49 protein-coding genes, 3 tRNA genes and 3 rRNA genes (1 of these 55 cut by a window edge) are annotated in these 57671 nt (G+C 58.6%); 14 read left to right on the top strand and 41 right to left on the bottom strand.

The window, feature by feature from the left end; genetic code table 11:
* Positions 1 to 41 precede the first annotated feature (41 nt).
* Together treC and treP are read right to left on the bottom strand one after the other, a co-directional pair.
* Complete coding sequence (treC, locus tag AB4N98_RS17710) at positions 42 to 1688, bottom strand: alpha,alpha-phosphotrehalase (protein WP_065876678.1); 1647 nt, start codon at positions 1686 to 1688, stop codon at positions 42 to 44.
* Positions 1689 to 1808: 120 nt separating this feature from the next.
* Positions 1809 to 3251 (bottom strand): PTS system trehalose-specific EIIBC component, encoded by a 1443-nt coding sequence (gene treP, locus AB4N98_RS17705; protein ID WP_017529998.1) that lies wholly within the window; start codon positions 3249 to 3251, stop codon positions 1809 to 1811.
* Between the two features lie 234 nt (positions 3252 to 3485).
* Between treP and treR the strand changes: the two genes are divergently transcribed.
* Entirely contained in the window at positions 3486 to 4190 is a 705-nt protein-coding gene (treR, locus tag AB4N98_RS17700; RefSeq protein WP_017529999.1) for a trehalose operon repressor, read from the top strand.
* Positions 4191 to 4325: 135 nt separating this feature from the next.
* Here the strand turns inward: treR and AB4N98_RS17695 are convergent, their stop codons facing one another.
* Positions 4326 to 4796 carry a Fic family protein gene (locus AB4N98_RS17695; protein ID WP_241665020.1) on the bottom strand — a complete coding sequence of 157 codons (471 nt, stop codon included), beginning with the start codon at positions 4794 to 4796 and terminating at the stop codon, positions 4326 to 4328.
* A gap of 654 nt (positions 4797 to 5450) precedes the next feature.
* Here AB4N98_RS17695 and AB4N98_RS17690 point away from each other — a divergent pair.
* The gene (locus tag AB4N98_RS17690; RefSeq protein ID WP_065876681.1) at positions 5451 to 7523 is read left to right on the top strand and encodes a TerD family protein; all 2073 of its coding nucleotides are present in this window, start codon (positions 5451 to 5453) and stop codon (positions 7521 to 7523) included.
* A gap of 140 nt (positions 7524 to 7663) precedes the next feature.
* On the opposite strand, the gene guaA is transcribed toward AB4N98_RS17690, so the two are convergent.
* The 4 genes from guaA to AB4N98_RS17670 all read right to left on the bottom strand — a co-directional run bounded on the left by guaA (position 7664) and on the right by AB4N98_RS17670 (position 12278).
* Entirely contained in the window at positions 7664 to 9241 is a 1578-nt protein-coding gene (gene guaA / locus AB4N98_RS17685; RefSeq protein WP_015885725.1) for a glutamine-hydrolyzing GMP synthase, read from the bottom strand.
* 80 nt (positions 9242 to 9321) lie between these two features.
* Complete coding sequence (gene guaB, locus AB4N98_RS17680; protein WP_017530001.1) at positions 9322 to 10791, bottom strand: IMP dehydrogenase; 1470 nt, start codon at positions 10789 to 10791, stop codon at positions 9322 to 9324.
* Between the two features lie 104 nt (positions 10792 to 10895).
* The gene (locus AB4N98_RS17675) at positions 10896 to 11444 is read right to left on the bottom strand and encodes a hypothetical protein (protein ID WP_017530002.1); all 549 of its coding nucleotides are present in this window, start codon (positions 11442 to 11444) and stop codon (positions 10896 to 10898) included.
* 66 nt (positions 11445 to 11510) lie between these two features.
* A complete protein-coding gene (locus AB4N98_RS17670) occupies positions 11511 to 12278 on the bottom strand; it encodes a sulfite exporter TauE/SafE family protein (protein ID WP_460148846.1) in 768 nt (255 codons plus the stop codon).
* 99 nt (positions 12279 to 12377) lie between these two features.
* Between AB4N98_RS17670 and AB4N98_RS17665 the strand changes: the two genes are divergently transcribed.
* From AB4N98_RS17665 to leuA, 4 genes are all read left to right on the top strand, one after another.
* The gene (locus AB4N98_RS17665; protein WP_116079267.1) at positions 12378 to 13268 is read left to right on the top strand and encodes a LysR family transcriptional regulator; all 891 of its coding nucleotides are present in this window, start codon (positions 12378 to 12380) and stop codon (positions 13266 to 13268) included.
* A 10-nt stretch (positions 13269 to 13278) separates the two neighbouring features.
* A complete protein-coding gene (gene xseA, locus AB4N98_RS17660) occupies positions 13279 to 14658 on the top strand; it encodes an exodeoxyribonuclease VII large subunit (RefSeq protein WP_017530005.1) in 1380 nt (459 codons plus the stop codon).
* Between the two features lie 3 nt (positions 14659 to 14661).
* Positions 14662 to 15483 (top strand): M23 family metallopeptidase, encoded by an 822-nt coding sequence (locus AB4N98_RS17655; protein WP_017530006.1) that lies wholly within the window; start codon positions 14662 to 14664, stop codon positions 15481 to 15483.
* Positions 15484 to 15807: 324 nt separating this feature from the next.
* On the top strand, positions 15808 to 17487 hold the full coding sequence (gene leuA, locus AB4N98_RS17650; protein WP_017530007.1) for a 2-isopropylmalate synthase: 1680 nt from the start codon (positions 15808 to 15810) through the stop codon (positions 17485 to 17487).
* A 168-nt stretch (positions 17488 to 17655) separates the two neighbouring features.
* Here leuA and AB4N98_RS17645 read toward each other — a convergent pair whose 3' ends face one another.
* The 21 genes from AB4N98_RS17645 to trmJ form a co-directional block, all read right to left on the bottom strand.
* Positions 17656 to 18447, bottom strand: coding sequence for an amidohydrolase (locus tag AB4N98_RS17645; protein WP_068936957.1), 792 nt, complete (start codon positions 18445 to 18447; stop codon positions 17656 to 17658).
* Positions 18435 to 19583, bottom strand: coding sequence for a pyridoxal phosphate-dependent aminotransferase (locus AB4N98_RS17640; RefSeq protein WP_460148845.1), 1149 nt, complete (start codon positions 19581 to 19583; stop codon positions 18435 to 18437). Before AB4N98_RS17640 ends, AB4N98_RS17645 begins: the two co-directional genes overlap by 13 nt.
* A gap of 133 nt (positions 19584 to 19716) precedes the next feature.
* On the bottom strand, positions 19717 to 21186 hold the full coding sequence (der, locus tag AB4N98_RS17635) for a ribosome biogenesis GTPase Der (RefSeq protein ID WP_017530010.1): 1470 nt from the start codon (positions 21184 to 21186) through the stop codon (positions 19717 to 19719).
* 134 nt (positions 21187 to 21320) lie between these two features.
* Positions 21321 to 22472, bottom strand: coding sequence for an outer membrane protein assembly factor BamB (bamB, locus tag AB4N98_RS17630; protein WP_017530011.1), 1152 nt, complete (start codon positions 22470 to 22472; stop codon positions 21321 to 21323).
* Positions 22465 to 23106 (bottom strand): YfgM family protein, encoded by a 642-nt coding sequence (locus tag AB4N98_RS17625; protein ID WP_017530012.1) that lies wholly within the window; start codon positions 23104 to 23106, stop codon positions 22465 to 22467. Before AB4N98_RS17625 ends, bamB begins: the two co-directional genes overlap by 8 nt.
* Before the next feature lie 41 nt (positions 23107 to 23147).
* Complete coding sequence (gene hisS, locus AB4N98_RS17620) at positions 23148 to 24437, bottom strand: histidine--tRNA ligase (protein ID WP_017530013.1); 1290 nt, start codon at positions 24435 to 24437, stop codon at positions 23148 to 23150.
* A gap of 21 nt (positions 24438 to 24458) precedes the next feature.
* Positions 24459 to 25568, bottom strand: a complete 1110-nt coding sequence (gene ispG / locus AB4N98_RS17615) for a flavodoxin-dependent (E)-4-hydroxy-3-methylbut-2-enyl-diphosphate synthase (RefSeq protein ID WP_003175952.1) — start codon at positions 25566 to 25568, stop codon at positions 24459 to 24461.
* A gap of 2 nt (positions 25569 to 25570) precedes the next feature.
* Positions 25571 to 26563 carry a RodZ domain-containing protein gene (locus tag AB4N98_RS17610; RefSeq protein WP_017530014.1) on the bottom strand — a complete coding sequence of 331 codons (993 nt, stop codon included), beginning with the start codon at positions 26561 to 26563 and terminating at the stop codon, positions 25571 to 25573.
* Positions 26563 to 27321, bottom strand: a complete 759-nt coding sequence (gene pilW / locus AB4N98_RS17605) for a type IV pilus biogenesis/stability protein PilW (protein WP_460148844.1) — start codon at positions 27319 to 27321, stop codon at positions 26563 to 26565. Before pilW ends, AB4N98_RS17610 begins: the two co-directional genes overlap by 1 nt.
* Before the next feature lie 12 nt (positions 27322 to 27333).
* On the bottom strand, positions 27334 to 28482 hold the full coding sequence (gene rlmN, locus AB4N98_RS17600; RefSeq protein ID WP_017530016.1) for a dual-specificity RNA methyltransferase RlmN: 1149 nt from the start codon (positions 28480 to 28482) through the stop codon (positions 27334 to 27336).
* 29 nt (positions 28483 to 28511) lie between these two features.
* Positions 28512 to 28937, bottom strand: a complete 426-nt coding sequence (gene ndk / locus AB4N98_RS17595) for a nucleoside-diphosphate kinase (RefSeq protein WP_003175956.1) — start codon at positions 28935 to 28937, stop codon at positions 28512 to 28514.
* Between the two features lie 92 nt (positions 28938 to 29029).
* Entirely contained in the window at positions 29030 to 29233 is a 204-nt protein-coding gene (gene iscX, locus AB4N98_RS17590) for a Fe-S cluster assembly protein IscX (RefSeq protein ID WP_017135947.1), read from the bottom strand.
* Between the two features lie 14 nt (positions 29234 to 29247).
* Complete coding sequence (gene fdx, locus AB4N98_RS17585) at positions 29248 to 29589, bottom strand: ISC system 2Fe-2S type ferredoxin (RefSeq protein WP_015885743.1); 342 nt, start codon at positions 29587 to 29589, stop codon at positions 29248 to 29250.
* Between the two features lie 3 nt (positions 29590 to 29592).
* Positions 29593 to 31455, bottom strand: a complete 1863-nt coding sequence (hscA, locus tag AB4N98_RS17580; protein WP_065876686.1) for a Fe-S protein assembly chaperone HscA — start codon at positions 31453 to 31455, stop codon at positions 29593 to 29595.
* A gap of 53 nt (positions 31456 to 31508) precedes the next feature.
* Positions 31509 to 32030, bottom strand: a complete 522-nt coding sequence (hscB, locus tag AB4N98_RS17575) for a co-chaperone HscB (RefSeq protein WP_017530020.1) — start codon at positions 32028 to 32030, stop codon at positions 31509 to 31511.
* An 8-nt stretch (positions 32031 to 32038) separates the two neighbouring features.
* Positions 32039 to 32362, bottom strand: a complete 324-nt coding sequence (gene iscA / locus AB4N98_RS17570; protein ID WP_003209680.1) for an iron-sulfur cluster assembly protein IscA — start codon at positions 32360 to 32362, stop codon at positions 32039 to 32041.
* Positions 32363 to 32390: 28 nt separating this feature from the next.
* Positions 32391 to 32777 carry a Fe-S cluster assembly scaffold IscU gene (iscU, locus tag AB4N98_RS17565; protein ID WP_017530021.1) on the bottom strand — a complete coding sequence of 129 codons (387 nt, stop codon included), beginning with the start codon at positions 32775 to 32777 and terminating at the stop codon, positions 32391 to 32393.
* A 99-nt stretch (positions 32778 to 32876) separates the two neighbouring features.
* On the bottom strand, positions 32877 to 34091 hold the full coding sequence (locus AB4N98_RS17560; protein WP_017530022.1) for an IscS subfamily cysteine desulfurase: 1215 nt from the start codon (positions 34089 to 34091) through the stop codon (positions 32877 to 32879).
* Positions 34092 to 34141: 50 nt separating this feature from the next.
* On the bottom strand, positions 34142 to 34633 hold the full coding sequence (iscR, locus tag AB4N98_RS17555; RefSeq protein WP_003194020.1) for a Fe-S cluster assembly transcriptional regulator IscR: 492 nt from the start codon (positions 34631 to 34633) through the stop codon (positions 34142 to 34144).
* Between the two features lie 218 nt (positions 34634 to 34851).
* Complete coding sequence (gene cysE / locus AB4N98_RS17550) at positions 34852 to 35634, bottom strand: serine O-acetyltransferase (RefSeq protein WP_017530023.1); 783 nt, start codon at positions 35632 to 35634, stop codon at positions 34852 to 34854.
* Positions 35635 to 35636: 2 nt separating this feature from the next.
* Positions 35637 to 36407 carry a tRNA (cytosine(32)/uridine(32)-2'-O)-methyltransferase TrmJ gene (trmJ, locus tag AB4N98_RS17545; protein ID WP_017530024.1) on the bottom strand — a complete coding sequence of 257 codons (771 nt, stop codon included), beginning with the start codon at positions 36405 to 36407 and terminating at the stop codon, positions 35637 to 35639.
* Positions 36408 to 36552: 145 nt separating this feature from the next.
* On the opposite strand from trmJ, the gene suhB reads away from it, so the two are divergent.
* Positions 36553 to 37368 carry a type III secretion system regulator SuhB gene (gene suhB, locus AB4N98_RS17540; protein WP_003175971.1) on the top strand — a complete coding sequence of 272 codons (816 nt, stop codon included), beginning with the start codon at positions 36553 to 36555 and terminating at the stop codon, positions 37366 to 37368.
* 222 nt (positions 37369 to 37590) lie between these two features.
* On the opposite strand, the gene AB4N98_RS17535 is transcribed toward suhB, so the two are convergent.
* The 6 genes from AB4N98_RS17535 to queA all read right to left on the bottom strand — a co-directional run bounded on the left by AB4N98_RS17535 (position 37591) and on the right by queA (position 43665).
* A complete protein-coding gene (locus AB4N98_RS17535; protein ID WP_017530025.1) occupies positions 37591 to 38133 on the bottom strand; it encodes a glycine zipper 2TM domain-containing protein in 543 nt (180 codons plus the stop codon).
* 124 nt (positions 38134 to 38257) lie between these two features.
* On the bottom strand, positions 38258 to 39172 hold the full coding sequence (secF, locus tag AB4N98_RS17530) for a protein translocase subunit SecF (RefSeq protein WP_017530026.1): 915 nt from the start codon (positions 39170 to 39172) through the stop codon (positions 38258 to 38260).
* 9 nt (positions 39173 to 39181) lie between these two features.
* Positions 39182 to 41050, bottom strand: a complete 1869-nt coding sequence (gene secD / locus AB4N98_RS17525) for a protein translocase subunit SecD (RefSeq protein WP_017530027.1) — start codon at positions 41048 to 41050, stop codon at positions 39182 to 39184.
* A 62-nt stretch (positions 41051 to 41112) separates the two neighbouring features.
* Entirely contained in the window at positions 41113 to 41451 is a 339-nt protein-coding gene (gene yajC / locus AB4N98_RS17520) for a preprotein translocase subunit YajC (RefSeq protein ID WP_003175975.1), read from the bottom strand.
* 43 nt (positions 41452 to 41494) lie between these two features.
* Entirely contained in the window at positions 41495 to 42610 is a 1116-nt protein-coding gene (tgt, locus tag AB4N98_RS17515; protein WP_032803964.1) for a tRNA guanosine(34) transglycosylase Tgt, read from the bottom strand.
* A gap of 5 nt (positions 42611 to 42615) precedes the next feature.
* The gene (gene queA, locus AB4N98_RS17510) at positions 42616 to 43665 is read right to left on the bottom strand and encodes a tRNA preQ1(34) S-adenosylmethionine ribosyltransferase-isomerase QueA (RefSeq protein WP_017530028.1); all 1050 of its coding nucleotides are present in this window, start codon (positions 43663 to 43665) and stop codon (positions 42616 to 42618) included.
* Positions 43666 to 43773: 108 nt separating this feature from the next.
* On the opposite strand from queA, the gene AB4N98_RS17505 reads away from it, so the two are divergent.
* Positions 43774 to 43858, top strand: a tRNA-Leu gene (locus tag AB4N98_RS17505).
* A 468-nt stretch (positions 43859 to 44326) separates the two neighbouring features.
* Here the strand turns inward: AB4N98_RS17505 and rrf are convergent.
* The 5 genes from rrf to AB4N98_RS17480 form a co-directional block, all read right to left on the bottom strand.
* Positions 44327 to 44442, bottom strand: a 5S ribosomal RNA gene (gene rrf, locus AB4N98_RS17500).
* Positions 44443 to 44599: 157 nt separating this feature from the next.
* Positions 44600 to 47491: ribosomal RNA gene (locus AB4N98_RS17495) — 23S ribosomal RNA — on the bottom strand.
* Positions 47492 to 47725: 234 nt separating this feature from the next.
* Positions 47726 to 47801 (bottom strand) — tRNA-Ala (locus AB4N98_RS17490).
* Positions 47802 to 47831: 30 nt separating this feature from the next.
* Positions 47832 to 47908, bottom strand: a tRNA-Ile gene (locus tag AB4N98_RS17485).
* Between the two features lie 82 nt (positions 47909 to 47990).
* Positions 47991 to 49527, bottom strand: a 16S ribosomal RNA gene (locus AB4N98_RS17480).
* The 16S, 23S and 5S rRNA genes sit together here with 2 tRNA genes alongside, the layout of an rRNA operon.
* Positions 49528 to 50071: 544 nt before the next feature.
* Between AB4N98_RS17480 and AB4N98_RS17475 the strand changes: the two genes are divergently transcribed.
* Positions 50072 to 50401 carry a hypothetical protein gene (locus AB4N98_RS17475; protein ID WP_026067510.1) on the top strand — a complete coding sequence of 110 codons (330 nt, stop codon included), beginning with the start codon at positions 50072 to 50074 and terminating at the stop codon, positions 50399 to 50401.
* Positions 50402 to 50537: 136 nt separating this feature from the next.
* Here AB4N98_RS17475 and AB4N98_RS17470 read toward each other — a convergent pair whose 3' ends face one another.
* Both AB4N98_RS17470 and AB4N98_RS17465 read right to left on the bottom strand, forming a co-directional pair.
* Positions 50538 to 51110, bottom strand: coding sequence for a hypothetical protein (locus AB4N98_RS17470; RefSeq protein WP_017531084.1), 573 nt, complete (start codon positions 51108 to 51110; stop codon positions 50538 to 50540).
* 77 nt (positions 51111 to 51187) lie between these two features.
* Positions 51188 to 51562, bottom strand: coding sequence for a c-type cytochrome (locus tag AB4N98_RS17465; RefSeq protein ID WP_135196889.1), 375 nt, complete (start codon positions 51560 to 51562; stop codon positions 51188 to 51190).
* Positions 51563 to 51850: 288 nt separating this feature from the next.
* Between AB4N98_RS17465 and AB4N98_RS17460 the strand changes: the two genes are divergently transcribed.
* The 5 genes from AB4N98_RS17460 to AB4N98_RS17440 form a co-directional block, all read left to right on the top strand.
* Positions 51851 to 52234, top strand: a complete 384-nt coding sequence (locus tag AB4N98_RS17460; RefSeq protein ID WP_460148843.1) for a response regulator — start codon at positions 51851 to 51853, stop codon at positions 52232 to 52234.
* Between the two features lie 191 nt (positions 52235 to 52425).
* Complete coding sequence (locus AB4N98_RS17455; protein WP_065876552.1) at positions 52426 to 53040, top strand: biliverdin-producing heme oxygenase; 615 nt, start codon at positions 52426 to 52428, stop codon at positions 53038 to 53040.
* Positions 53037 to 55280, top strand: coding sequence for an ATP-binding protein (locus AB4N98_RS17450; RefSeq protein WP_065876553.1), 2244 nt, complete (start codon positions 53037 to 53039; stop codon positions 55278 to 55280). Before AB4N98_RS17455 ends, AB4N98_RS17450 begins: the two co-directional genes overlap by 4 nt.
* Positions 55281 to 55448: 168 nt before the next feature.
* Positions 55449 to 57341 carry an alkaline phosphatase D family protein gene (locus AB4N98_RS17445; protein WP_068937461.1) on the top strand — a complete coding sequence of 631 codons (1893 nt, stop codon included), beginning with the start codon at positions 55449 to 55451 and terminating at the stop codon, positions 57339 to 57341.
* A 137-nt stretch (positions 57342 to 57478) separates the two neighbouring features.
* A protein-coding gene (locus tag AB4N98_RS17440) for a diguanylate cyclase domain-containing protein (protein ID WP_026067511.1) crosses the window boundary here: on the top strand, positions 57479 to 57671 show its 5' end (the start). It continues 821 nt past the right edge of the window; 193 of the gene's 1014 nt are visible here — the first part of the coding sequence; it begins with the start codon at positions 57479 to 57481; the stop codon falls past the right edge of the window.

Below are 57671 nucleotides of genomic sequence, written 5' to 3'. Positions count from 1 at the left end.
GTCAAGCGCCCCGCACTCCCATACGGGGTTTACAACGGGTGTCAGTGCTTGAGGTGAAGCACAAAGGACTCATACGGACGCAACACCACAGTGCGCGTGCGCAACGGGCAATCGGGGTAGTTGCTGATCAACAGGCGCTGCTCGCTCGCCGCGCCGATCACACCATCGGGCAGTTGGATTTCGCAGGGCCGGCCATAAAAGTTGTTCAGCACCAGCAGGCGCTCGGCGGCGCCTTCGCGCAGGTACGCCCAGACCTGGGGGTGGTCTTGCAGCAGTTCGCGGTAAATGCCTGCCTGGATCAGCGGTTCGTGGCGCCGCAGGGCGATCAGCGCACGGTAGTGATGCAGCACCGAGTCCGGATCATCCCGCTGGCTGTCGACGTTGATCCGCGCCGCGTTGGCCGGAATGCCGATCCACGGTTCACCGCTGCTGAAACCGGCATTGGGCTGCGCACTCCACTGCATCGGCGTGCGCCCGTTGTCGCGGGACTTCTGCATGATCGCCGCCATGCTCGACGCCTCGGACTCACCGGCATCACGCTTGAGACGAAAGATGTTCAGAGTTTCCACATCGCGGTATTGCTCGATGCTGTTAAACCCCGGATTGGTCATGCCCAGCTCTTCGCCCTGGTACACAAACGGTGTGCCCTGGAGGAAGTGCAGCGCCGTGGCGAGCATCTTGGCCGAGACCACGCGGTATTCGCCGTCATCGCCAAAGCGCGAGACCACTCGCGGCTGGTCGTGGTTACACCAGAACAACGCGTTCCAACCGCCGCCGGCCTGCATGCCCTGTTGCCAGTCCGAGAAAATCCGTTTGAGTTGGAGGAAGTCGAAGTCGGCCTTCACCCACTTTTGCAGGTTGGGGTAATCCACTTTCAGGTGATGAAAGTTGAAGGTCATCGACAGCTCTTTCGACGCTGGGTTCGAATAGCGAATGCAGTGTTCCAGGCTGGTAGAGGACATCTCGCCGACGTTGATCAACTCATGACCTTCGAAGACTTCGCGGTGCATCTCTTGCAGGTATTCATGCACGTTGGGGCCATCGGTGTAGAAGCGGCGGCCGTCGCTGCTGTCTTCTGGAAAGTCGGCAGGCTTGGAGATCAGGTTGATCACGTCCAGGCGGAAACCGCCCACGCCTTTATCGCGCCAGAAACGCATCAGCTTGAACACCTCGGCGCGCACCTTCGGGTTGTCCCAGTTGAGGTCTGCCTGGGTGTGATCGAACAGGTGCAAAAAGTACTGCCCGGTTTGCGCCTCGTACTCCCAGGCCGAGCCGCCGAACTTGGATTCCCAGTTGTTCGGTTGGTCGCGCCAGATGTAAAAGTCGCGGTACGGGTTGTCGAGGCTGCTGCGCGCTTGCTGGAACCACACATGTTCGACGGAGGTGTGGTTGACCACGATATCGAGCATCAGCTTGATGCCGCGCTTGGCCGCTTCGCGGATCAGCAATTCGCAGTCGGCCATGGTCCCGTAGCTGGGGTCGATGGCGTAGTAATCACTGATGTCGTAGCCATTGTCGCGCTGCGGCGAGCGCAGGAACGGGGTGATCCACAGGCAATCCACGCCCAGCCATTGGAGGTAGTCGAGTTTGTCCACGATGCCCAGCAGGTCACCGGTGGCGTTACCCGCGTGGCTGTGGAAGCTTTTGGGGTAGATCTGGTAGATCACCGAGTGTTGCCAGTTTTGCATGGTGGGTTCCTTGAGTGGGTGGTGTGTTGGCTTTGAGGGCCTCATCGGGGGCAAGCCCCCTCCCACCGTTTTGAAATGCATTCCAACCTGTGAGAGGGGGCTCGCCCCAATGGCGGTAGATCAGGCAACCCGATACCCAGGCCGCACGATCTTCATGCTCAACATGCACGTCAGCGCAAACGGCACGACCATCGCCACCACCATGCCGATCACGAACATCGGGATGGCACCCGGCACGATCGAGATAAACCCTGGCAAGCCACCCACGCCGATGGCCGAGGCCTGCACCTTGTTCAGCGACAGGAAAATGCTGCCCAGTGCCGAGCCCACCAGGGCCGCATAAAACGGGAACTTGAAGCGCAGGTTTACCCCGAACATCGCCGGCTCAGTGATGCCGAAATAAGCGGAGATTGCTGACGTGGAGGCCATGCTTTTGTCCCGCGCGTTGCGGGTCATGTAGAACACCGCAAGCGCGGCGCTGCCTTGGGCCAGGTTGGACATCACGATCATCGGCCAGATAAAAGTGCCGCCCTGGGTGGAGATCAATTGCAGGTCCACGGCCAGGAACATGTGGTGCATGCCGGTGATCACCAGCGGCGCGTACAGCAGGCCGAAAATCGCCCCGCCCACCATCGGCGCCAAATCGAACAAGGTGACCACGCCTTCGGTGATCAGGATGCCGAGATGGCGGGTCACCGGGCCGATGATCGCCAGCGCCAGCACGCCGGTGACGACGATGGTCGTGATCGGCACGACGAGCAGTTGAATGGCATTCGGCACCCGGGCGCGCAGCCATTTCTCGATCACGCTCATCACATAGGCGGCCATCAGGATCGGCAGAATCTGGCCTTGGTAGCCGACTTTTTCGATCTTGAACCAGCCGAAAATATCGAAGTACGGCAGGCTCTGGCCGTCGAGCCCAGCCACTGCCTTGCCGTAGTTCCAGGCGTTGAGCAGGTCGGGGTGTACCAGCATCAGGCCGAGCACGATGCCGAGGATTTCACTGCCGCCAAAGCGCTTGGCCGCCGACCAGCCCACCAGCGCCGGGAGGAACACGAACGAGGTGTTGGCCATCAGGTTGATCAGGCTCCACAGGCCATCCAGGTTCGGGTAGGCCTCAAGCAACGTCTTGCCTTCGATGAACATGCCCTTGGCACCCATCAGGTTGTTGATGCCCATCAGCAGGCCGGCAATGATCAGCGCGGGCAGGATCGGCATGAACACGTCGGAAAACACCCGCACCAGACGCTGCATGGGGTTGGTCTTGTCGCCACCGGCTTTCTTGACGTCGGCAATGGTGGACGCCGCCAGGCCGGTCTGTTCGCGCAGGGCGGCGTAGACCTTTTCCACCTCGCCAGGGCCGATCACCACTTGGAACAGGCCGCCGGTGAAGAACGAACCTTTGACCAGATCAACCTGGTTCAACGCGCTGTTATTGACCAGGCCCGGGTCCTTGAGCGCCAGGCGCAGGCGGGTCACGCAGTGGGCGGCTTGCTCAAGGTTGTCGCGGCCCCCGAGGTTTCCGAGGATCTCGCGGGCAATGTTCGAATAGTCGTGGCTCATGCTTGGTTTCCACTTTGATTTTTTTATTTGAGGGCAGTCATTGGCAGCACGCCGAGAGCAAAAGTACTCGTCTGTACGAGTTAAAGCAACAACTCGTCTGTACGAGTTTGAAATTCTGCGTTTCGCAGGCTGATCGATATGCGTGGGTCTAATGGACAAACGCGAGCGGCACCACTAAGGTTCCTGCCTGAACGCGCAACCACCTTCACCAAAGTCGGGCACAGAGCCATCCCCATGAGCAAATACAACCAGATCTATACGGATCTGCTTGCCAGCATCACCACTGAACGCCTGCAGCGTGGCACGCGCCTTCCCTCCGAAACCGAACTGATGGACACCTACCAGGCGAGCCGAGGCACCGTACGCCGGGCCATCGAGCAGTTGCAGGAGCGTGGTTTTGCGCAAAAGATCCACGGCAAAGGCACCTTCGTGCTGTCCCCCAACCCGATCGAATTTCAACTGGGCGGCATCGTCAGCTTCCACGAAACCCACGCCGACCTGGGCGATGACGTACACACCGAAGTGGTGGAGTTCACCCAACTCCCACTGGAAGGTTCGCTGCTGCAACACATCGAGGCCGAACCCGGCACCCTCATCACGCGCATCAAACGCGTACGACGCATCGGCGGCAAACGGGTGATCCTTGACATCAACCACTTCGTCGCCGACCTGATCCCAGGGCTGGACCAGACGATTGCCGAACAGTCGATCTACGCGTTTATCGAGCAAACCTTGCAACTGCAAATCAGCTACGCCCAACGCACCATCGAAGCCCTGCCCCGCAGCAAGGACGACCAGGCGCACCTGGACCTTGAAGGGCAAAGTCATGTGATCGTGGTGAGTAACCAGACGTTTTTGCAGGATGGACGGCAATTCGAGTACACCGAGTCGCGGCATACGTTGGATAAGTTTTATTTTTCGGATGTGGCGCGACGGTGACAATCTTTGCAGAACGTTGAGGGGCAAACGGCATGACGAGCGATCTTAGACGGTCGATCACACGCCCCTCGCGCAAGATTGGTCACTGCCCAGCCATGCCCTGCCAATTGGGGCGCTCCAATCGTGAAAGCCTGCTCAGGACTTTCGCTTCCGTTTTTGCAAACCCAAGCCAATTCCTGTCAGCCGATAGCGCTGCTTGCTGCTGCTGGGCTTGTCAGGCTGTGTCATCTCGACCACTCCGGCAGCCAACGCAGGTCGCAAGTAGCTTTTGCGCAAATGCTCGTCATCTTTAAGTTCGAGAACTAGCTGAAGTTCCTTACGTGACAAATCACCATCCAAGGCGTTGAGCAGCCTTATAACTTCCGGGGTAGCTTCCGGGGTGCGCAGTGTCAACGTTACGCCTTGGGCATCACTTTGCCATTCCGGCGGCGGGAAACCCTGCTCCGCGAAAGCATGGCTGATCAACATTCCTCCACGCCCAAGTTTCTCCATGAGCCCTTGCAGATAAAGCATATGGGCTATGTCCGGATTACGCAGAATGGAAATCTGGCCGTTTTTCAGGCCGTCCGCTGTTGCCCCGTCGGGTAAGGAGCCCGAGTTCCAGATTTCTACACGATGGGGGAATACCTGCGCTCTGATACCGCCCCGGAGTCGATGTGACCGCCCCTCTCACCCTGCTGAGCGGCGCGCCTGATTTCGTTCTCGTCTAGATCATCGTGTAGATCCGCATTTGAGAAACGACGCTCCCAGCGCTCCGGCTCTACCTCACGGCGCATGATCATGTCACGTAGGGTCGCGATATCAGCCCGACGCGTCATTTCGCCTTCGCGAATAAAAGCGATGCCGTAGACGGTAGATGAAACAAATGAGAGGGCTCGGCGATGCCAAGACTTGCTAAACGATGTTACGCAAAAAACCGCCATCACGCTGGCTTCAGGATATTTCCTATTGGCGAATGCCGACCAATAACCGGGCTCCCATCATTCAAGTCAACCGCATCGGTGGACAGGCAACTTGTCGGTTATCAACCCCTATTTGCTGACGACGCAACTTGTTACCGTTGATAGACACCGCGACCTGACAAGCAAGTACGACCTTACGTAGAATGCCGCCGTGGCTATGAAACACCTTCCTTCTAACCTCCTATGACCTAGGGGTTTCGCTCTCCACACCGCGCCTGCTTCCTGCAGGCGTTTTTATATCAGTAATAAAACACTGCTGCAGTTCGTCCAAGCCGGCGACCAAGGGAGAAAATCAAGGATGAATCAGGCTCTGTTCCTGCGTCGTCGATGCAAAGCTCACGTTCCGATGGGCACTGGCGGAGCCACGCGCGCTCAGGTCGCGTCTGCCGTGCGGGAAGTCACGGCGTTCCGATGCGTACTAGCGGAGCCTCTGATTGAGCGACTCGGCATGTTGTCAGCGATCGAACTCAAGCACTGGCTGCGTGAAATTGTCGGAGTACTTCGGCGGGAAACTGGCGCTCATGTGCACCATCGGCCGTTTTACCCTGACTTTCCAGAGCAAGTTCTGGCGGCATCAGAGGCGCAGTTGTACCTTAACGCCGTCATGCACTATCTCACGCTTCGACGTTTACCAGCGGCTGAGCACTCTCGACCTGCGATGCTTGAAGGCAACTTCATATCTCGCGTTATCGAATTGGGAAGTGTCTCTGAGTTCGAGTCACTACTCGAGCCGCTCGTTTCATCGCGCACCTCGCTCTCTGAAGAGGAAGCTGCCGACGTCGCCTGGTTTATCCGAACGTACAAAAGCGATGTGTTCCGCCTGCTGCCTGAGGTCGTACCATTCCGGGAGAATCGGGCACTGGTGGGGGGCACACTGCTCGTGCATGTGGCCGACGATACGCGAGTGGAAGCCTTCTTGGAGCGAAATGTCGAAACAGCCACTGACGTGCTGCGACTTGCAGTCGCGCTGAGTGGAGGAGACGTATCACTGACAACTGCGACCACACGATTCACCGCGATGAAGCGTTCGACGCGCCGTCTGTTGTTGCGTTTGCTCGACAATATCCCCCACGCCACAGAAGACCTAATGCGCCATGCCGAGCGATGGAAACGACTGGCGGAAGTGTTGCATCCCGGCGACTACGCCGATAAGTACCCAAGAGCATTAGGCGCCCTTAGGGCAGCACGTCGCAACGAAGCGCCCGCCTCATTTGGTTCTCGTGTCGAAACATTGCTCGCCCGGCGTCACATCGACACGCTGACGCCGATGCTACAGAGCCGTCCTGGTGAATTCGCACGACGGCTGGATGTAACTCTTCGGCGCGCGACGGAACCAGAGTCGGTTCTCGACGCATTCGAGGCGATTGCAAGCCAGGTGTCCTCACCTGTTCTGCTGCAGTTGCTGGCCCACTTACGCACTCCCCGCCCCCTTCCGCTAAGGGCGTTCATACCGAAAGGCGCATTTGCCAAAATCTACGGCATCAGGGATCGACGCGAACCTATCGATCCCACCGTGCTGGCTCGTGCAGCCAGCATCTGCGAGGACGCCCTCGTAACGCGTTTTACCTCGCTGCCGCCACTAGGCCGCTGCTTCGTCGATCCAGCGTTAAAAGAATATAGGGCTCCACTGGCGCAACGGGCTTCATCGAAGTCGTTGCGTACACTCGTGCGCGGTAGTCGATTGCCCATGCCTGATACACGTTTTATTCGCCTGTTCCTATGGTGGAAGAACGGTAGCGGACGTACAGACATTGACCTGTCTGCGGCATTTTTCGACGCCAACTTCGCGTTCAAACAAACGGTCGCATACTACAATCTGAAAGATTTTGGCGGCTGCCACAGCGGCGATATCATCGACGCGCCCGAAGGCGCTTCGGAGTTCATCGATCTCGACCTTGATGTCCTCATTGAGAAAGGTATTCGCTACGTTGTCACGTCTATCAACTCATTCACCGAGCAACCGTACTGCGATCTTCCGGAATGCTTCGCCGGTTGGATGGCTCGGGCCGACGTGGCGTCGGGTGAAGCATTCGAACCGCGCTCCGTGTTCGACCGTATCGATATCGCATCCGACACAGGAATCTGCCTGCCATTCGTGATGGACTTGCAGGAACGGCGCATGATCTGGGCCGATTTGGGGCTCGCCTCATCAGCGCGGTGGAACAACGTCAGCAACAACCTCAGTGGAGTATCGTTGATGCTGCGAGCGTTGGTACACATACCAAGACCAGATCTGAAAACGCTGTTCGATTTACATGTTCGAGCACGCGGAGAACGGGTGGATTCACCGCAGCAGGCACAGGCGGTGTTTGCACCTGATCAAGGGGTAACACCGTTCGATACGGATCTGATCCGAGCTCGGTTTCTCTGATGCCGCGCCAGCCTTTACCGCTCAAGGGTTTTTACCCAGAAACAAAAATGCCAGTCAGCGTGACTGACTGGCATTGGATAACCCCCTTACAGCGCTATTGAGAACCTAGCGCTGCACCCGTTGGCAGGGTCGAGACAGAATCATTCCCACTCAATCGTCGCCGGCGGCTTGCTCGACACGTCATACGTCACGCGCGAAATACCTTCGATCTCATTGATGATCCGGCCGCTGACCGTCTCCAGCAGTTCATACGGCAGGTGCGCCCAGCGCGCGGTCATGAAGTCGATGGTTTCCACCGCACGCAGGGCCACGACCCACGCGTAACGACGACCATCGCCTACAACGCCAACGGACTTCACTGGCTGGAACACCACGAACGCCTGGCTGACTTTGTGGTACCAGTCGGCCTTGCGCAGTTCTTCGATGAAGATGTGGTCGGCGCGACGCAGCAGGTCGGCGTATTCCTTCTTCACTTCACCCAGGATGCGCACGCCCAGGCCAGGGCCCGGGAATGGGTGGCGGTAGACCATGTCATACGGCAGGCCCAGTTCCAGGCCAAGGCGGCGGACTTCGTCCTTGAACAGTTCGCGCAACGGTTCTACCAGCTTGAGGTTCATTTCCTCAGGCAGGCCGCCCACGTTGTGGTGGGACTTGATCACGTGGGCCTTGCCGCTCTTGGCGCCGGCCGACTCGATCACGTCAGGGTAGATGGTGCCCTGGGCGAGGTATTTGATGTTGTCCAGTTTGTTGGACTGGGCATCGAATACGTCGATGAAGGTGCGGCCGATGATTTTGCGCTTCTTCTCCGGGTCGGACTCGCCAGCCAGGTTGTTGAGGAACTGGTCCTCGGCGTTGGCGCGAATCACCTTGACGCCCATGTTCTCGGCGAACATGGCCATCACTTGCTCACCTTCGTGCAGGCGCAACAGGCCGTTGTCGACGAATACGCAGGTCAGTTGGTCGCCGATGGCTTTGTGCAGCAGCGCGGCAACCACGGAGGAGTCAACGCCGCCGGACAGGCCGAGCAATACGTTGTCGGTGCCGACCTGGGCGCGTACTTGGGCGATGGCGTCTTCAGCGATCTTCGACGGGGTCCACAGGGCTTCACACTCGCAAATGTCGAGAATGAAACGCGACAGGATGCGGCCGCCTTGCTTGGTATGGGTCACTTCCGGGTGGAACTGCACGCCGTAGTAACGACGCTCGTCGCTGAACATGCCGGCGATCGGGCAGCTCGGGGTGCTGGCCAGGATGTGGAAGTCTTCCGGCATTTTGGTGACCTTGTCACCGTGGCTCATCCACACGTCGAGGCCGAACAGGCCGTCGGCGTCGATGTGGTCTTCGATGCCGTCCAGCAGGCGGCTCTTGCCGACCACGTCGACACGGGCATAACCGAATTCACGCAGTTCGGAGCCTTCGACCTTGCCGCCCAGTTGCTCGGCCATGGTCTGCATGCCGTAGCAGATGCCGAACACCGGTACGCCCAGGTCGAATACGGCTTGCGGGCAACGCGGGCTGTTGGCTTCGTGCACGGACTCGGGGCCACCGGCGAGGATGACGCCTTTAGGTGCGAATTCGCGGATCGCTTCGTCATCCATGTCGAACGGATGCAGTTCGCAGTACACACCGATTTCACGCACGCGGCGAGCGATCAGCTGGGTGTACTGGGAACCGAAGTCGAGGATCAGGATGCGGTGGGCGTGAATGTCGAGGGCCATGAAGTCAGTCTCGTCTAATGAATCAGAAACAACTCGGGGCTGAAGAACAGCCCCGGTTACTTAACATTTTGCTGGAAGCCTCAACCTACGCGGTAGTTTGGCGCTTCCTTGGTGATCTGCACGTCGTGGACATGGGATTCAGCCATGCCGGCGCCGGTGATCCGTACGAACTCTGGCTTGGTGCGCATTTCTTCGATGTTGGCGCTGCCGGTGTAACCCATCGAAGAACGCAGGCCGCCCATCAGTTGATGGATGATGGCGCTCAGGGTGCCCTTGTACGGCACACGGCCCTCGATGCCTTCCGGTACGAGCTTCTCGGCGCCTGCCGAGGAGTCCTGGAAGTAACGGTCGGACGAGCCTTGGGCCTGGGACATGGCGCCCAGCGAACCCATGCCACGGTAAGCCTTGTACGAACGGCCCTGGAACAGTTCGATCTCGCCCGGCGCCTCTTCGGTACCGGCGAACATCGAGCCCATCATCACGCAGGAAGCACCGGCCACGATGGCCTTGGACAGGTCACCGGAGAAACGGATGCCGCCGTCGGCGATCAATGGCACGCCAGTGCCCTCAAGGGCTGCGGCGACGTTGGCGATGGCGCTGATTTGCGGCACGCCTACACCGGCGACGATACGCGTGGTGCAGATCGAGCCTGGGCCGATACCGACCTTGACTGCATCGGCGCCGGCTTCGGCCAGGGCCTTGGCGGCAGCGCCGGTGGCGATGTTACCGCCGATCACCTGCACCTCTGGGAAGTTCTGCTTGACCCAGCGCACGCGGTCGATCACGCCTTTGGAATGGCCGTGGGCAGTGTCGACCACTACCACGTCCACACCGGCGGCAACCAGCGCGGCAACGCGGTCACCGGTGTCTTTACCGGTACCGACGGCAGCACCCACGCGCAGGCGACCTTGGTCATCCTTGCTGGCCAGCGGGTAAGCCTTGGCTTTTTCGATGTCGTTGACAGTCATCATGCCTTTGAGGGCGAATTTGTCGTCGACGATCAGCACGCGCTCGATGCGGTGCTTGTGCAGCAGTTCACGCACATCGTTCTTGTCGGCGCCTTCCTTGACAGTGACCAGACGCTCTTTGGGCGTCATCACTTCGCGGACGGTGACTTCAAGACGGTTTTCGAAACGCACGTCACGGGAAGTGACGATGCCGACCAGGTCGCCATCGTGCAGCACGGGAACACCGGAGATGTTGTGCAGGCGGGTCAGGTCGAACAGGTCACGCACAGTGGCGTCGGCCTCGATGGTGATCGGATCTTTCACCACACCGGCTTCGTAACGCTTGACCTTGCGCACTTCGGCAGCTTGCTGCTCGATGGTCATGTTCTTGTGGATGATCCCGATACCGCCTTCCTGCGCCATGGCAATGGCCAGGCGGGCTTCGGTAACGGTGTCCATCGCAGCGGAAACCAGGGGAATATTCAGCTCGATGCCACGGGTTAGGCGGGTCTTGAGACTGACTTCGTTAGGAAGCACCTCGGAATAACCGGGCACTAGGAGAATGTCGTCGAATGTCAGAGCTTCTTGGCTGATACGCAGCATCGCGGGGGCTCCCGAGCGGGAAAATGGAAGCGCGCCATTATATACATGCACCCTGTCGGGCTCAATGTAAAACTCTGACAAACTTGGTAATACTGATAGATGGATTAAAGCTCGACTTTGACCCAGCTGATCTTCTGGTCCAGCCAATCGGCAAATTCGTCGATAAAGCTCTGCTTGAAACCGGCCTCCGCCCAGTTGTTGAAGATAAATCCCAGGTTGGAAAACCCGCACTCCTGCAGGAACAGGAAGCCGTTGATGTCATCTTCATGCCCACACAGCGGGCAGGTGAAGTTATCGGTGTGGCCGGGCATCCAGTCTTCCAGGCTTTCGAACAGCGCTTCACCCACTTCCTTGCGGCACTCCGGGCAGCCGGCCTCTTCGAGAAAGCCCTTGGCCGGCGTATAGATGCAACGCTTATAGATGATCTCCAGGCCGTTGACCGGTTCATTGAACGGCAGCGCCTCGGGGTACAGCACCACGGCGCGGGCACCGTCAGCCAAGGCGTAGGCCATGCGGTTGCCGGTGCGCCCGCAGGTGGTCAGTTCTTCCTTGATGATGTTCTTGCGCACCAGCCAGCGCACGATCGCCCGGGCGCGGGGTTCATGGACGGGCAAGGTGGAGATTTTCGGAACAAGGATACTTTGGGAGTTCATGGGAGTCCTGCGGTGTGGCTGCTGACGCCATCGGGGGTAGGCAGCTTAATCCCTGCCCCACACAGGTCAAGTACTCAAATACCGCCCGATCAACGCAATGCCGCTGGCCAGCACCAGCCATGTCACCAACCGTACAAACGCTTCACGGGACATGCGCATCGTCAACCTGCGCCCGCACCACAACCCCACGGCCATCGCCGGCAGCAGGCACAGCGCCAACATCAATAGCGGCAAATCAGCGTACACCCCAGCAATCAGGAACAAGCTCAGGCGCACCACTGTGCTGCAACTGATCAGCGCGCTTTGCGTCGCCCGCGCCGCATCCTTGGGCAGGCGGCTGTTCAGGTAGATCGCATATAAAAAGCCACCACTGCCGAACAGCGCACCAAACAACCCGCCGACAGTGCCCATGGGGATCGACCAAGCCGCCGCCAATTGCGTCGGCCGCGCTTTCACCGCCAGGGTGTAAAGGGCATAGGCGGTGATAAACAGCCCCATCAACAGCAGCAACAGGTCTGAATGCAGGTTGAGCAAAAACACCACGCCCAATGTGCAACCGATGGCCATGCACGGCAACAGGCGCAGCAGCTCCGCTTTGTTCACATCCCGTCGTGTTTGCAGCAGGCCGCCAAAGGCTGCGACAAAATCGAGCAATACCAGCAACGGGATGATCTTCGACAGCGGCATGAACAGAATCAAGACAGGCCCGGCCACCAGCGCCGTACCGAAGCCGGCGATACCGAACACGATGTACGCCACCACCACACCCAGGCCGATTACCAGCCAATCCGTACCACCAAACCACCACTGACTCATCAGTTCAACCGGGCTCATGGGTCATTCCTTGAAAGAGACGGCCTTTACTTTAGCCATCAACGAGCGATGCGACTAATATCTTCAAAGCCCTCTACCCATCTCGAAAAGGCATGACGCGTGATCTCCACCCGCCAACTGCGCTACTTCGTCGAAATCGCCGACAGTGGCAGCTTCAGCACGGCCGCCGAACGCCTGTTCGTGGCGCAATCGGCCCTGAGCCGGCAAATCAAGGCCCTCGAAACCCAGCTGCAAACACCGCTGTTCGAGCGCACCGCGCGCCAACCGCGCCTGACCGCCGCCGGCGAAGCCTTTTACCCACGGGCGCGCAACCTGCTGAGTGAGTTGCTCAAGGCCAGCGAACTGGCTACCCAAGTCGGCAATGGCCAGCTCGGCACCCTGCGCCTCAGCCATTCGAGCACCGTGCCGATGAGTGGTCGTTTGTTGCAGGGCATCAGTACCTGGCTGGCACGCTGCCCAGAGGTGTCGATGAATATCGTCAAATTGTCCTCCGAAGCCCAGTTGGAAGAGATCGCCGAGGGCCGCCTGGAAATCGGCCTGCTGCGCTTGCCGGTGTTGCGCCAGCGCGAGGGGGTGAGCATATTGCCTTTATATAGCGAACAGGTGTTGCTGGCGGTGCCGTCGAATCACCCGTTATCACACACCGACAAGCCCATCGAACTGGGGCAACTCAAGGATGAGGCGTTTATCTCGATCCCTCACCCTCAGCGCGGTGGCCTGAGCTATCTGTCGGCTGAACTGTGCATGCGTGCCGGATTTTTCCCCAAGGCGGCGCGCGTCATGTCGCGCAAGACCACCCAGTTGCAACTGATCCAGGCCGGTTTCGGCATAGCCTTGTTACCAGAATCCATGCAGGACATCGCCCCCGCCAATGTGCGTTTTTTACCCCTGGCCGACCCGGACTGCCTGAGCACCGTGGCGCTGGCCTGCCAGCAGGCACCGGGCCCGCTGGTGGAGCAATTCTGCCAAACCTTGCGCGAATGCCTATAAACTGCCGCCCATGATTAAAGACCCCTTTGCCCGCCTGGGCCTGGACCGCGAAGTCCTGACTGTCAGTCAACTCAACGGCCGTGCGCGGGTGTTGCTGGAAGACGTATTCACCAATATCTGGGTCGAAGGCGAGATCTCCAACCTCGCCCGCCCGGCCTCCGGCCACGTGTACTTCACCCTCAAGGACAGCGGTGCGCAGGTGCGTTGCGCCCTGTTTCGCAATAACGCCGCCCGGGTGCGCCAGGCGCTGAAGGATGGCCTGGCGGTGAAAGTGCGCGGCAAGGTCTCGCTGTTCGAAGGCCGTGGCGATTACCAACTGATCCTCGACACCGTGGAGCCGGCCGGTGACGGCGCACTGCGCCTGGCCTTCGATGCGTTGAAGGAAAAGCTCAGCGCCGAAGGCCTGTTCAGTGCCGAGCGCAAGGTGCCGCTGCCGGCCCACCCTCGGCGCATCGGCATTATCAGCTCGCCTACCGGTGCGGTGATACGCGACATCATCAGTGTGTTCCGCCGCCGCGCGCCGAACATTGAACTGACTCTGATCCCGACGGCCGTGCAAGGCCGCGAAGCAATCGCGCAGATTGTGCGTGCGCTGAAACTCGCCGATGCGCGTGGCTTTGACGCGCTGATCCTGGCGCGTGGCGGCGGCTCGCTGGAAGACCTCTGGTGCTTCAACGAAGAGGCCGTGGCGCGCGCGGTGGATGCTTGCGTCACCCCGATCGTCAGCGCCGTGGGCCATGAAACCGATGTGTCCATCAGCGACTTCGTGGCGGATGTGCGCGCGCCCACCCCGTCTGCCGCCGCTGAACTGCTGGCGCCGGACGCCAGTCACCTCGTGCGCCAGGTGGAAAACCTGCATCGCCGCCTGGTGATGCTGATGCGCAATCGCCTGGCCCACAACCGCTTGCGCCTGGAAGGCATGGCGCGTCGCCTGCGCCACCCCGGCGAGCGCCTGCGCCAGCAGGCTCAGCGCTTGGACGATCTGGACATGCGCCTGCGCCGAGCATTCGAGCGCAGCCTCAATACCCGCCGCGAACGCTTGATCCGCCTGGAAACCCGCCTTGCCGGTCAGCACCCTGGCCGCCAGTTGGCCCTGCTGCGCCAGCGCCTGGACAGCCTTGCCGAACGCCTGCCCCGCGCCATGCGCGAAGGCCTCAAGGCACGGCGCCTGCAACTGCAAAGCCAGGTGCAGACGCTACAGGTGGTCAGCCCGCTGGCAACCCTGGGCCGTGGCTACAGCATCCTGCTGGATGAACGGGGCCAGGCCATCCGCAACGCGGCGCAAACCCACACCGGCCAGCGCCTCACCGCGCGTCTCGGCGAAGGCCAATTGCAAGTGCGGGTGGAAGACAACCACCTCACACCCGTCACCCTTTCGTTATTGGATTGATTGATGCCACGTTTCTTAAGTTTGTTGCTGCTGCTGTGCCTGGCCTTTAACGCGCATGCCGATAGCTACATCAGTCGCACCTTGAACAAACCGGTGCCGGGGGGCGTTGCAGTGGTCGACCTCGGGCCTTCGGCCGGCGCGCCCAAGGCCAGCTATCAGGGCAAACCGGTGCTGGTGGTCAAGGAGCAGGACAATTGGCTGGCGATTGTCGGCATCCCGTTGAGCGTCAAGCCGGGTAACGAGCGCATCAGCAGTGGCGGGCGCAGCCTGCCGTTTATCGTCGGCTACAAGAAATACCCGGAACAGCGCATCACCTTGAAGAACAAAAGCCAGGTCAACCCGGCCCCCGCGCAACTCAAGCGCATCGAGGCGGAACTGGCGGTGCAGATCAAGGCCTATCGCAGCTTCAGCCCCAACCTGCCGAGCAATCTGGTGCTGGATAAGCCGGTGAACGGGCCGCTGTCGAGCAAGTTCGGTGTGCGCCGGTTCTTCAATGGCGAAGAACGCAACCCGCATTCGGGACTGGATTTTGCGGTGCCGGCGGGAACACCGATCAAGACCCCGGCGAACGGCAAGGTGATCCTGGTGGGTAACTACTTCTTTAACGGCAATACCGTATTCGTCGACCACGGCCAGGGCTTTATCAGCATGTTCTGCCATATGTCCAAGATCGACGTGAAGGTGGGCCAGCAACTGGTACGCGGTACGGTGGTGGGCAAGGTCGGCGCGACTGGCCGCGCCACCGGCCCCCATATGCACTGGAATGTGAGCCTGAACGATGCGCGGGTCGACCCGGCGATTTTCATCGGGGCGTTCCAACCTTGAATGAAGCGATTGCGCGCTGGATAACCGACGCGCAATTTAATCTAGCCTCCAAGCAATTCCAAACCATAAAATCCCGTTTCTCACGAATATAAAAGAACTTCTCTCAATTTTTAGCGACTGCTTGCCATCTTTCACCCCGACGGTTAGGGTTGAGCTTATGAAAACCTCTCACACCCTCATTCAGCTTCGCCAGCACCGCAGCCTGTGCCTCGTCAGCGCACGACTGCCAGGCTGAATCGATCTGCCTCGTCCCCAAGCTTTATCCCCAAACAACAGTTCTACGGCAGGCCGCCTTTTCTCGGCCCTACAACAAAGGATTTCCCGATGAGCATGCTCAAAGACCCGTCTTCGAAGTACCGTGCGTTCCCGACTATCGACATCCCGGACCGCACCTGGCCATCCAAAACCATCACCACCGCGCCGATCTGGTGCAGTTCCGACCTGCGTGATGGCAACCAGTCGCTGATCGAGCCGATGGACGCGGTGAAAAAGCTGCGCTTCTGGAAGACCCTGGTTGCCGTCGGCGTGAAGGAAATCGAAGCCTCGTTCCCCGCTGCGTCGCAAACCGACTTTGACTTCGTGCGTACCCTGATCGAAGACAACCACATCCCCGAGGACACCACCATCCAGGTGCTGACCCAGGGCCGTGAAGACTTGATCGCGCGTACGTTCGAATCCCTGCGCGGCGCCAAAAAAGCCATCGTGCACTTGTACAACGCCACGTCGCCGTCGTTCCGCCGTATTGTGTTCAACCAGGACAAGGATGGCATCAAGGCCATCGCGGTCAACGCCGCCAAGCTGTTCGTCAAATACGCCGCCCAGCAGCCGGAAACCCAGTGGACGTTCGAGTATTCCCCGGAAACCTTCAGCGCCACTGAGCTGGAATTCGCCAAGGAAGTCTGTGATGCAGTGATCGAGGTGTGGAACCCGACGCCTGAGCACAAGATGATCCTCAACCTGCCGGCCACTGTCGAATGCGCCACGCCAAATATCTATGCCGACCAGATCGAGTGGTTCGGTCGCCATATCAACCGTCGTGACAGCGTGATCATCAGCTTGCACACCCACAACGACCGTGGCACCGGCGTAGCCGCCACCGAGCTGGGCCTGATGGCCGGCGCCGACCGTGTCGAAGGCTGCCTGTTCGGCAATGGCGAGCGCACCGGCAACGTCGATCTGGTGACCGTGGCACTGAACATGTACACCCAGGGCCTCGACCCGCAGCTGGATTTCTCCGACATCGATGGCGTGCGCAAAGTGGTTGAAGAGTGCAACCAGATCCAGGTGCACCCGCGTCACCCGTACGTCGGCGACCTGGTGCACACCGCGTTCTCCGGCTCCCACCAGGACGCCATCCGCAAAGGTTTCAGCCAGCAGAAAGACGATGCCCTGTGGGAAGTGCCGTACTTGCCGATCGACCCGGCGGACATCGGTCGCAGCTACGAAGCAGTGATTCGTGTGAACAGCCAGTCGGGTAAAGGCGGTATCGCCTACCTGCTGGAGCAGGAATACGACATCAGCTTGCCGCGTCGCATGCAGATTGAGTTCAGCCAGGTGGTACAGGCCGAAACCGACCGCGTGGGCCTGGAAATGACTGCACCGCAGATCTACGCCTTGCTGCAACGCGAGTACCTGCAAGCCAACACCCCGTACGCGCTGGTCAGCCATCGCTTGCAGGAAGAGAACGGCAACAGTTTTGTCGAGGTGGAAGTTTCCGGCAAGGGCCAGGGCGAGACCAACCTGCATTGGAAAGGCAAAGGCAACGGCGCCCTGGAAGCGCTGGTGGCCGGTTTGCCGATTGGCGTGGAGATCATGGACTACAACGAACATGCGATCGGTGCGGGCACCAACGCCAAGGCGGCGGCCTATATCGAGCTGCGCGTGAATGGCGAACGCCCGGTGCACGGTGTGGGTATTGACGAAAACATCACCACCGCCAGCTTCAAGGCGCTGTTCAGCGCACTGAATCGTTCGTTGAGCCAGCAAGAAGCGAAGGCGGCGTAAGCTATCGTCGCAATGCAAAAGGCCCCTGGGTGAGAATCCAGGGGCCTTTTTATTGAGTTTCAGATTTGGGTTGCCTGATAGCGCCTCATCGGGTTCAAGCCCCCTCCCACATTTTGAATATATTCACAAATCAAGGTGTGGGAGGGGCTTGCCCCCGATAGCGGTCTGTCAGACAAACTGAAAGCTATCGGCATCCAGGTTCGCCGGGAATCGGCTGCGATAAGCAGACAACTCGGCCGCATCCAGCATCACCTGGAACACCCCGTCCGCCTCCCCCGCACTCAGCAAGGTTTCGCCCTGGAAATCCAGCACCTGGCTGTCGCCGGTATAGGCAAAGCCTTTGCCGTCCGTGCCCACCCGATTCACCGCCGCCACATAGCACAGGTTTTCAATCGCCCGCGCCGGCAGTAGACGGTTCCAGTGCTGACGTCGCGCGCCCGGCCAGTTGGCGGTGTACAACAGCAGGTCCGTATCCTGGGCATCGCGGCTCCACACCGGGAAGCGCAGGTCATAGCAAATCAGCGGCCGAATGCGCCAGCCCTTCAACTCGACCTGCACCTGGCGCTCGCCGGGGGTGTAGTGATCGTGTTCACCCGCCATACGGAACAGATGGCGCTTGTCATAGTGCAACACCTCGCCATCCGGCCGTGCCCACAGCAGGCGGTTGCGGTGACTGCCGTCGGCAGCCTGGATGATCACGCTGCCAGTGATCACCGCGTTGTACGTTGCCGCCTGGGCTTGGAGCCAAACATGGGTCGGACCGTTTTCAGGCTCGGCCAGGGCGGCCGACGCCATGGAAAACCCGGTCGTGAACATCTCCGGCAGCACGATCAAATCGGCGCCTTTGGCCTGTGCCAGCAGCAACTCGAAGTGATCAAGATTGGCTTGGCGGTCGTGCCAGGCCAATGTGGTCTGGATCAAAGCAATATTCAGATTCGGCAGTGCACTCAGATCACGCATAGTTTTTCAGCTGCTTGTCGCAGCGTCTCCTCGCGTTTGGCGAAGCACAGACGCACCAGGCGCTGGCCCTGGGGTGGGTTCTGGTAGAACACCGAGACTGGGATAGTGGCCACGCCGTGCTCACGGGTCATCCACAGCGACATGGCCACGTCGTCCAGGTCGGGGCGAATCCGGGAGTAATCCACCAGCTGGAAGTAGGTACCGGTAACCCGCGCAAAGCTGAAACGCGACGGCGCCAGCAGGTCACAGAACAGGTCGCGCTTGGCCTGGTAGAACGCCGGTAGTTCGTCGACATGTTCCGGGTGGTCGGCCATGAAGTCGGCCAGCGCGAACTGCAATGGCGTCACGCCGCAGAAATTGACGTACTGGTGCACCTTGCGCAGTTCTGCGGTGAGCGCGGGCGGCGCGACGACGTAGCCGGTTTTCCAACCGGTGACGTGGTAGGTCTTGCCAAACGAACTGACCACGAAAGCACGCTGATACAGCTCTTCGTGAGCCAGCACGCTGACATGAGGCACGCCATCGAATACCAAGTGTTCGTAGACCTCGTCGCTGACCAGGTAGATGTCACGGTCGCGGATCAGGTCGGCCAGTTGGTCCAGCTCGGCACGGCTGATCAGCGCGCCTGTGGGGTTGTGCGGCGTGTTGAGGATGATCATGCGTGTGTGGGGCGACAGCGCGGCCTGGATCTGCTCGAAGTCCAGCGCAAAGCCCGGCAGGCTCAGTTGCACATGCACGCACCGGCCCCCGGCCAGTTCCACCGAAGGCTCGTAGCTGTCGTAGCTGGGGTCGAACACGATGACTTCGTCGCCGCTTCGAATCACGGCCTGGATCGCACAGAAAATCGCGGCGGTGGCGCCGGGGGTGATGGTCACTTCGGTGTCGGCATTGACCGTGGCGCCGTAGCTGCGCGCGATCTTGGCCGCCACCTGCTGGCGCAACGCCGGCAGGCCGGTCATCGGGGAATATTGATTATGGCCGCTGGCAACGTGTTTGCCCACGGCGTCGAGCAAACCCTGGGGGCCATTGAAGTCGGGGAACCCCTGGGACAGGTTGAGCGCGCCGGTTTCGGCGGCGAGTTGTGACATGGTGGTGAAAATAGTCGTGCCGACATTCGGCAGCTTGCTGGTGATCATGGGAGCCCCCTTCGGGTGAGCTACAAGTTTTAAGCTGCAAGCTGCAAGCGGGTCAAGCGACAAACCACCGGACACAAAAAAGGGCTCCAAGGGAGCCCTCTCTTGCAGCGTGTCGCTTAACCTGAAGCGGCTGCTATTTCTTATCGCGGCGCTTCTTGTCGGCCTTCTTGTGGTGAGTCATCAAACGACGCTTCTTGTTCACCTGACGGTCGGTCAGTGTGTTCTTATTGCCTTCGTATGGGTTCTCGCCACCCTTGAACTCGATACGGATCGGCGTACCGACCAGTTTCAAGACACGGCGGTAGGTGTTTTCCAAATAACGCACGTAGGACTTGGGCACCTTCTCGATCTGGTTACCGTGGATCACGATAATCGGCGGGTTGGCACCGCCCAGGTGGGCGTAACGCAGTTTGATCCGGCGGTTGTTGACCATCGGCGGCGCGTGCTCGCCGACCGCATCTTCCAGGATCTGGGTGAGGCGGTTGGTCGGCCAGCGGGTCACCGCGGACTTGAACGAGTTCTGCACGGACGCGTAGAGGTTGCCCACGCCGGTACCGTGCAGGGCCGAGATAAAGTGGATATCGGCAAACTCAACGAAGAACAGGCGACGCTGCAGCTCGATCTTGACGAAATCGCGCTCGCTCGGCGTCATGCCGTCCCACTTGTTGATCGCGATTACCAACGCCCTACCGGCTTCCAGGGCAAACCCCAGCAGGTTGAGGTCGTGGTCCACCACGCCTTCGCGGGCATCCATCACGAAGATCACCACGTTGGCGTCTTTGATCGCTTGCAGGGTTTTGACCACGGAGAACTTTTCAACTTCCTCGTGGATCTTGCCGCGTTTGCGCACACCGGCGGTGTCGATCAGCGTGTACTTCTCGTCGTTACGCTCAAACGGGATGTAGATGCTGTCGCGAGTGGTGCCGGGCTGGTCATAGACGATGACGCGGTCTTCACCGAGCATGCGGTTGACCAGGGTCGACTTGCCGACGTTCGGGCGGCCGATGATGGCGATCTTGATGCCGTCTTTTTCACTTGGGCCAGGAATGCGCTTGGCTTCCTCACCTTCGGCAACGATCTCTTCCTCGCCTTCCTCTTCCTCAGCGTCATCCTTGGGGAAATCGCGCAGGGCAATTTCCAGCATTTGGGTGATGCCGCGACCGTGGGCGCCAGCGATAGGGATTGCGTCGCCCAGGCCCATCGGGCTGAATTCGGCACGGGCCTGCTCAGGATCGATGTTATCGATCTTGTTGGCGATCAAGTAGGAACGCTTGTTGCGCTTGCGCAGGTGCTCGCCAATCATCTGGTCGGCAGCGGTGTAGCCCGCACGGGCGTCCACAAGGAACAACACGACATCGGCTTCTTCAATGGCCAGCAGCGACTGCTCGGCCATTTTTTCGTCCATGCCATGCTCGTCACCGGAGATACCCCCAGTGTCGACAATAATATAGGAGCGCCCTTGCCACTTTGCCTCACCGTATTGGCGATCACGGGTCAGACCGGACAAGTCGCCGACGATGGCGTCGCGAGTCCTGGTCAGGCGGTTGAACAAGGTGGACTTGCCGACGTTAGGTCGGCCCACCAGGGCGATTACGGGAACCATGCGGCTCTCCACTTCGTTATTTCAGAAAATACAAAAGCCGCTGCAAGGCAGCGGCTGGTGCTCGGGGCAGCATCGTCAGATGCCGCATGCCCCGCCGAAGCAGGGCCGCCTGGGTGTTACCCCAAGCATCGTTCTTACTTGATGGTCAGGGCTTCCAGCTTGCCGCTGTTGCCATACACATAAAGCATGTTACCCACCACCAGCGGACGCGCACGCAGGCCGTCGCTGTCGATACGCTCACGACCTACAAAGCGACCGTCCACCTGGCTCAGCAGGTGCAGGTAGCCTTCGAAGTCGCCGACCGCCACGTAGCTGGAGAATACTTCCGGTGCCGACAGCTGACGGCGAGCCAGGGAGTCGTTGCTCCACAATGCAGTGGTGGAACGCTCGTCGACACTTTCAACGGTGCCGGACGCCAGGCTGACGTAGACGCTGCCAAACCCTTGGGCGACACCGGCGTAGCTGGAAGCATCACGCTGCCAATTGACGCGGCCGCTTTGCAGGTCCAGCGCGGCAACGCGGCCCTGGTAGGTGGCGACATAAAGGGTTTCACCCGACAGCAGCAAGCCACCATCGATGTCCACGACGCGATCCAGTTCCGAACGACCTTGCGGGATGGCCACACGGGTTTCCCAGGCCGGCACGCCGTTCTGGGTGTCCAGGGCGACCACTTTACCGGTCGACAGGCCTGCAACGGCCAGATTGTTGGTCACAACCGGACCACTGGTACCGCGCAGGGTCAACACCGCAGGGGTGCTGTCGTACAACCAACGCTGTTCGCCAGTGCTGGCATCCAGGCCGATGACACGGTCGTCCTGAGTTTGTACCACGACGATATCGCCGTTGGTGGCAGGCGGCGCGAGGACTTCACTGGTCACGCGAGCGCGCCATTTCTCTTCACCGGTGCTGGAATCCAGGGCTACGACCTCACCTTTCAGCGTGCCGACCATCACCAGGCCGTAACCCACGCCTACGGCGCCGGACACTGGCAACTCGAGGTCTTTCTTCCACTTGACGTCGCCGTTCATGCGATCCATGGAGATCACCACGCCGGTCACGTCAGCGGCCACAATGTTGTCACCGTCGATTGCCGGTACCAACATGTTGTAGGTTTCGCCCTGACCGTCACCGATGGAGCGGCTCCACTGCTTTTGCAGGACCACTTCTTCCTTGAAACTGGTCAGCTCCGCCGGTGGCAGTTCTTTTTTACTGTTGCTGCTGCAACCCGCGGCCAGAACGGCCAGAGCCAGCAATGCTGCATGTTTCCAACGGATCACGTCACGCATCCCCTTTGGCCAAGTCGTCCAGCTTGATTTGTAAGCCACCGACCGCCGCTTCATCAGACAGCGCCGCCTTGGCTTTTTTATACGCAGCATTGGCTTCGTCGGTACGACCCAATTGGACCAACAGGTCGCCCTTGAGCTCTTCGCGAGTGGCTACAAATGCCTTGTCCGCATCGCCGTCGAGCAGTTTGAGTGCTTCGTCAGCCTTATTTTGTGCCGCCAGTACCTGGGCCAGACGCTGACGTGCGATTTCGCCCAGGGTCGGGTTGGCTGGCTTGTCAGCGATTGCCTTGAGTTCTGCGCCAGCGTCATCCAGCTTACCGGTGTCGACCGCAACTTTCGCGACGAACAGGCTACCGTATTGGGCGTAGGTGCTACCGCCGAATTCGTTTTTCAGCTTGCCGGCCAGGTCCGCAACTTGCGCCGGATCGGGCTTGCCGCTAGGCGTCAGCGTGGTTTCCAGCAGTTGCTGATAGAGGATCGAGGCGCCCTGGGACTGGTTGGCCTGATACTTGTGCCAGGCTTGCCAGCCGAACACCACCACTAAAGCCAGCAGACCGCCGGTAACCAGAGGCTTGCCGTTACGCTGCCACCAGTCCTTGAACTCGGCCAGTTGCTCATCATCAGTACTCGACACCCCAACACTCCTTAATCGCTAAATTCGGCTGTTCGACAGCTTCAACCCTGCACGACGCAGGTGGCCAAGTGCGCAGCGAGCGCATCGAAGGCAATGTTCTGTTGCTCACCCTGGCCACGCAGGGGCTTGAAACCTATCACTTGCTGGGCCAGTTCGTCATCGCCGAGGATCAGCGCATACAGCGCACCGCTCTTGTCGGCCTTCTTGAACTGGCTCTTGAAGCTGCCGGCACCGGCGTTGATCTGCAGGCGCAGGTTCGGCAGTTGGTCACGCACCTTCTCGCTCAAGGCCAGGGCAGCCAGTTCGGCGGCTTCGCCAAACGCACAGAGGTACACGTCCACCTGACGGGAGATTTCTTCCGGGACCTGCTCCAGGGTTTCCAGCAGCAGGATCAGCCGCTCGATACCCATGGCAAAGCCTACGCCCGTGGTCGGCTTGCCGCCCATCTGCTCGACCAGGCCGTCGTAACGGCCGCCCGCGCACACGGTGCCCTGGGCGCCGAGCTTGTCGGTGACCCACTCGAACACGGTTTTACTGTAGTAGTCGAGGCCGCGCACCAGTTTCGGGTTGATCACGTAGGGAATACCGGCCGCGTCCAGACGAGCCTTGAGGCCCTCGAAGTGCGTGCGGGATTCATCGTCCAGGTAGTCGGCCATTTTCGGCGCGTCGATCAGTACGGCCTGGGTGTCGGCGTTCTTGGTATCCAATACGCGCAACGGGTTGGTCTTCAGGCGACGCTGGCTGTCTTCGTCCAGCTTGTCCAGGCGAGCGGAGAGGAACTCCACCAGGGCTTCGCGATAGCGACCGCGGGACTCGCTGGTGCCCAGGCTGTTGAGCTCAAGCTTGACCGCATCGCGGATGCCCAGCATGCCCCACAGGCGCCAGGTCAGCACGATCAGCTCTGCGTCAATGTCCGGGCCGTCGAGGTTGAACACTTCGAGGCCGATCTGGTGGAACTGGCGATAACGGCCTTTTTGCGGGCGTTCGTGACGGAACATCGGGCCGATGTACCACAGTTTCTGCGGTTGACCGCCGCCGGTGAGACCATGCTCAAGCACGGCGCGCACGCACGCTGCGGTCCCTTCCGGACGCAAGGTCAGGGAGTCGCCGTTGCGGTCTTCAAAGGTGTACATCTCTTTTTCGACGATGTCGGTCACTTCACCGATGGAGCGTTTGAACAGCTCGGTGAACTCAACGATCGGCATGCGGATCTGCTTGTAACCGTAGTTATCCAGCAGACGCGCGACCGTGTTCTCGAAGTAGCGCCACAGGGGCGTCTGCTCCGGCAGGATGTCGTTCATGCCACGAATGGCTTGCAGAGACTTGCTCACATCAAATCCTTAAATTCGTTCTTAGCCGCGTGCGATAAGCGCTGCGTCAGCGGCGACCTTCTCGGCCGCTTTCTCGCGGATCAGCTTTTCCAGCTCATCCACAAGATTGTCATTCGTTAACTTCTGCGACGGTTTGCCATCGATGTAGATCAGGTTCGGAGTTCCGCCGGTCAAGCCCACATGGGCTTCCTTGGCTTCACCCGGCCCGTTGACCACACATCCGATCACGGCGACATCCAGCGGCACCAGCAGGTCCTCGAGGCGCAACTCCAGGTCGTTCATGGTTTTCACCACGTCGAAGTTCTGCCGCGAGCAGCTCGGGCAGGCGATGAAGTTGATGCCACGGGAACGCAAACGCAGGGATTTGAGAATGTCGTAGCCGACTTTCACTTCCTCTACGGGGTCTGCCGCCAACGAGATGCGGATAGTATCGCCAATCCCTTCGGCGAGCAGCATACCGAGACCCACCGCAGATTTCACTGTGCCTGAGCGCAAACCGCCCGCTTCAGTGATACCCAGGTGCAACGGTTGCACGATTTCCTTGGCCAGCAAGCGGTAGGCTTCAACCGCCATGAACACGTCGGAGGCCTTTACGCTGACCTTGAAGTCCTGGAAATTCAGGCGTTCAAGGTGCTCGACGTGGCGCAGCGCCGACTCAACCAGCGCCGCCGGAGTAGGCTCGCCGTATTTTTTTTGCAGGTCTTTTTCCAGGGAACCGGCGTTGACGCCGATGCGGATCGGAATCCCGCGGTCACGGGCTGCATCCACCACCGCGCGCACACGGTCTTCACGACCGATGTTGCCTGGGTTGATGCGCAGGCAGTCCACGCCCAGCTCGGCAACGCGCAGCGCGATCTTGTAGTCGAAATGGATGTCGGCAACCAACGGCACCTTGACCAATTGCTTGATGCGGCCAAAGGCTTCGGCAGCGTCCATGTCCGGCACTGAAACCCGCACGATATCGACGCCGGCAGCTTCCAGGCGGTTGATCTGGGCAACGGTGGCGGCCACGTCGTTGGTGTCGCTGTTGGTCATGCTCTGCACTGCGATGGGGGCATCGCCGCCCACCGGCACCGAGCCGACCCAGATCTTGCGCGATACGCGACGTTTGATTGGAGATTCGCCGTGCATGACTATTGTCCCAACTTGATGCGAGCAGTCTCGCCACTGGTGAACGGCGCCACGTCCACAGGCTGGCCGTTGTAGGCCACTTGCGCGCCACGGGCAAAGCCCAGACGCAGCGTCAAAGGAGGCTTGCCGCCCTGGTCGAGCGTATCGCCCTTACGCTTCAGCCCGCTAAACAGCACTTTGCCATTGCCATCGGTGACTTGCGTCCAGCAGTCAGCGATGAACGTAACCTGTACCCGGCCGTCACCGGCGATCAACGCAGGGGTGGTGGGCGGCGAAATGGCGGGCGCTGCCGGGGCGGCCGGCGTAGCGGGCGTCGAAGTAGGTGCCGCAGGTGCATGGGGCTGGGCAGCAACGGAAGCCGCCGGCGTGGCAGGTGCTACCGGAGCAGGTATGGCAGCGGTGGCGGCAGGCGCCGTTTCCGGCACGGGCTGTTCGGTTGCGAGCGGGGCTTCAGGCGTGGCCTGGCCTTCGGCAACGGCCTGGTCTTCGGGCTCATCGAGCGGGTGAATCTGGGTGGTACCATCGGCGCTTTCGACTTCGACATGCTCCATGGCGTTACTGGTCAGGTCCTTGGTGCGCAGGGACGTCTGGTCTTGCCACCACAAAAACCCGCCGCCGATCACGGCGATCAGCAGCAGCAGGCTGACAATTCGCAAAATAGTGTGGGAAACCCGCACCGGTTCTTCGATGCGACCCAAGCCATGGACATTGCTGCCCTGGGAGTCGGTACCGGTGAACTGGTCGAATTGCTGAACCAGGACGGCCTGGTCGATACCCAGCAACTTGGCGTAGGCGCGGATATAGCCGCGGGCAAACGTGTGCCCAGGCAGCTTATCGAACGCACCGGCTTCGAGGTTGGCCAGGGACGTAGTGGTCAAATTGAGCTTGAGGGCCACTTCCGACAGCGACCAACCATTGCTTTCGCGGGCCTGACGCAAGGTGTCGCCTGGGTTTACGCGATTAGCTGCTACAACTTCCGGGTGCGCCGCTTTCATCATTGCTCCGACAGGTATTGCTGATATTCCGGCGTACCGGGATAGAGTCGTTCGAGTTGCTGGCCAAAATGTGCGGCCGTGTCGCGTTCTTCGTGAACCGTCGCCAGGCGTACACCGAGCAATAGACTACGTGCATTCTGCCCGCTGAGCAGGCTAAAACGTTCGTAATAGTCACGTGCCGGCACATAACGCCTGTCTTCGTAAGACAACTCAGCCATTTCGAGCAATGCCCGTGGCTGACGGCTGTTCAGGTGCAGGGCTTTTTCCAACTGCTGGCGAGCGCTGTCGCGCTGGCCCAGCCGCATAGAGGTCACCCCGAGGTTTTCGAACACCCGCGAGCGTTCCGGGTAGAGGGTATCGGCGGATGCTTGCTGGAAATAACGGGAGGCCTGGTCATAACGTTTCTGCTCGAACAGGAAGCTGCCGTAATTGTTCAGCAGTCGCGGGTCCGAAGGACGAGAGGCCAAGGCTTTATTGAAGTAGCGTTCGGCCAGTTCAGGCTCGGCCTGAGCCTGGAACACCAAAGCCAATGCGGCATTGGCATCGGCATCGTCGCCATCCAGCTCAAGGGCTTTTTTCAACGGCACCTTCGCTTGCTCGCTCATGCCCTGCTGCAAATAACCCAAGCCCAATCGCACATAAGCAACTCGCGCTTCGTCACGCCCCTTACCGGTTTGCAAAGGGCTGTCATGGCCCGATGAAACACAACCAGCCGCCAGGCCGGTAACAAGCAGAAGCAGCGCGAGGCGCAAGGGCATAGAGATCCTCTCTCAGATTCGATTCACAGCAATTTGCGGTAGATCGTCGGCGGCGTTCAGTTCACGCACGGCGATATAACGTTCACTGCGTCGGGTACGGTCCATCACCTGCCCAACCAACTGGCCACAGGCCGCGTCGATGTCTTCACCACGGGTGGTGCGTACCGTCACGTTGTAACCTGCCTGGTGCAATTGGTCCTGGAAACGGCGGATGGCGTTGTTGCTCGGCCGCTCGTAGCCGGAATGGGGAAACGGGTTAAACGGAATCAGGTTGATCTTGCACGGGGTGTTCTTGAGCAGCTCGATCATCTCGACCGCGTGCTCGACCTTGTCGTTGATGTCCTTGAGCATGGTGTACTCAATGGTCAGCACGCGCTTTTCACCCAAGGTCGCCATGTAGCGCTGGCAAGATTCGAGCAACATCTTAAGCGGATATTTTTTGTTGATCGGCACCAATTGATTACGCAATGCGTCATTGGGTGCGTGCAGCGACAACGCCAGGGAGACGTCAATGTGCTTGGCCAGCTCATCGATCATCGGTACCACGCCGGAGGTCGACAGGGTGACACGGCGCTTGGAGATGCCGTAACCCAGGTCGTCCATCATCAGGTGCATGGCCGCAACTACGTTGTCGAAGTTCAGCAGCGGCTCACCCATGCCCATCATCACCACGTTGGTGATGGCACGGTCGACGGTTGCCGGGACGCTGCCAAAGGATTTGTTGGCAATCCACACCTGGCCGATGACTTCGGCGGCGGTGAGGTTGCTATTGAAGCCTTGCTTGCCGGTGGAGCAGAAACTGCAGTCCAGGGCACAGCCAGCCTGGGACGAAACGCACAAAGTACCGCGTTTGCCCTGGGGGATATACACGGTCTCGACGCAGCTGCCGGACGCCACGCGCACCACCCACTTACGGGTGCCGTCGCTGGAGATGTCCTCGCTGACAACCTCGGGACCACGGACCTCGGCAATGGCCTTGAGCTTGTCGCGCAGGGCCTTGCTGACGTTCGTCATGGCGTCGAAATCGTCGACGCCAAAGTGGTGAATCCATTTCATTACCTGACCGGCACGGAAACGCTTCTCCCCGATTGAGTCGAAGAATTTCTCCATTTCCGGCTGAGTCAGCCCCAGCAGGTTGGTTTTAACAGTCGATATAGTCATGGATTCACCCTCACTCTTTAAGCCGATGCTTAGCGAGCGGTTACTTCAGTAGCGGCGAAAAAGTACGAGATTTCGCGAGCAGCAGCGGCTTCGGAGTCCGAACCGTGAACAGCGTTGGCGTCGATGGACTCAGCGAAGTCAGCGCGGATGGTGCCGGCAGCCGCTTCTTTAGGGTTGGTAGCGCCCATCAGCTCACGGTTCAGAGCGATAGCGTTTTCGCCTTCCAGAACCTGAACAACAACAGGGCCAGAGATCATGAAGGCAACCAGGTCGCCGAAGAAGCCACGAGCGCTGTGCTCAGCGTAGAAGCCTTCAGCTTCAGCCTTGGACAGTTGCTTGAGTTTCGAAGCTACAACCTTCAGGCCGGCTTTTTCGAAACGAGTGGTGATCTCGCCGATGACGTTTTTTGCAACAGCGTCAGGCTTGATGATGGAGAAAGTACGTTGAACAGCCATGGTGTAACTCCAGAAACGGTAATTTACGAAAAATTAAACCCGCGAATTATACGCGGGTTATTGGGTATTGCCTAACTGCGTAAAAAGTCGGCTCAGTCGTCTGCTTCTTCGATCCACAGACCCTGAATCGCCTCCAGGACCTTTTCGCCACCCCGGTCAGGGATGTCGTCGAATTCCGGCAGTGCCATTACGAGGTCGCGCAACTTGACGAAGTTCACGGTAAGAGGATTGACCTCAGGATGAGCTTCCGCAAGTTGTATAGCGATTTCTTGTACATCAACCCATTTCAGGCTCATGACATTTCCTTGAATCAATGCGGCGCTTCGGCCGCATGGTTGAGGGAATATTTCGGAATTTCGACAGTGATGTCTTCCGTGCCGACCTTTGCCTGACAGCTTAGGCGAGAAGTCGCCTCCAGGCCCCAGGCGCGATCCAGAAAGTCCTCTTCCAGCTCGTCCGCTTCTTCGAGAGAGTTGAAACCCTCGCGAATTACGCAGTGGCAGGTCGTGCAGGCGCAGACACCGCCGCAGGCGCTTTCGATCTCGATATGGTTGTCATGGGCAACTTCGAGGATGGACTTGCCGGTCTCAGCCTCCACAACCATACCGTCCGGGCAATGCTCGGCGTGTGGCAGAAAAATGACCTGCGGCATTAATTATTCCTCGATTTCATTCAGGTTGCGCCCGGCCAGTGCGGCTTTCACCGTCTGATCCATGCGGCGGGCGGCAAAGGCATCAGTCACCTGCGACAGGCGCTTGGTCTGTTGCTCGATGGCGTAACCATCGTTGCCTTTCATCAGTTCGGCCAGTTCCTGCATCTGCAGGTCGATGACCATGCGCTCTTCAGCATCCAGCAGACGCTCGCCGTCGGCTTCCAGGGCGCCCTGCACGGCTTCGAGCAGGCGCTGGGCATCGACTTGCTGCTCGCGCAGCACGCGGGCGACCTTGTCGTCACCGGCATATTGGAACGAATCCTTGAGCATCTTGGCGATTTCGCCGTCGGTGAGGCCGTAGGACGGCTTGACCTGAATGCTGGCTTCAACGCCCGAGGCCAATTCACGTGCTGCCACGCTGAGCAGGCCATCGGCGTCGACCTGGAAGGTCACGCGAATTTTCGCCGCACCGGCCACCATCGCCGGGATGCCGCGCAGTTCAAAGCGCGCCAGGGAGCGGCAGTCGCTGATCAGTTCGCGCTCGCCTTGCAGCACATGAATCATCATGGCCGTCTGGCCATCTTTGTACGTGGTGAAATCCTGGGCGCGTGCGACGGGGATGGTGGTGTTGCGTGGAATCACCTTCTCCATCAGGCCGCCCATGGTTTCCAGCCCCAGGGACAGCGGGATCACGTCGAGCAGCAGCAGTTCGCCACCATCGCGTTTATTACCGGCCAGGGTGTCGGCCTGGATAGCGGCGCCGATGGCGACTACTTGATCCGGGTCGATTTCCGTCAATGGCTGGCGGCCAAACGCTTCGGCAACCGCTTCGCGAACGCGTGGGACGCGCGTCGAACCGCCGACCATGACCACAGCGGCCACGTCCTCCAGCTCGATACCGGAATCACGTACAGCCCGACGGCACGCCTTGAGGCTGCGAGCGACCATCGGTTCGATCAACGCATCAAAAGCTTCGCGAGTCAGTTGAGCGGACCAGCTGCCGTAGGAAACTTCAACAGAATCAGCGTCAGTCAGTGCTTCCTTGGCCGCGCAGGCGGTTTGCAGCAGATTACGCTGCGCGCCAGGGTCCAGGTCAGCCGACAAGCCGGCGCTGGTGATGATCCAGCCGGCAATGGCATGGTCAAAGTCATCGCCACCCAGGGCGCTGTCGCCACCGGTAGCCAGCACTTCAAACACACCGCCGGTCAGGCGCAGGATCGAAATATCAAAAGTGCCGCCGCCCAGGTCGTAAATCGCGACGAGGCCTTCGGCGTGCTGGTCCAGGCCATAGGCCACAGCGGCGGCCGTCGGCTCGTTGAGCAAACGCAGCACGTTCAGGCCGGCGAGCTTCGCCGCATCCTTGGTCGCCTGGCGTTGTGCGTCATCGAAATAGGCCGGAACCGTGATCACCGCACCGACCAGTTCGCCGCCCAAAGTGGTTTCGGCACGCTGGCGCAACACTTTGAGGATATCGGCCGACACTTCCACCGGGCTTTTAGGGCCCTGCACGGTGTCGATGAACGGCATATGGGATTCGCCGCCAACGAAGCGGTACGGCAGCTGGTCGCCCAACTGCTTGACGTCGGACAGACCGCGGCCCATCAAGCGTTTAACCGACAGCACGGTATTCAACGGGTCACTGGACGCCGCCAGCCTGGCCGATTCGCCTACTTCGGTGCGATCGGCGTGATAACGCACGGCAGAGGGCAGGATCACCTGGCCATCAGCGTCGGGCAGTGGTTCGGACAGGCCGCTGCGCAAGGCAGCGACCAGGGAGTTAGTGGTGCCCAGATCAATCCCCACCGCCAGACGACGCTGGTGCGGTTGAGGGCTTTGGCCGGGTTCGGCGATTTGCAGTAGAGCCATGGTAATCAGGTCTTATCTGTCTATCAGGCGTGCATCACGGGCAGCACACTGGGTTAATCGTCGAGGCGCTCTTCTAGCTGGCGCACTTCGTAGGAGAGCTTGTCGAGGAATTGCATGCGCCGCATCAGGCGTTCGGCCTGTTCGCGTTGCGCCGCATCATTCCAACAGGCTGCGAAGCTTTCGTTGAGCTCATCCTGGGCCGTTTTCAGACGACGCTTGAAGACCGCGACACCGGCTATATCAGCCTCGTCCTGCAAGTCTTCGAGTTCTTCGCGCCACTGCATCTGCTGCATCAGGAAGTCCGGGTCGTGCACCGTGACTTCGAGTGGCAGCTCACCGCCGTTCATCGCAAGCAGATATCGCGCGCGCTTGGGCGGGCTTTTTAGCGTCTGATAGGCTTCGTTGAGGCTGGCCGATTGCTCCAGCGCCAAGCGTTGCTCACGCTCGGAGGCGTCAGCGAAGCGGTCCGGATGCACGCCACGCGCCAATTCACGGTAGCGCGCGGCAAGCTGCTCAAGGTCCAGCCGAAAGCTCGGCTGCAGCTCGAATAAAGCGAAATGACAAGGAGTACCCACGAGTAGCCTCAGATGTTGAAGCTTTCGCCGCAGCCACATTCACCGCGCACGTTGGGGTTGTTGAACTTGAAGCCTTCGTTCAACCCTTCCTTGACGAAATCGAGTTCGGTGCCGTCCAGGTAGGTCAGGCTTTTAGGGTCGATGATCACTTTCTCGCCGTGACTTTCGAACACCTGGTCTTCCTCAACCACCTCGTCGACAAACTCCAGCACGTAGGCAAGGCCGGAACAGCCCGTGGTGCGTACACCCAGACGAATCCCCTCACCTTTACCGCGCCCATTCAGGGAGCGGCGAATGTGCTGCGCAGCCGCTTCTGTCATGCTGATAGCCATCGTTGACTCCTTACTCGTCGCCAAATACTTAGATCAAGCCTTTCTTCTGCTTGTAGTCGCGAACGGCCGCCTTGATGGCGTCTTCTGCGAGTACGGAGCAGTGGATTTTCACTGGCGGCAACGCCAGCTCTTCGGCCAGTTGGGTGTTGCTGATCGTCACAGCCTCATCCAGAGTCTTGCCTTTCATCCATTCGGTGGCCAGCGAGCTGGAGGCGATGGCCGAACCGCAGCCGTAAGTCTTGAACTTGGCGTCTTCGATAACGCCAGCTTCGTTGACCTTGATCTGCAGGCGCATTACGTCGCCGCATGCAGGAGCGCCGACCATGCCGGTGCCGACATCAGGGTCTTGCGCATCCATCTTGCCGACGTTGCGCGGGTTTTCGTAGTGGTCGATGACCTTTTCGCTGTAAGCCATGGTATTGAATCCTCACTCATCAGGGCCGCTCTGGAACCCTATAGAAACGCCTGCGTTTTCCGCCACGTTCCTACAGAGCTTGGGTGGCGGCTTCTATAGTTAGTGTGCCGCCCACTCGATCTTGGAAATATCGACACCGTCTTTGTACATGTCCCACAGCGGCGACAGAACGCGCAGCTTGTTGACGGCTTCGCAGACTTTCTGCGCGGCGTAGTCGACTTGCTCTTCGGTGGTGAAGCGGCCGAACGTAAAGCGGATCGAGCTGTGTGCCAGTTCGTCGTTGCGGCCCAGGGCGCGCAGTACGTACGAAGGCTCGAGGGACGCCGAAGTGCAGGCCGAACCGGACGAAACCGCCAGGTCCTTGAGCGCCATGATCAGCGACTCGCCTTCGACGTAGTTGAAGCTCAAATTCAGGTTGTGCGGCACACGGGCGGTCATGCTGCCGTTGATGTACAGCTCTTCAAGGTTTTCGACCTGCTTGTAGAAGCGATCGCTCAAAGCCTTGATGCGCACGTTTTCGGCAGCCATGTCTTCCTTGGCTACACGGAAGGCTTCGCCCATGCCGACGATCTGGTGGGTCGCCAGGGTACCCGAACGCATGCCGCGCTCGTGACCGCCGCCGTGCATGGTGGCTTCGATGCGCACACGCGGCTTGCGGCTTACGTAGAGGGCGCCGATGCCTTTAGGACCATAGGTCTTGTGGGCGGAGAACGACATCAGGTCGACTTTCAGCTTGGACAGGTCGATGTCGACCTTGCCGGTAGACTGGGCCGCATCGACATGCAGCAAAATGCCCTTGGAACGGGTCAGTTCGCCGATGGCTGCGATGTCGTTGATGGTGCCGATTTCGTTGTTAACGTGGATCACGGAAACCAGGATGGTGTCTTCACGCAGCGCGGCTTCGATCATGGCCGGGGTGACGATACCGTCGGTGGTTGGCTCAAGGTAAGTCACCTCGAAACCTTCACGCTCCAGTTGGCGCATGGTGTCGAGGACAGCCTTGTGCTCAATCTTGGTGGTGATCAGGTGTTTGCCCTTGGTCGCGTAGAAATGCGCAGCTCCCTTGATTGCCAGGTTGTCGGACTCGGTGGCACCGGAGGTCCAGACGATTTCACGCGGGTCTGCGCCAACCAGGTCAGCGACCTGGCGACGAGCGTTCTCGACCGCTTCCTCGGCTTTCCAGCCGAATACGTGGGAACGGGAGGCTGGGTTGCCGAAGTTTCCGTCAACCAGCAGGCACTCGCTCATTTTTTGCGCGACACGCGGATCAACCGGGGTAGTCGCAGAGTAATCAAGGTAAATCGGCAATTTCATGGACTTTCTCCTAAATCAGGCTGGCTGGCGCGCCGTTAGCTCTTCGGCTGTTACTCGACGGCGGACGCTTCAATCTTGTCCAGACGCGGCGCCTTGGTGTTGCAACGGCGCTGGTCCTGACGCTGGGCTACTTCTTGCACCTCACGGCGAGTCACAAGATCAGCCAAGCTGATACCACTCAAAAACTCATGGATCTGCAGGCTCAGGTCGCACCACAAATGGTGCGTCAGGCAGGTGTCGCCAGCGTGGCAATCACCCAGGCCCTGGCATTTGGTCGCGTCGACGGATTCGTTGACGGCGTCGATCACCTGGGCTACCTGGATGCCTTGCATGTCACGGGACAACTGATAACCGCCGCCCGGCCCACGTACGCTGGAGACCAGATTGCTACGGCGCAATTTGGCGAACAGTTGCTCGAGGTAGGACAGGGAAATGCCTTGGCGCTCGGAGATATCGGCCAGGGACACCGGCCCAGTTTGCGCGTGCAAGGCCAGGTCAAGCATGGCGGTTACCGCGTATCGGCCTTTTGTAGTCAGTCTCATGGACAAGTACCAAGGTGTTTCGGAATGGGAGCAAGTATGCGATTCCCGAGTATTTAAGTCAACTATAAGACCTAGTACTTTAGTCAGGATTACCCGTAAAAAGGGCGCGCGAATCATAGCAGGATGGGGTGGGAACGAACAGCAAGAACGGGGCCGAGCAAAAACTCCGCGCCCCATGGAGATCAACAGGTGGGAGCAAGCCCCTCCCACCGCAGACCTCAGCTTGCCTTGGTGGCGGCTTCGTCCTTGATCTCGGCAAAGTCTTCTTCGCGCAGCTCGGGCAACTCTTTGGCGCAGTAAGTGCTGCCCAACTCCTTCAGTGCACCGCACATACCCTCCAGTTTGCCGTCCACCGCTTGCAGGTGGTCAAGCAACTGGCCAATGGCGCGCGCCACGGGGTCGGGCATGTCTTCGCTGACACCGTAGGCGTCGAAGCCGATTTTCTCGGCCATCGCCTTGCGCTTGGCTTCTTGCTCATCGCCTACCTGCGGCTTGACGATGATGCGACCCGGAATCCCCACCACGGTTGCGCCTGGCGGCACAGCCTTGGTGACGACAGCATTGGAACCGACCTTGGCACCGGCCCCCACGGTAAACGGGCCCAGCACCTTGGCGCCCGCTCCCACCACCACGCCGTTTTCCAAAGTCGGGTGGCGCTTGCCTTTGTTCCAAGTGGTGCCGCCCAGGGTCACGCCCTGGTACAACGTCACGTCATCGCCGATTTCCGCCGTCTCGCCAATCACGATCCCCATGCCATGATCAATGAAGAAGCGGCGCCCAACCTTGGCTCCCGGATGAATCTCGATCCCAGTCATCCAACGACCAAAATTCGACACCAGACGTGCCAGCCATTTCCAGCCCATCCCCCACAAGGCACCGGACAGGCGATGAATCCAGATGGCATGCATGCCTGGGTAGCAGGTGAGCACTTCAAAAGCGTTGCGCGCCGCAGGATCACGGTGGAAAACACTTTGGATATCTTCTCGCAAACGCTCGAACATTTTTAATCCTTCCGCTTAAGAAGCTCGCCACGGGCCGCTTTCTGGGTTTCCGTGAGGATGCCACGCAATATATTCATTTCCGCTCGGCTCACCGAGCTGCGCCCGTAAAGGCGACGCAGGCGCGCCATCAAATGCCGTGGCTTTTCCGGGTCGAGGAATTCGATGGCCACCAGGGTTTGCTCCAGGTGCTCGTAGAACCGCTCCAGTTCGTCCATGGTGGCCAGCTCGCCACTTTTGGTCGACGCCACCTCGTCCTTTTCCACTTTGCTCGGCTGCCCCTCGGCAGCCAGCCAAGCCATGCGCACTTCGTAGGTCAACACCTGTACCGCAGCCCCGAGGTTAAGCGAACTGAACTCGGGGTCGGATGGAATGTGCACGTGGTAATGACATCGCTGCAGCTCTTCGTTGGTGAGGCCGGAATCTTCACGACCGAAAACCAAGGCGATTTGCGCACCACCGGCCGCTTCTTCCACCACTTTGGTTCCGCACTCACGCGGATCCAAGAGCGGCCAGGGGATGCGCCGATCACGCGCACTGGTACCAAGCACCAGGTTGCAACCGACCAAGGCATCCTCCAAGGTGGCGACGACCTGGGCTTTTTCAAGCAGGTCATTGGCGCCGGAAGCACGAGCATCAGCTTCATGGTGCGGGAACACACGCGGCTCGACCAACACCAGGCGCGTCAGGCCCATGTTTTTCATGGCTCGCGCCACCCCACCGATATTGCCGGGATGACTGGTATTGACCAAGACGACACGAATGTTTTGCAGCAAGGGAGGCGCTCTCGGACACGGGAAAGGGGAGCAAATCTTACAGAACAGCCTAAGGTTATGCCATGAAAGCTAACGTCGTCCTTCACCTGAAGAAAGTTTCTGCTAGAATGCTCGGCTTTCTTTAACAACCTTAGGTGACACATCCATGCAGCCCATGCTGAATATCGCGCTGCGCGCCGCCCGCAGCGCCAGTGAATTGATCTTCCGCTCCATCGAGCGCCTGGATACCATCAAGGTCGACGAAAAAGACGCCAAGGATTATGTGTCCGAGGTGGATCGCGCCGCCGAGCAGAAAATCATCGATGCGCTGCGCAAGGCCTACCCTACCCACGGCATACTCGGTGAAGAAACCGGCCTGCACAAAGGCAGCGGCGAAGGCGAAGACTACCTGTGGATCATCGACCCACTGGACGGCACCACCAACTTCCTGCGCGGCATTCCACACTTTGCGGTGAGCATTGCCTGCAAATACCGTGGCCGCCTGGAGCACGCCGTTGTCCTCGACCCGGTTCGCCAGGAAGAATTCACCGCCAGCCGTGGCCGTGGCGCCCAACTGAATGGTCGCCGCCTGCGCGTCAGCGGTCGTACCAGCCTGGACGGCGCGCTGCTGGGTACCGGCTTCCCGTTCCGTGACGACCAGATGGATAACCTGGAGAACTACCTGGGCATGTTCCGCGCCCTGGTTGGCCAGACCGCCGGCATCCGTCGCGCCGGCGCTGCCAGCCTGGACCTGGCTTATGTTGCTGCCGGTCGTTTTGATGCGTTCTGGGAGTCAGGCCTGTCCGAATGGGACATGGCTGCAGGCGCCCTACTGATCCAAGAAGCTGGCGGCCTGGTGAGCGACTTCACAGGCGGCCACGACTTCCTGGAAAAAGGCCACGTGGTTGCCGGCAACACCAAATGCTTCAAGGCAGTGCTGACAGCGATTCAGCCGCACCTGCCGGCTTCGCTGAAGCGCTAAGCGAACGCGCACAAAAAAGCACCCCTCGGGGTGCTTTTTTTATGCCTGGGGTTTAGCAAGAAACTAAATACCGGCTGCTTCCAAAATCAAATGTGTGAGGAGGCTTACTCCCGATAGCGGTGAATCAGCCAAAAATCCGGTGACTGACACCCTGCTATCGGGAGCAAGCCCCCTCCCACATTCTGGACCGCACAGACCTTTGAATCCGCGCCAGGCCCAGGATTACTGTTGGTTCTGACCCAGGATCAGACGCCCTTCCTTGTCGACCGGAATCTGGCCGCCCGGATCACGATCCATACGCACCGAACCTTCCTTGCCATCCAGGGTGTAACGCACGTCGTAGCCAACAACCTTGTCACTGATGTCGTTCACGGTATTACAGCGAGTTTGCGTGGTGGTGTAGGTATCGCGGTTCTGCATGCCTTCCTGAACCTTGTTACCGGCGTAACCACCACCGACTGCACCGGCCACGGTCGCCAGCTTCTTACCGTTACCGCCACCAATCTGGTTACCCAGTAGGCCACCGGCCAGCGCGCCGACGACGGTACCGGCGATTTGATGCTGGTCCTGCACCGGACGCTGCCGGGTTACCGTGACATCCTTACAGACCTCGCGAGGGGTTTTGATCTGGGTTTTTACCGGCTGCACTGCCAGCACTTGCGCATACTCAGGGCCGCTTTTTACCAGGCTGTAGGTGGCAACAGCACCCCCGGCAGTCACACCGACAGCACCCAATACCGCACCAACCAGTAACGACTTGTTCACGTTGAACCTCCTGACCATCACAAACGGATCGAAAGATCCGCGCTATACCCAGCCTTGGAGCAAAAAAAAAGGCGCGAGTTCAATACTCGCGCCTTCTTTGTAACAGCGTATCAACAACCGCCCATCAAGGGCGGTCGTCGACCTCCTTGTCAGTAGCGGCCGGAGGGATCAAGTCTTCGCTGTTGAGGTTCAACCAGATCAGCACCACGTTCGCGATGTAGATCGACGAGTAGGTACCCGCCAGTACGCCGATGAACAGCGCCAAGGAGAAGCCCCACAGGTTGTCGCCGCCGAAGATCATCAGTGCGGCAATCGCCAGCAGGGTGGAGATCGACGTCGCCATGGTCCGCAACAGGGTCTGGGTGGTGGAGATGTTGATGTTCTCGATCAACGTCGCCTTGCGCAGTACACGGAAGTTTTCGCGAACCCGGTCGAACACCACGATGGTGTCGTTGAGGGAGTAACCAATGATGGCCAGTACGGCCGCCAGTACGGTCAGGTCGAAGGTGATCTGAAAGTAGGCCAGGATGCCCACGGTCACGATCACGTCATGGATCAGCGACACAATGGCGCCGACACCGAACTTCCACTGAAACCGGAATGCCAGGTAGATCATGATGCCGACCAGCGCCATCAGCATGCCGAGGCCGCCCTGGTCGCGCAGCTCTTCACCGACTTGCGGGCCGACGAACTCGACGCGCTTGACCGACGCCGGGTTTTCACCGCCGACCTTCTGCAAGGCCTCGGCCACCTGGTGACCCAGCTGCGGGTCTTCGCCAGGCATACGCACCAACAAGTCGGTGGTCGCGCCGAAGCTCTGCACCACAGCTTCGTGGTAACCAGCCTTGACCAGTTCGTTGCGCACCAGGGTAACGTCGGCCGGCTTCTCGTAGGTCAGCTCGATGAGCGTACCGCCGGTGAAGTCCAGACCGTAGTTCAGGCCCTTATGGAACCAGCTGAACAACGCCAGAACGGTAAGGAGCACTGTGGCGCCGAACGCAATGTTGCGAACGCCCATGAAGTTGATTGTACGTAACATGGCAGCCCCTTAAATCCACAACTTCTTGAAGTCACGCCCGCCAAAGATCAGGTTGACCATTGCGCGGGTCACCATGATGGCCGTGAACATCGAGGTAAAGATACCGAGGGACATGGTCACCGCAAAACCTTTGACCGGGCCGGTGCCCATGGCAAAGAGAATCCCGCCGACCAACAGAGTGGTCAGGTTGGAGTCGAGAATCGCGGTAAATGCCCGGCCGAAGCCTTCGTTGATTGCACGCTGCACGGTCATGCCGGCGGCGATCTCTTCACGAATCCGCGAGAAGATCAGGACGTTGGCGTCTACCGCCATACCCATGGTGAGTACGATACCGGCGATACCTGGCAAGGTCAGCGTAGCGCCCAGCAACGACATCAGCGCCAGCAGCATCACCATGTTGCCCGCCAGGGCCACGGTGGCGATGACGCCGAAGAAACGGTAGATGGCGATGATAAACAGCGACACGAACAGCATGCCCCACAGCGCAGCGTCCACGCCCTTGGTGATGTTGTCCGCACCCAGGCTCGGGCCAATGGTGCGCTCTTCAGCGAAGTACATCGGAGCAGCCAGGCCACCGGCACGCAGCAGCAGGGCCAGCTCCGAGGATTCACCCTGACCGTTCAGGCCAGTGATACGGAATTGGGCCCCCAGTGGCGACTGGATGGTCGCCAGGCTGATGATCTTCTTCTCTTCCTTGAAAGTCTGCACCGGAACGTCTTTCTCGACGCCGTTGACGACCTGCTTGGTGTAGGTGGTCACCGGGCGTTGCTCGATGAAGATCACCGCCATGCTGCGACCGACATTGCTGCGCGTGGCGCGGCTCATCAGTTCGCCGCCATGACCATCCAGGCGGATGTTCACTTCAGGGGTACCGTGCTCGCCGAAACCAGCTTTGGCGTCGGTGACCTGGTCGCCCGTGATGATCAAACCGCGCTCGATCAGCGCTGGAGGACGGTTGCCTTCACGGAATTCGAACTCCTCGGACGTCGCGCGGGAAGCACCCGGCTCGGCCGCGAGGCGGAACTCCAGGTTGGCGGTCTTACCCAGGATACGCTTGGCTTCAGCAGTGTCCTGCACACCCGGCAGCTCAACCACAATGCGGTTGGCGCCCTGGCGCTGCACGATAGGCTCGGCTACACCCAGCTCGTTGACGCGGTTACGCACCGTGGTCAAGTTCTGCTTGATGGAGTATTCGCGGATTTCCGCGATCTTGACCGGGCTCATTGCCAGGCGCAGTACAGGCTGACCATTGAGGTCAGCCGGTACGATATCGAAATCATTGAAGTTCTTGCGGATCAGCGTACGGGCCTGTTCGCGGGAAGCTTCGTCGGAGAAGCCCAACTGGATGGCGCCGTTGAGCTGCGGCAGGCTGCGATAGCGCAACTTCTCTTTGCGCAGCAGGCTCTTCACATCGCCTTCATAGACCTTCAGACGTGCGTCGAGCGCTTTGTCCATGTCGACTTCCAGCAGGAAGTGCACACCACCGGACAAGTCCAGGCCCAGCTTCATCGGGTGCGCGCCAATGCTGCGCAGCCATTGTGGCGTGGTCTGTGCAAGGTTCAGCGCTACGACGTAGTCGTCGCCCATGGCCTTGCGCACGACATCTTTTGCCGGCAATTGGTCTTCTTGCTTGGTCAAGCGCAGCAAGCCGCCCTTCGCACCAGCTGCCAATGTTGCCGCTTTAACCTGGATACCCGCGTCGGTCAGAGCCTTGCTCGCGCGTTCCAAGTCAGCCTGAGTGACCTGCAGGGAAGTGCTGGCTCCAGTGATCTGGATAGCCGGGTCATCAGGATAAAGATTGGGAGCGGAATAAATAAAACCGATCGCCAGCACCGCCAGGATCAGTACGTATTTCCACAGAGGGTATTTGTTCAGCATCACGCCGCCCGCTTATAACGCGGGGCGCCTTGCGCGCCCCGTCGATTGGTAAAGGTTGTTACTTAGATCGCTTTGAGCGTGCCTTTTGGCAGCGTGGCGGCGATGGCGCCCTTCTGGAACTTCATTTCTACGGTGTCGGAGACTTCCAGTACAACGAAAGCGTCGGAAACCTTGGTGATCTTGCCGGCGATGCCGCCAGTGGTCACAACTTCGTCACCTTTCTGCAGGCTGCCCAGCAGGTTCTTCTGCTCTTTGGCACGCTTGGCCTGTGGGCGCCAGATCATCAGGTAGAAGATGACCAGGAAGCCGACCAGGAAAATCCACTCGAAACCACCGCCCATAGGGCCGGCAGCAGCAGGCGCAGCGGCGTCGGCCATGGCGTTAGAGATAAAAAAGCTCATTTAGCACTCCAGTTGCAAATAGTGAATCTTAGGGTCGGAAAACTCAGTCCAAGGGCGGCACAGGAAGCCCGCGCTTGGCATAGAAGGCATCGACGAAGGCGGCCAATGTACCCTGTTGAATAGCCTCGCGCAAACCAGCCATCAGGACTTGGTAGTGACGCAAATTGTGGATGGTATTCAACATGCTACCCAGCATTTCTCCGCACTTGTCCAGATGGTGCAGATAAGCACGTGAGAAGTTCTGGCAGGTATAGCAATCACAGGTCGGATCCAGCGGCGAGTCATCATGGCGATGGAACGCGTTACGGATCTTCAGCACGCCTGTATCGATGAACAGATGCCCATTGCGGGCATTACGGGTTGGCATCACGCAATCGAACATGTCCACACCGCGGCGCACACCCTCTACGAGATCTTCAGGTTTGCCAACGCCCATAAGGTAACGAGGTTTGTCAGCCGGCATCAGGCCCGGCAGGTAATCCAACACCTTGATCATTTCGTGCTTGGGCTCACCGACCGACAAGCCGCCGATGGCCAAGCCATCAAAGCCTATCTTGTCGAGGCCTTCGAGCGAGCGCTTGCGCAGGCTTTCGTGCATACCGCCCTGGACGATACCGAACAATGCAGCAGTGTTGTCGCCGTGTGCATTCTTCGAACGCTGGGCCCAACGCAGCGACAACTCCATGGAAATCCGCGCCACGTCCTCGTCAGCCGGGTACGGCGTGCATTCGTCAAAGATCATCACAATGTCGGAACCCAGGTCCCGTTGCACTTGCATCGACTCTTCCGGCCCCATGAATACTTTGGCGCCATCTACCGGCGAGGCGAAGGTCACGCCCTCCTCCTTGATCTTGCGCATGGCGCCCAGGCTGAACACCTGGAAGCCGCCGGAATCGGTGAGGATCGGGCCCTGCCATTTCATGAAGTCGTGCAAGTCGCCGTGCTTCTTGATCACTTCCGTGCCCGGGCGCAGCCACAGGTGGAAGGTATTGCCGAGGATAATTTCGGCGCCGGTGGCGACGATGTCGCGCGGCAGCATGCCCTTTACGGTGCCGTAGGTACCGACCGGCATGAACGCCGGGGTCTCTACAGTGCCGCGCGGGAAGGTCAGGCGACCTCGACGGGCTTTGCCATCAGTTGCGAGCAATTCAAACGACATACGACTCATAGTTGTTCCTCTGGGCCGCGTGGCGCCGGGTTACGGGTGATAAACATCGCATCACCGTAGCTAAAAAAACGGTACCCGTTATCGATGGCGGCCTGGTAGGCGGCCATGGTTTGCGGATAACCGGCAAATGCCGACACCAGCATCAATAGCGTGGATTCCGGCAGATGGAAGTTGGTCACAAGGCAATCGACCACATGGAATGGCCGGCCGGGGAAAATAAAGATATCGGTGTCGCCACTGAACGGTTTTAGCACGCCATCGCGCGCAGCACTTTCCAGGGAGCGCACGCTGGTGGTGCCAACGGCTACCACCCGTCCATTACGTGCCTTGCAGGCAGCGACCGCATCCACAACCGCCTGGCTGACCTCGAGCCATTCGCTGTGCATGTGGTGATCTTCGATGTTCTCCACACGCACCGGCTGAAACGTGCCGGCCCCCACGTGCAGGGTCACATAGGCGGTCTCGACGCCCTTGGCGGCAATCGCATCCAGCAGCGGCTGGTCGAAATGCAGGCCGGCAGTCGGAGCGGCAACCGCCCCGAGGTGGCGGGAGTAAACCGTCTGATAGCGCTCACGGTCCGAGTCTTCGTCAGGACGGTCGATATAAGGAGGCAATGGCATATGGCCTACGCGCTCCAGCAACGGCAATACTTCCTCGGCGAACTTGAGCTCGAACAACGCGTCATGACGCGCCACCATCTCGGCTTCACCACCGCCATTAATGACGATGTTCGAACCCGGCTTCGGTGACTTACTGGAGCGCACATGGGCAAGCACGCGATGGGTGTCCAGAACCCGTTCCACCAGAATTTCCAGCTTGCCGCCGGATGCTTTCTGGCCAAACAGCCGTGCAGGAATCACACGGGTATTGTTGAACACCATCAAATCGCCTGGGCGCAAATGCTCAAGCAAATCAGTGAATTGAAGGTGTGCGAGGGCGCCGCTGACCCCGTCCAGGGTCAGCAGTCGACTGGCGCGACGCTCGGCCAACGGGTGGCGAGCGATCAGCGAATCAGGGAGTTCAAAAGTAAAGTCAGCAACGCGCATGATGGGGTTCGTCTAGCAGGGCCGGGAAGTCTAGCGGAAATAGTGAAAATAGACCATGAAACGTGATTGACCAACGGTAATCTCATCTCTATACTTCGCCGCCATTGAGCCCTGATGGCGGAATTGGTAGACGCGGCGGATTCAAAATCCGTTTTCGAAAGGAGTGGGAGTTCGAGTCTCCCTCGGGGCACCATCTTAAAGAAAGACCTTGAATTTCAAGGTCTTTTTTTTCGTCTGCAGAAAAGTGTCAACCTGCCGGAGAGAGCCTGTAAGGCACCCAGAAAGCAAGCAGCAGCCTCCAGCCCCATGAGGAGCTGTAACGGCGATCAAAACCCCGTGAGGCGCCTTATAGGCCGCTGGTGCCTTATTCGCAAACCATCCACTTGGCGCAACTGTGCAGTGGAGCGTTATCAGCCTTATTAGGGAGGTCGAATCAATATTGTCCAGCGTTCGAAGCTGTAATCCAGAGCTTTGCCGATGACGATCCTTCCGACACAAAATCGCCTTGGGCCACGCCCAGGTATGCAGTGCATTGACCAAGGGCTGAAGCTCGGGATAATTGCGCAAACTTGTCGGTCACTCGCTGGAGAATTTCGTCTGGCTTTCCGAGCGCCCAAAACAAAACCCCATCTGCTTTCGCAAATGGGGTTTCGGAATTTAATCTTGACGATGACCTACTCTCACATGGGGAAACCCCACACTACCATCGGCGATGCATCGTTTCACTGCTGAGTTCGGGATGGGATCAGGTGGTTCCAATGCTCTATGGTCGTCAAGAAATTCGGGTACTGACTCGTGACCAAATGGCCTCGCTTCAGCAAATTGGGTATGTGGCAGCAGTCGGTGTTTTGTGAGTTACAAACTTTCGGTTCGTTTCGTCTTCACACACCGCAATCTGATGCTCTTTCGAGTAGTCAAATTGCTTGGGTGTTATATGGTCAAGCCTCACGGGCAATTAGTATTGGTTAGCTCAACGCCTCACAGCGCTTACACACCCAACCTATCAACGTCGTAGTCTTCGACGGCCCTTCAGGGAACTCAAGGTTCCAGTGAGATCTCATCTTGAGGCTAGTTTCCCGCTTAGATGCTTTCAGCGGTTATCTATTCCGAACATAGCTACCCGGCAATGCCACTGGCGTGACAACCGGAACACCAGAGGTTCGTCCACTCCGGTCCTCTCGTACTAGGAGCAGCCCCTCTCAAATCTCAAACGTCCACGGCAGATAGGGACCGAACTGTCTCACGACGTTCTAAACCCAGCTCGCGTACCACTTTAAATGGCGAACAGCCATACCCTTGGGACCGGCTTCAGCCCCAGGATGTGATGAGCCGACATCGAGGTGCCAAACACCGCCGTCGATATGAACTCTTGGGCGGTATCAGCCTGTTATCCCCGGAGTACCTTTTATCCGTTGAGCGATGGCCCTTCCATACAGAACCACCGGATCACTAAGACCTACTTTCGTACCTGCTCGACGTGTCTGTCTCGCAGTCAAGCGCGCTTTTGCCTTTATACTCTACGACCGATTTCCGACCGGTCTGAGCGCACCTTCGTACTCCTCCGTTACTCTTTAGGAGGAGACCGCCCCAGTCAAACTACCCACCATACACTGTCCTCGATCCGGATAACGGACCTGAGTTAGAACCTCAAAGTTGCCAGGGTGGTATTTCAAGGTTGGCTCCACGCAGACTGGCGTCCACGCTTCAAAGCCTCCCACCTATCCTACACAAGCAAATTCAAAGTCCAGTGCAAAGCTATAGTAAAGGTTCACGGGGTCTTTCCGTCTAGCCGCGGATACACTGCATCTTCACAGCGATTTCAATTTCACTGAGTCTCGGGTGGAGACAGCGCCGCCATCGTTACGCCATTCGTGCAGGTCGGAACTTACCCGACAAGGAATTTCGCTACCTTAGGACCGTTATAGTTACGGCCGCCGTTTACCGGGGCTTCGATCAAGAGCTTCGCGTTAGCTAACCCCATCAATTAACCTTCCGGCACCGGGCAGGCGTCACACCCTATACGTCCACTTTCGTGTTTGCAGAGTGCTGTGTTTTTAATAAACAGTCGCAGCGGCCTGGTATCTTCGACCGGCATGAGCTTACGGAGCAAGTCCTTCACCCTCACCGGCGCACCTTCTCCCGAAGTTACGGTGCCATTTTGCCTAGTTCCTTCACCCGAGTTCTCTCAAGCGCCTTGGTATTCTCTACCCAACCACCTGTGTCGGTTTGGGGTACGGTTCCTGGTTACCTGAAGCTTAGAAGCTTTTCTTGGAAGCATGGCATCAACCACTTCGCTAACTAAAAGTTAGCTCGTCATCAGCTCTCGGCCTTAGAATCCCGGATTTACCTAAGATTCCAGCCTACCACCTTAAACTTGGACAACCAACGCCAAGCTGGCCTAGCCTTCTCCGTCCCTCCATCGCAATAACCAGAAGTACAGGAATATTAACCTGTTTTCCATCGACTACGCTTTTCAGCCTCGCCTTAGGGACCGACTAACCCTGCGTCGATTAACGTTGCGCAGGAAACCTTGGTCTTTCGGCGTGGGTGTTTTTCACACCCATTGTCGTTACTCATGTCAGCATTCGCACTTCTGATACCTCCAGCAAGCTTCTCAACTCACCTTCACAGGCTTACAGAACGCTCCTCTACCGCATCACTTACGTGATACCCGTAGCTTCGGTGTATGGTTTGAGCCCCGTTACATCTTCCGCGCAGGCCGACTCGACTAGTGAGCTATTACGCTTTCTTTAAAGGGTGGCTGCTTCTAAGCCAACCTCCTAGCTGTCTAAGCCTTCCCACATCGTTTCCCACTTAACCATAACTTTGGGACCTTAGCTGACGGTCTGGGTTGTTTCCCTTTTCACGACGGACGTTAGCACCCGCCGTGTGTCTCCCATGCTCGGCACTTGTAGGTATTCGGAGTTTGCATCGGTTTGGTAAGTCGGGATGACCCCCTAGCCGAAACAGTGCTCTACCCCCTACAGTGATACATGAGGCGCTACCTAAATAGCTTTCGAGGAGAACCAGCTATCTCCGAGCTTGATTAGCCTTTCACTCCGATCCACAGGTCATCCGCTAACTTTTCAACGGTAGTCGGTTCGGTCCTCCAGTTAGTGTTACCCAACCTTCAACCTGCCCATGGATAGATCGCCCGGTTTCGGGTCTATTCCCAGCGACTAGACGCCCTATTAAGACTCGCTTTCGCTACGCCTCCCCTATTCGGTTAAGCTCGCCACTGAAAATAAGTCGCTGACCCATTATACAAAAGGTACGCAGTCACCCAACAAAGTGGGCTCCCACTGCTTGTACGCATACGGTTTCAGGATCTATTTCACTCCCCTCTCCGGGGTTCTTTTCGCCTTTCCCTCACGGTACTAGTTCACTATCGGTCAGTCAGTAGTATTTAGCCTTGGAGGATGGTCCCCCCATATTCAGACAAAGTTTCTCGTGCTCCGTCCTACTCGATTTCATGACTAAGAGATTTTCGCGTACAGGGCTATCACCCACTATGGCCGCACTTTCCAGAGCGTTCCGCTAATCTCAAAGCCACTTAAGGGCTAGTCCCCGTTCGCTCGCCACTACTAAGGGAATCTCGGTTGATTTCTTTTCCTCAGGGTACTTAGATGTTTCAGTTCCCCTGGTTCGCCTCTTGCACCTATGTATTCAGTACAAGATAACCATCTTATGATGGCTGGGTTCCCCCATTCAGACATCTCCGGATCAAAGTCTGTTTGCCGACTCCCCGAAGCTTTTCGCAGGCTACCACGTCTTTCATCGCCTCTGACTGCCAAGGCATCCACCGTATGCGCTTCTTCACTTGACCATATAACCCCAAGCAATCTGGTTATACTGTGAAGACGACATTCGCCGAAAATCTGTAATCACTCACAAATTTTACCTTAGCCTGATCCGTTACCAGTGAAAGTAACGTTCAGTCTATCTTTCTATCACATACCCAAATTTTTAAAGAACGATCTAATCAAAGACTAGAAATCAACATTCACCATCGCTAGGATGGAATGCTCATTTCTAAGCTTTCATACGTCAGAAGCAGTAGTGGTGGAGCCAAACGGGATCGAACCGTTGACCTCCTGCGTGCAAGGCAGGCGCTCTCCCAGCTGAGCTATGGCCCCATATTTCTACAGGCGTTTCCCACACAAAATTGGTGGGTCTGGGCAGATTCGAACTGCCGACCTCACCCTTATCAGGGGTGCGCTCTAACCAACTGAGCTACAGACCCAATTTCGGGCTGCTTCTTATCGTCTTCTTCAATGAATCAAGCAATTCGTGTGGGAACTTATGGAGCAGCTGATGTCGTCGATTAAGGAGGTGATCCAGCCGCAGGTTCCCCTACGGCTACCTTGTTACGACTTCACCCCAGTCATGAATCACACCGTGGTAACCGTCCTCCCGAAGGTTAGACTAGCTACTTCTGGTGCAACCCACTCCCATGGTGTGACGGGCGGTGTGTACAAGGCCCGGGAACGTATTCACCGCGACATTCTGATTCGCGATTACTAGCGATTCCGACTTCACGCAGTCGAGTTGCAGACTGCGATCCGGACTACGATCGGTTTTATGGGATTAGCTCCACCTCGCGGCTTGGCAACCCTCTGTACCGACCATTGTAGCACGTGTGTAGCCCAGGCCGTAAGGGCCATGATGACTTGACGTCATCCCCACCTTCCTCCGGTTTGTCACCGGCAGTCTCCTTAGAGTGCCCACCATGACGTGCTGGTAACTAAGGACAAGGGTTGCGCTCGTTACGGGACTTAACCCAACATCTCACGACACGAGCTGACGACAGCCATGCAGCACCTGTCTCAATGTTCCCGAAGGCACCAATCTATCTCTAGAAAGTTCATTGGATGTCAAGGCCTGGTAAGGTTCTTCGCGTTGCTTCGAATTAAACCACATGCTCCACCGCTTGTGCGGGCCCCCGTCAATTCATTTGAGTTTTAACCTTGCGGCCGTACTCCCCAGGCGGTCAACTTAATGCGTTAGCTGCGCCACTAAGAGCTCAAGGCTCCCAACGGCTAGTTGACATCGTTTACGGCGTGGACTACCAGGGTATCTAATCCTGTTTGCTCCCCACGCTTTCGCACCTCAGTGTCAGTATCAGTCCAGGTGGTCGCCTTCGCCACTGGTGTTCCTTCCTATATCTACGCATTTCACCGCTACACAGGAAATTCCACCACCCTCTACCATACTCTAGTCAGTCAGTTTTGAATGCAGTTCCCAGGTTGAGCCCGGGGATTTCACATCCAACTTAACAAACCACCTACGCGCGCTTTACGCCCAGTAATTCCGATTAACGCTTGCACCCTCTGTATTACCGCGGCTGCTGGCACAGAGTTAGCCGGTGCTTATTCTGTCGGTAACGTCAAAACAATCACGTATTAGGTAACTGCCCTTCCTCCCAACTTAAAGTGCTTTACAATCCGAAGACCTTCTTCACACACGCGGCATGGCTGGATCAGGCTTTCGCCCATTGTCCAATATTCCCCACTGCTGCCTCCCGTAGGAGTCTGGACCGTGTCTCAGTTCCAGTGTGACTGATCATCCTCTCAGACCAGTTACGGATCGTCGCCTTGGTGAGCCATTACCTCACCAACTAGCTAATCCGACCTAGGCTCATCTGATAGCGCAAGGCCCGAAGGTCCCCTGCTTTCTCCCGTAGGACGTATGCGGTATTAGCGTCCGTTTCCGAACGTTATCCCCCACTACCAGGCAGATTCCTAGGCATTACTCACCCGTCCGCCGCTCTCAAGAGAAGCAAGCTTCTCTCTACCGCTCGACTTGCATGTGTTAGGCCTGCCGCCAGCGTTCAATCTGAGCCATGATCAAACTCTTCAGTTCAAACATCTTTGGGTTTTTAAGAAACCCTAAACTTGGCTCAGCAATCGTTGGTTACATCTTTGATTTCTCGCGGAGTAACTTGTGATGCTGATAATCTTGTTGACTACCAGTCTGACTCCACAAGCACCCACACGAATTGCTTGATTCAGTTGTTAAAGAGCGGTTGGTTAAGAGCTTTCGTCTCAACCGAGGCGCGCATTCTACAGCAGCCTCATTTGCTGTCAAGCGGTTATTTTCAGAAGCTTTCGAAGATTTCTTCAACAACTTCAACCACTTGCGCTTCCGATCTCTCGTCAGCGGGAGGCGAATAATACAGTATTAAACTATGCGGTCAACCCTCCCATAGAAATTCTTTTCACGCCCCCCCCCCCCGCTCCACCCCCGCCGTCAATGCAGTCTCTTATTAAGAGGTGACTGCAGGCGTGCAACCTTGGAGGCACCTCACACGCCGGCGCTGGGATTGCATTCGACTCGCCAGGTCTTTTTTTTCATATAGAGAACAGTGATCATCGCCCTCCGTCCCGAACATCGAGAAACCAAAACCATGGAATTGATGCTGGAAGCTGTTGCGCTCTTTGCTCTAAAACTGGCGCATGAAGAAAACGGCGGCAGTCCGGTTTTGCGAGATGACCCGGTGATGAGCAGCTTTGAAAGGGAGGTGTTTGGGTTGTTGGTAAGGCAGGGGCAACTGAAGGCGATCCTGCTCAAGATTGATGAGTGCGTCGTGCAAGCCTTGGCAGCCGTGGGCGGTGCCGATACGGTACTGGGGCGCGAATTGAAGCGGTTGTCTGTCGACGTCAGCCAAACCACCCGGCTGGAGGATCTGCCCCCTCCGCTCGACGCACTCCAGTACTACCTCAAAGCCATTCAGTGACGCCGCCCCTTGCGATCAAAGGGTTGCTGTTCCAGCGCCAGGCAAATCGTCGACACAACATTAGGCAAACGTAAATCGCAGCATTCAGAACAAGCTGGACCGTTTGCCTACCGCCCCACACTCATCCACCAAACCTTCAACCTTCCTTCGAACCATTCCCCGAGCCTTCAATCAGCACCCGATTTGCCGGATCCGTAATATCAAACACTTGTTGCGCACACGTCGAACGACCGTCCTTGAATTGAAACTCCACCAGATACACCTTCGCCTTCTCCGGACTGAACGTACTCATCACCGGCCCGCAGCTGTAGTAAACCCCGTTGCCCTGGCTTCCCGCCGAACTGGACACGGTGAGCTTCTTGCCTGGATCGGCCTGGATTTCAAGCTGCGGGAAACGCTTGAACCCTGCGCTGGCCACGGTCTGGTTGAGCTTGGCGATCCAGTTTAAGACCTTGCCCTCACCCGTATCCATCACAGTGCCGAGCTTTTCCATGCGTGAGTCGGGGTCGCCTTCGCGATGGATGGCAAATTCGACGGGGTTGGTGCCGCCACTGGCTTTCATGATGACTTTGGCGTGCTCGGCATCTACGGCTACGGTTTTCTGGCGCAACTGGATGCCATCCTTGAGCAGGCTGGGCGAGGAGTCGCGTTGGTTGGATTGGCAGGCGCACAGGGCAAGAACGAGGGAAAGCAGCGCGATTCGCTTCACGGAGGATGTCCTTATCGCAGGGAGGTCAGTGATGTCTTGACCGGCACTCGAACAAAATGTTCCCGAACACCAAACGGCTACTTGGGTTGAAACGTCTCAAGGTACGCCAGGATGTTTTCAATCTTGTCCTGATCACTGATCCCCCAGAAAATCATCCGCGTACCACTCACCACCTTCTTCGGGGCTTCTATATAGGCGGCAAGTTTGTCGCGAGTCCAGACTACCCCCGAGTTTTTCATCGCATCGGAATATTGGTAATCGGTGGTCGCCCCCGCAGGTCGGCCAATGATGCCGTTGAGTTCCGGGCCAAACCCTGCGCGCGCACCTTCGCCGACGCTATGGCAACCGCCGCAGGTCTTGGTGAAGAGCTTGGCACCCGCCTGCGCATCGCCGGCTGCGAGGGCCGCGTGGGCATTCAAGATCAAAGCGAGGGTTAGCAAGGCGTATTTCATAGGGACTCCACATCAGCTGTTGCACACGATTATGCCTGCTTGCCAGGAACGCTTGACCATCCGGATCACAGCTTCAAGCCCTACCGCCAGCGCACCGGTCATACGCCACTCTTAATACACAATCAAGGCAATGGTCGCCACGTCGTTTGCAACTGTGGCTCGCGCCTCACCTCCCGGCAAATACGCAACCTAGACACTTGACCACCCATCGTTTAATCCACTTCCAATCGAACCTATCCAGCCGTGCCCCACTCCACCTTACTGAACCCTGATGGCGGAGTAAGGATCATGGCTCAGCCATCGATTTTGGTACTGGAGGACGACGAGATCATTCGCTCGTTAATTGTGGATGTACTGGAGGAATTTGGTGCCCATGTCACTTCGTTTCCTTCAGCGGACGAAGGAATGATTTTTCTGGAGCGTGATGATGAACAAGTCGATCTGATCGTCAGCGATATCCAGATGCCAGGCTTGTTGAATGGCTATGACTTGAGCCGGGTTGTAGCCCATCGCTGGCCAACCGTCGCGGTATTGCTTACCTCGGGCAACAGCGCCATGGCCTCGCAACTGAGCAGCCGAGTACGGTTTTTACCCAAACCCTGGAGCACTGAGCACCTGCTGGAGTGTGTGCAATCGGCGCTGACCCAACAAGGCTCGCCCATGCATCGATAGCGTCGCGATATCATTTAAACCGAACTTCAACACCAGCGCAGCGGTCACTAATGGGCAAGGAGCGACTTTTCTGATCCGCTGGTCAGGCTTTTCGCTTTGCGCCTACAGTCAGTGGCTATGAGTTGTGTAGAATCGTCGCCCATTTTCTCGCGTCATTCATGGCCGGCAGGCCCACAGTTCGAGCTTATTGAATGCACTCACAGGCCCATGACGTTGGTGCGCCCTCATTGCTGGAAACACTACGCGCCGGCACGGCCTTGCTGCACATCGCGCTGGAAAAGCGCCTGCCGTTTTTCTCCGAACACCTGGATGCCGACGGCTACCTGAGCTTGCTCCGAGCGTATTACGGGTTTTATGCGCCGATTGAAGCCGCGCTGTATGAAGGTGATCTGATCCCGGAAGGCTTTGATCCGCAACTGCGCGTGAAAACGCCTACCCTGGTGAGCGACCTTCATGCCCTCGGCTTGAATGACGCAGCCATCGACGCCCTGCCCCGCTGCACCCACCTGCCGTCCCTTGATACCCCCGCTGCCTGCCTCGGCGCCGCCTATGTGCTGGAAGGCGCAACCCTGGGCGGTCAAGTATTGCGTCGCGAGATGGCCCGGCGCCTGGGCCTGGACGCCGACAACGGGGGTGCCTTTCTCAATGTGTACGGTGCCGAGACCGGTCGGCGCTGGAAAGACTTTCTCGATTACCTGGCCCGCCAGCCGATGGACGCGCAAGCCAGACCGTGCGCCGTGGATGCGGCCCGTTCGACATTTAGCTGCTTTGAGCAATGGCTCGACAGCCAGGAGGTACTGCTATGAAACCCGATGATTTTGAAGAGCTGCTTGCCAACTGCGCCGACGAGCCTATCCGCTTTCCCGGGGCTATCCAGCCCCATGGTGTGTTGCTGACGCTGTCGGACCCTGACTTGCAGATCCTCCAGGTCAGCGCCAATGTCGCCAGCCTGTTCGACCATGCGCCCGAGACCCTGCTGGGCCAACCGCTGCACGTATTGCTCGGTGCCGAGCCTGCTGCGGCCGTGCGGTGCATGGTCGAGCTCAACAATTTTACCGATGCGCCGCCGTTGCACATGACCTTCAATGGCACCAGGTTCGACGGCCTGCTGCATCGCCATCAGGGTGTGTTGGTGCTGGAGTTCGAGCCGTTGCTGGAGGACTTCCAGCCACGTGCAGTGAATGGCCGCACCGGTGACCTGGGCAAGATGCTGCAACGCTTGCAGGCAGCGAAAACCCTGCAGGCGTTATACGAAGTCAGCGTAAATGAAATCCAGGCGATGACCGGCTACGACCGCGTGCTGATCTACCGCTTTGAAGACGAAGGCCATGGCCAGGTAATCGCCGAAGCGTCTGCGCCGTCCATGGAGCTTTTCCACGGGTTGTTCTTCCCCGCGTCCGACATCCCGGAACAGGCTCGCGAGCTGTATCGCACCAACTGGCTGCGCATTATCCCCAACGCAGCCTACGAGCCGGTGCCGCTGCTGCCCAAGCTGCGCCCGGATACCGGCAAACCGTTGGATTTGAGCTTCGCCACCCTGCGCAGCGTGTCGCCGATTCACTGCCAGTACATGCAGAACATGGGCGTGCTGTCGTCCATGAGCATCTCGCTGATGAAGGGCGACAAACTTTGGGGCCTGATCAGTTGCGGTAACCGTGAGCCACTGCTGGTGCCCAACGAGTTGCGCATGGCCTGCCAGACTATCGGCCAGGTGCTGTCATTGCAGATCAGTGCCATGGAAGCGCTGGACCTGAGCCGTCAGCGCGAAGAAAAAGTCGAGGCCCTGCAGCTGCTGGACAAGGCGATGAAAGCCTCGGAGTACAACGTGTTCGATGGCTTGGCCCAGCGCGGCCAACTGCTGATGGACCTGACCCTGGCCGGCGGCGTAGCGATCATCGAAGACAAGCAACTGCACCGCTACGGCAACTGCCCCGAGCCGGCGCAGATCCGAGCGTTGCACAAGTGGCTGCAGGCACGCGGCGAACCCGTGTTTGCCAACCATAACCTGGCCTCGGTGTACGCGCCCGCTGCCGAGTTCCAGCAAGTGGCCAGCGGAGTCTTGGCCATGAGCCTGCCCAAGCCAGTGGACAATGGTGTGCTGTGGTTCCGGCCGGAAGTGAAAGAGAACATCCACTGGAGCGGCGACCCGAACAAGCCACTGAACCTGGAAAGTTCCGACGCAGGCCTGCGCCTTCGCCCACGCACCTCGTTTGAAATCTGGAAAGTGGAAATGGCCGGTATCTCCACCAAGTGGAGCCATGGCGACCTGTTCGCCGCCAATGACCTGCGCCGCTTTGCCTTGGAGAACGACCTGGCCCGCCAGGTGCTGCGCGAGCAACAAGCCGTGCGCGCCCGCGATGAACTGGTGGCGGTGGTGTCCCACGACTTGCGCAACCCCATGACGGTCATATCGATGCTGTGCGGCATGATGCAAAAGGCGTTCAGTTCCGACGGCCCACATACCTCGCGGCGGATTTCCTCGGCAATCGACACCATGCAGCAGGCTGCCGGACGCATGAACGTCCTGCTGGAAGACTTGCTGGACACCTCCAAAATCGAAGCCGGACGCTATGTGGTCAAGCCGGTGGCACTGGATGTCAGCCAAATGTTCGAAGAGGCGTACTCGTTGCTTGCGCCGCTGGCGATGGAAAAAGGCATCGACCTGTGCTTCAACGCCGAGCCGGGCCTGCAAATCAACGGCGACCCCGAGCGCCTGTTCCAGGTGCTCTCGAACCTGATCGGCAACGCCATCAAGTTCACCCCGCGCCAGGGCAATATCGGCATCAGTGCCATGAGCAATGGCGAAGAGATCGTATTCTCGGTGCGCGACTCCGGCGAAGGCATTGCGCCGGAGCAGTTACCTCATGTGTTCGAACGCTATTGGACACAAACCGAAAACAACCCCACCGGCAGTGGCCTGGGACTCTACATTACCCAGGGCATCGTCCAGGCCCATGGCGGCAGGATCGTGGCCGAGAGTGAAGTGGGACGTGGCAGTGAGTTCCGGTTCACGGTGCCGAAGGTGACTGAAAACTCACCGACCTGACGCCGTAAAACGCTGGGCGCGGCCTGCCCGCCAATGCCGTGTTCCAGCCATCCACCCTAGCCACGGGCAGTCGCGCTAACGCTGCCCTTGAAGGAAGGCGCTTAACAAAACACTGACATTCAGTGCGCTAATCTTGCCGGCTCAAACCTGCCTGGAAACCTCATCCGCATGCCGCTGACCGACCCATTGCCCACCGTTCTCGCAGGCCCCATGCTCCGCCGCCTGGAACCTCGGCGGCTGGTGATGTGGCTGGTGGGCAGCCGGGAGCTGGTACTGAGCCTGAGGCTGCACGTTGGCGAGCAGACGCGTGATATCCCACTGAACCCGCGCCACTGCCAAGTGGTGCCAGTGGGCCGCCAGGCGTTTATCCACCTCATCGATGTGTCGCTGGAGCAGGCGCTGCCGCAGGATGTAAGCATCGACTATGACCTGCTGATCGATGGCAACGGCATGGCACAGTGGGCGCCGCACCTGTTGTACGCCAACGCCCAATCCGCCTCTTTCATACTGCACAGCCGTATCCACCAACTGGTGCACGGCTCTTGCCGCAAACCTCACCATTGCGCCGATGAAGGCCTGCTGTGCGTCGACCGCCTGCTCGCCGAAACCCGTGCCGAGCGCCCGGCCCTGCTGATCATGAGTGGCGATCAGGTCTACGCCGACGATGTCGCCGGGCCGATGCTGCGGGCGATCCACGCGCTGATCGCTCGCCTGGGCCTGTTCGACGAATACCTGGAAGGGGCAGTGATAGATGACAGCGCCAGCCTCTACGGGCACCCCGCCAGTTATTACCATCGCGCGGACTTGCTGCCGGCACTGGACAGCAACGAGACCCTGCGCGAGCGTTTTTTTGGTGGCGTGAAAAAACCGATCTTCACCAGCAGCACGGCCGACAACCACTTGGTGAGCTTCGCCGAAGTCATGGCGATGTACCTGCTGGTATGGTCACCCACCCCGTGGCGCCTGATCGCCACGCAACCGCCACAATTGAACACCGATGAAGCGGCGCGCTATGCCCGCGAGCAAGTGCAGGTGGATGACTTCCGCGATGGCCTGCCCGGCGTGGCACGGGTATTCGCCCATCTGTCCACCTTGATGATCTTTGACGACCACGACATCACCGACGACTGGAACCTCAGCGCCCAGTGGGAAGAAACCGCCTACGGCCATCCGTTCTCCAAGCGCATCATCGGCAATGCCTTGCTCGCGTACCTGCTGTGCCAGGGCTGGGGTAACAACCCGGATGCGTTCGACACATTAATAAGTCAAACCCAGGCGCTCGGCCGCCAGGCGCACAACAATCACCTGGACGCGACCGAACAGGATAATTTGCTCGGCGCGCTGCTGAAATTTCAACAATGGCATTACGTGCTGCCCACCACCCCCGCCCTGGTGGTGCTCGACACCCGTACCCGGCGCTGGCGCAGTGAATTCACGCTCAAGCAACCCTCCGGCCTGCTGGACTGGGAAGCCTTGAGTGAACTGCAACAGGAACTGCTTGACCATCCCTCGGCCATCATCGTCTCGCCCGCGCCGATCTTTGGCGTGAAGCTGATCGAGACTGTGCAGAAAATCTTCAGTTGGTGCGGCCACCCCTTGCTGGTGGACGCGGAAAACTGGATGGCCCATCGCGGAGCCGCGCAGGTCATCCTCAACATTTTCCGTCACTCGCGCACGCCGGGTAACTACGTGATCCTGTCGGGCGACGTGCACTACTCCTTCGTTTATGAAGTGTTGATCCGTCATCGCAACGCGGGCCCGAGGATCTGGCAAATCACCAGCAGCGGCATCAAGAACGAATTCCCACCGCGCTTGCTGGAATGGTTCGACCGCCTCAACCGCTGGCTCTACTCCCCCCGCTCGCCGCTCAACTGGTTCACCCGGCGTCGCACGATGCAGGTAGTGCCCCATATTCCGGAACATGCCGAAGCCGGTGAGCGCTTGTGGAATTCGGCCGGGATCGGCCAGGTATTTTTCAACGAGCAGGGCCAACCGGAAGCGATTTACCAGCACAACGCCGACGGGAAGCCACGGACAAGGATGGTGGCGCCGAAGCAGTAGCCCGCTGCCACTCTTTCACAGCGTCCCATCGCCTCTATTCAAAGTGCCCAAGCGCCGTTGTACAGTAGCGCCAGCCACGGAGTATCGGTGTCAACGTTGGCAGGCCTTTGTCGCCCGCCCAGGCAAGGAGTACGCAGATGGACGATATCTCCGGAAAAAGCTCAACGAAAAATGATTTCTCTCGCCTCAATGCCGATATGTTGCACACCATCCTGGAGCTCTCCAGCGACGGGATCTGGGACTGGAACGCCAATACCGGGTTCGTCTACCGCAACCCAGGCTGGTACGAAATGCTCGGCTACCCCCGCCACGCTCTGGACAACAACGTAT

The sequence above is a fragment of the Pseudomonas sp. S3_E10 genome (assembly GCF_054667615.1).
Note: the sequence above shows the minus strand (reverse complement) of the source record. Positions and strands in the feature narration are given on the sequence as shown.

What these genes read in the sequence shown, in the direction of transcription:
- ndk (WP_003175956.1), bottom strand. Translation starts at nt 28,937, where the DNA reads ATGGCTGTTCAACGTACTTTCTCCATCATCAAGCCTGACGCTGTTGCA.
- treC (WP_065876678.1), bottom strand. Translation starts at nt 1,688, where the DNA reads ATGCAAAACTGGCAACACTCGGTGATCTACCAGATCTACCCCAAAAGC.
- fdx (WP_015885743.1), bottom strand. Translation starts at nt 29,589, where the DNA reads ATGCCGCAGGTCATTTTTCTGCCACACGCCGAGCATTGCCCGGACGGT.
- rlmN (WP_017530016.1), bottom strand. Translation starts at nt 28,482, where the DNA reads ATGACTATATCGACTGTTAAAACCAACCTGCTGGGGCTGACTCAGCCG.
- AB4N98_RS17475 (WP_026067510.1), top strand. Translation starts at nt 50,072, where the DNA reads ATGGAATTGATGCTGGAAGCTGTTGCGCTCTTTGCTCTAAAACTGGCG.
- AB4N98_RS17655 (WP_017530006.1), top strand. Translation starts at nt 14,662, where the DNA reads ATGCCACGTTTCTTAAGTTTGTTGCTGCTGCTGTGCCTGGCCTTTAAC.
- AB4N98_RS17455 (WP_065876552.1), top strand. Translation starts at nt 52,426, where the DNA reads ATGCACTCACAGGCCCATGACGTTGGTGCGCCCTCATTGCTGGAAACA.
- ispG (WP_003175952.1), bottom strand. Translation starts at nt 25,568, where the DNA reads ATGCACGGCGAATCTCCAATCAAACGTCGCGTATCGCGCAAGATCTGG.
- AB4N98_RS17445 (WP_068937461.1), top strand. Translation starts at nt 55,449, where the DNA reads ATGCCGCTGACCGACCCATTGCCCACCGTTCTCGCAGGCCCCATGCTC.
- iscR (WP_003194020.1), bottom strand. Translation starts at nt 34,633, where the DNA reads ATGAGACTGACTACAAAAGGCCGATACGCGGTAACCGCCATGCTTGAC.
- guaA (WP_015885725.1), bottom strand. Translation starts at nt 9,241, where the DNA reads ATGGCCCTCGACATTCACGCCCACCGCATCCTGATCCTCGACTTCGGT.
- cysE (WP_017530023.1), bottom strand. Translation starts at nt 35,634, where the DNA reads ATGTTCGAGCGTTTGCGAGAAGATATCCAAAGTGTTTTCCACCGTGAT.
- treP (WP_017529998.1), bottom strand. Translation starts at nt 3,251, where the DNA reads ATGAGCCACGACTATTCGAACATTGCCCGCGAGATCCTCGGAAACCTC.
- iscU (WP_017530021.1), bottom strand. Translation starts at nt 32,777, where the DNA reads ATGGCTTACAGCGAAAAGGTCATCGACCACTACGAAAACCCGCGCAAC.
- AB4N98_RS17560 (WP_017530022.1), bottom strand. Translation starts at nt 34,091, where the DNA reads ATGAAATTGCCGATTTACCTTGATTACTCTGCGACTACCCCGGTTGAT.
- secD (WP_017530027.1), bottom strand. Translation starts at nt 41,050, where the DNA reads ATGCTGAACAAATACCCTCTGTGGAAATACGTACTGATCCTGGCGGTG.
- treR (WP_017529999.1), top strand. Translation starts at nt 3,486, where the DNA reads ATGAGCAAATACAACCAGATCTATACGGATCTGCTTGCCAGCATCACC.
- iscA (WP_003209680.1), bottom strand. Translation starts at nt 32,362, where the DNA reads ATGGCTATCAGCATGACAGAAGCGGCTGCGCAGCACATTCGCCGCTCC.
- der (WP_017530010.1), bottom strand. Translation starts at nt 21,186, where the DNA reads ATGGTTCCCGTAATCGCCCTGGTGGGCCGACCTAACGTCGGCAAGTCC.
- bamB (WP_017530011.1), bottom strand. Translation starts at nt 22,472, where the DNA reads ATGCGTGACGTGATCCGTTGGAAACATGCAGCATTGCTGGCTCTGGCC.
- AB4N98_RS17675 (WP_017530002.1), bottom strand. Translation starts at nt 11,444, where the DNA reads ATGAACTCCCAAAGTATCCTTGTTCCGAAAATCTCCACCTTGCCCGTC.
- leuA (WP_017530007.1), top strand. Translation starts at nt 15,808, where the DNA reads ATGAGCATGCTCAAAGACCCGTCTTCGAAGTACCGTGCGTTCCCGACT.
- yajC (WP_003175975.1), bottom strand. Translation starts at nt 41,451, where the DNA reads ATGAGCTTTTTTATCTCTAACGCCATGGCCGACGCCGCTGCGCCTGCT.
- AB4N98_RS17640 (WP_460148845.1), bottom strand. Translation starts at nt 19,583, where the DNA reads ATGATCACCAGCAAGCTGCCGAATGTCGGCACGACTATTTTCACCACC.
- queA (WP_017530028.1), bottom strand. Translation starts at nt 43,665, where the DNA reads ATGCGCGTTGCTGACTTTACTTTTGAACTCCCTGATTCGCTGATCGCT.
- secF (WP_017530026.1), bottom strand. Translation starts at nt 39,172, where the DNA reads ATGTTACGTACAATCAACTTCATGGGCGTTCGCAACATTGCGTTCGGC.
- AB4N98_RS17670 (WP_460148846.1), bottom strand. Translation starts at nt 12,278, where the DNA reads ATGAGCCCGGTTGAACTGATGAGTCAGTGGTGGTTTGGTGGTACGGAT.
- AB4N98_RS17450 (WP_065876553.1), top strand. Translation starts at nt 53,037, where the DNA reads ATGAAACCCGATGATTTTGAAGAGCTGCTTGCCAACTGCGCCGACGAG.
- suhB (WP_003175971.1), top strand. Translation starts at nt 36,553, where the DNA reads ATGCAGCCCATGCTGAATATCGCGCTGCGCGCCGCCCGCAGCGCCAGT.
- AB4N98_RS17465 (WP_135196889.1), bottom strand. Translation starts at nt 51,562, where the DNA reads ATGAAATACGCCTTGCTAACCCTCGCTTTGATCTTGAATGCCCACGCG.
- AB4N98_RS17610 (WP_017530014.1), bottom strand. Translation starts at nt 26,563, where the DNA reads ATGAAAGCGGCGCACCCGGAAGTTGTAGCAGCTAATCGCGTAAACCCA.
- hscA (WP_065876686.1), bottom strand. Translation starts at nt 31,455, where the DNA reads ATGGCTCTACTGCAAATCGCCGAACCCGGCCAAAGCCCTCAACCGCAC.
- pilW (WP_460148844.1), bottom strand. Translation starts at nt 27,321, where the DNA reads ATGCCCTTGCGCCTCGCGCTGCTTCTGCTTGTTACCGGCCTGGCGGCT.
- tgt (WP_032803964.1), bottom strand. Translation starts at nt 42,610, where the DNA reads ATGTCGTTTGAATTGCTCGCAACTGATGGCAAAGCCCGTCGAGGTCGC.
- AB4N98_RS17460 (WP_460148843.1), top strand. Translation starts at nt 51,851, where the DNA reads ATGGCTCAGCCATCGATTTTGGTACTGGAGGACGACGAGATCATTCGC.
- iscX (WP_017135947.1), bottom strand. Translation starts at nt 29,233, where the DNA reads ATGAGCCTGAAATGGGTTGATGTACAAGAAATCGCTATACAACTTGCG.
- guaB (WP_017530001.1), bottom strand. Translation starts at nt 10,791, where the DNA reads ATGCTGCGTATCAGCCAAGAAGCTCTGACATTCGACGACATTCTCCTA.
- xseA (WP_017530005.1), top strand. Translation starts at nt 13,279, where the DNA reads ATGATTAAAGACCCCTTTGCCCGCCTGGGCCTGGACCGCGAAGTCCTG.
- AB4N98_RS17645 (WP_068936957.1), bottom strand. Translation starts at nt 18,447, where the DNA reads ATGCGTGATCTGAGTGCACTGCCGAATCTGAATATTGCTTTGATCCAG.
- AB4N98_RS17690 (WP_065876681.1), top strand. Translation starts at nt 5,451, where the DNA reads ATGAATCAGGCTCTGTTCCTGCGTCGTCGATGCAAAGCTCACGTTCCG.